Annotated in this window: 41 protein-coding genes and 1 tRNA gene (2 of these 42 cut by a window edge); 32 read left to right on the top strand and 10 right to left on the bottom strand. The window is 46.4% G+C overall.

Annotated features, from left to right (window positions below):
* From rffA to NCY57_RS06095, 8 genes are all read left to right on the top strand, one after another.
* On the top strand, positions 1–980 hold the 3' portion of the coding sequence (rffA, locus tag NCY57_RS06060) for a dTDP-4-amino-4,6-dideoxygalactose transaminase (RefSeq protein ID WP_021651902.1). Its footprint begins 151 nt before the window's first position; only the last 980 of its 1131 coding nucleotides appear in the window; its start codon lies off the left edge, out of view; the stop codon is at positions 978–980.
* Between the two features lie 18 nt (positions 981–998).
* Positions 999–2315, top strand: coding sequence for a D-alanyl-D-alanine carboxypeptidase family protein (locus NCY57_RS06065; protein ID WP_250789554.1), 1317 nt, complete (start codon positions 999–1001; stop codon positions 2313–2315).
* A 27-nt stretch (positions 2316–2342) separates the two neighbouring features.
* Complete coding sequence (gene rfbC, locus NCY57_RS06070; protein WP_015527414.1) at positions 2343–2900, top strand: dTDP-4-dehydrorhamnose 3,5-epimerase; 558 nt, start codon at positions 2343–2345, stop codon at positions 2898–2900.
* Positions 2901–2911: 11 nt separating this feature from the next.
* Positions 2912–3718: an ABC transporter permease gene (locus NCY57_RS06075; protein WP_015527413.1), complete on the top strand. Its 807-nt coding sequence runs from the start codon at positions 2912–2914 to the stop codon at positions 3716–3718.
* A 132-nt stretch (positions 3719–3850) separates the two neighbouring features.
* A complete protein-coding gene (locus tag NCY57_RS06080) occupies positions 3851–5173 on the top strand; it encodes an ABC transporter ATP-binding protein (protein ID WP_021651905.1) in 1323 nt (440 codons plus the stop codon).
* A 14-nt stretch (positions 5174–5187) separates the two neighbouring features.
* On the top strand, positions 5188–10827 hold the full coding sequence (locus NCY57_RS06085) for a glycosyltransferase (RefSeq protein WP_250789555.1): 5640 nt from the start codon (positions 5188–5190) through the stop codon (positions 10825–10827).
* The gene (locus NCY57_RS06090; RefSeq protein WP_250789556.1) at positions 10803–13250 is read left to right on the top strand and encodes a glycosyltransferase family 2 protein; all 2448 of its coding nucleotides are present in this window, start codon (positions 10803–10805) and stop codon (positions 13248–13250) included. Before NCY57_RS06085 ends, NCY57_RS06090 begins: the two co-directional genes overlap by 25 nt.
* 11 nt (positions 13251–13261) lie before the next feature.
* Positions 13262–14701: an ArnT family glycosyltransferase gene (locus NCY57_RS06095; RefSeq protein WP_250789557.1), complete on the top strand. Its 1440-nt coding sequence runs from the start codon at positions 13262–13264 to the stop codon at positions 14699–14701.
* Between the two features lie 108 nt (positions 14702–14809).
* Here NCY57_RS06095 and NCY57_RS06100 read toward each other — a convergent pair whose 3' ends face one another.
* Complete coding sequence (locus tag NCY57_RS06100; protein WP_250789558.1) at positions 14810–16057, bottom strand: D-alanyl-D-alanine carboxypeptidase family protein; 1248 nt, start codon at positions 16055–16057, stop codon at positions 14810–14812.
* A 181-nt stretch (positions 16058–16238) separates the two neighbouring features.
* On the opposite strand from NCY57_RS06100, the gene NCY57_RS06105 reads away from it, so the two are divergent.
* The 9 genes from NCY57_RS06105 (at position 16239) to NCY57_RS06145 (ending at position 27477) form a co-directional block, all read left to right on the top strand.
* Positions 16239–18098 carry a glycosyltransferase family 2 protein gene (locus NCY57_RS06105; protein ID WP_021651910.1) on the top strand — a complete coding sequence of 620 codons (1860 nt, stop codon included), beginning with the start codon at positions 16239–16241 and terminating at the stop codon, positions 18096–18098.
* Positions 18099–18102: 4 nt separating this feature from the next.
* The gene (locus NCY57_RS06110) at positions 18103–19059 is read left to right on the top strand and encodes a glycosyltransferase family 2 protein (RefSeq protein ID WP_021651911.1); all 957 of its coding nucleotides are present in this window, start codon (positions 18103–18105) and stop codon (positions 19057–19059) included.
* A 108-nt stretch (positions 19060–19167) separates the two neighbouring features.
* Entirely contained in the window at positions 19168–20571 is a 1404-nt protein-coding gene (locus tag NCY57_RS06115; protein WP_022426969.1) for an undecaprenyl-phosphate glucose phosphotransferase, read from the top strand.
* Positions 20572–20589: 18 nt separating this feature from the next.
* Complete coding sequence (locus NCY57_RS06120) at positions 20590–21942, top strand: LCP family protein (protein WP_092072540.1); 1353 nt, start codon at positions 20590–20592, stop codon at positions 21940–21942.
* Between the two features lie 71 nt (positions 21943–22013).
* Positions 22014–22943, top strand: coding sequence for a glycosyltransferase family 2 protein (locus tag NCY57_RS06125; protein ID WP_250789559.1), 930 nt, complete (start codon positions 22014–22016; stop codon positions 22941–22943).
* Positions 22944–23093: 150 nt separating this feature from the next.
* Complete coding sequence (locus tag NCY57_RS06130) at positions 23094–24650, top strand: S1C family serine protease (protein ID WP_250789560.1); 1557 nt, start codon at positions 23094–23096, stop codon at positions 24648–24650.
* A gap of 136 nt (positions 24651–24786) precedes the next feature.
* Positions 24787–26172 (top strand): ATP-dependent Clp protease ATP-binding subunit ClpX, encoded by a 1386-nt coding sequence (clpX, locus tag NCY57_RS06135; RefSeq protein WP_022426973.1) that lies wholly within the window; start codon positions 24787–24789, stop codon positions 26170–26172.
* Positions 26173–26214: 42 nt separating this feature from the next.
* Positions 26215–26928 (top strand): zinc ribbon domain-containing protein, encoded by a 714-nt coding sequence (locus NCY57_RS06140; RefSeq protein WP_250789561.1) that lies wholly within the window; start codon positions 26215–26217, stop codon positions 26926–26928.
* Positions 26929–27009: 81 nt separating this feature from the next.
* On the top strand, positions 27010–27477 hold the full coding sequence (locus NCY57_RS06145; protein ID WP_195656682.1) for a signal peptidase II: 468 nt from the start codon (positions 27010–27012) through the stop codon (positions 27475–27477).
* A gap of 67 nt (positions 27478–27544) precedes the next feature.
* Here NCY57_RS06145 and NCY57_RS06150 read toward each other — a convergent pair.
* Positions 27545–27628 (bottom strand) — tRNA-Leu (locus NCY57_RS06150).
* A gap of 237 nt (positions 27629–27865) precedes the next feature.
* On the opposite strand from NCY57_RS06150, the gene NCY57_RS06155 reads away from it, so the two are divergent.
* From NCY57_RS06155 to NCY57_RS06190, 8 genes are all read left to right on the top strand, one after another.
* A complete protein-coding gene (locus NCY57_RS06155; RefSeq protein WP_015527400.1) occupies positions 27866–28942 on the top strand; it encodes a carbamoyl phosphate synthase small subunit in 1077 nt (358 codons plus the stop codon).
* Complete coding sequence (gene carB, locus NCY57_RS06160) at positions 28942–32157, top strand: carbamoyl-phosphate synthase large subunit (protein WP_250789562.1); 3216 nt, start codon at positions 28942–28944, stop codon at positions 32155–32157. The genes NCY57_RS06155 and carB overlap by 1 nt, the downstream gene beginning before the upstream one ends.
* Positions 32158–32287: 130 nt before the next feature.
* Positions 32288–33190 (top strand): undecaprenyl-diphosphate phosphatase, encoded by a 903-nt coding sequence (locus NCY57_RS06165; RefSeq protein WP_021651920.1) that lies wholly within the window; start codon positions 32288–32290, stop codon positions 33188–33190.
* A gap of 24 nt (positions 33191–33214) precedes the next feature.
* On the top strand, positions 33215–34138 hold the full coding sequence (locus NCY57_RS06170) for a hypothetical protein (protein WP_022426081.1): 924 nt from the start codon (positions 33215–33217) through the stop codon (positions 34136–34138).
* Between the two features lie 27 nt (positions 34139–34165).
* Positions 34166–35362 (top strand): CDP-glycerol glycerophosphotransferase family protein, encoded by a 1197-nt coding sequence (locus NCY57_RS06175; protein WP_110102798.1) that lies wholly within the window; start codon positions 34166–34168, stop codon positions 35360–35362.
* 14 nt (positions 35363–35376) lie between these two features.
* A complete protein-coding gene (locus NCY57_RS06180) occupies positions 35377–37041 on the top strand; it encodes a CDP-glycerol glycerophosphotransferase family protein (protein WP_110102797.1) in 1665 nt (554 codons plus the stop codon).
* 23 nt (positions 37042–37064) lie between these two features.
* A complete protein-coding gene (locus NCY57_RS06185) occupies positions 37065–39833 on the top strand; it encodes a CDP-glycerol glycerophosphotransferase family protein (protein ID WP_173722535.1) in 2769 nt (922 codons plus the stop codon).
* A gap of 15 nt (positions 39834–39848) precedes the next feature.
* Positions 39849–40934, top strand: a complete 1086-nt coding sequence (locus tag NCY57_RS06190) for an acyltransferase family protein (protein WP_173733465.1) — start codon at positions 39849–39851, stop codon at positions 40932–40934.
* Between the two features lie 110 nt (positions 40935–41044).
* Here NCY57_RS06190 and NCY57_RS06195 read toward each other — a convergent pair whose 3' ends face one another.
* Positions 41045–41965: a substrate-binding domain-containing protein gene (locus NCY57_RS06195; protein ID WP_173739813.1), complete on the bottom strand. Its 921-nt coding sequence runs from the start codon at positions 41963–41965 to the stop codon at positions 41045–41047.
* Complete coding sequence (locus tag NCY57_RS06200) at positions 41958–42170, bottom strand: TOBE domain-containing protein (RefSeq protein WP_015527392.1); 213 nt, start codon at positions 42168–42170, stop codon at positions 41958–41960. Before NCY57_RS06200 ends, NCY57_RS06195 begins: the two co-directional genes overlap by 8 nt.
* 307 nt (positions 42171–42477) lie before the next feature.
* Between NCY57_RS06200 and modA the strand changes: the two genes are divergently transcribed.
* From modA to NCY57_RS06215, 3 genes are all read left to right on the top strand, one after another.
* A complete protein-coding gene (gene modA, locus NCY57_RS06205) occupies positions 42478–43380 on the top strand; it encodes a molybdate ABC transporter substrate-binding protein (protein WP_118368932.1) in 903 nt (300 codons plus the stop codon).
* 67 nt (positions 43381–43447) lie between these two features.
* Positions 43448–44143 carry a molybdate ABC transporter permease subunit gene (gene modB, locus NCY57_RS06210; protein ID WP_173761052.1) on the top strand — a complete coding sequence of 232 codons (696 nt, stop codon included), beginning with the start codon at positions 43448–43450 and terminating at the stop codon, positions 44141–44143.
* On the top strand, positions 44143–45192 hold the full coding sequence (locus NCY57_RS06215) for a sulfate/molybdate ABC transporter ATP-binding protein (RefSeq protein ID WP_129975601.1): 1050 nt from the start codon (positions 44143–44145) through the stop codon (positions 45190–45192). Before modB ends, NCY57_RS06215 begins: the two co-directional genes overlap by 1 nt.
* A gap of 84 nt (positions 45193–45276) precedes the next feature.
* Here the strand turns inward: NCY57_RS06215 and NCY57_RS06220 are convergent, their stop codons facing one another.
* Both NCY57_RS06220 and NCY57_RS06225 read right to left on the bottom strand, forming a co-directional pair.
* On the bottom strand, positions 45277–46365 hold the full coding sequence (locus NCY57_RS06220) for a PucR family transcriptional regulator (protein WP_129975599.1): 1089 nt from the start codon (positions 46363–46365) through the stop codon (positions 45277–45279).
* 104 nt (positions 46366–46469) lie between these two features.
* Positions 46470–47585 carry an ABC transporter ATP-binding protein gene (locus tag NCY57_RS06225; RefSeq protein WP_015527387.1) on the bottom strand — a complete coding sequence of 372 codons (1116 nt, stop codon included), beginning with the start codon at positions 47583–47585 and terminating at the stop codon, positions 46470–46472.
* Between the two features lie 332 nt (positions 47586–47917).
* Between NCY57_RS06225 and NCY57_RS06230 the strand changes: the two genes are divergently transcribed.
* The 3 genes from NCY57_RS06230 to NCY57_RS06240 all read left to right on the top strand — a co-directional run bounded on the left by NCY57_RS06230 (position 47918) and on the right by NCY57_RS06240 (position 51067).
* Positions 47918–48376, top strand: coding sequence for a transcriptional repressor (locus NCY57_RS06230; protein WP_021651932.1), 459 nt, complete (start codon positions 47918–47920; stop codon positions 48374–48376).
* A 259-nt stretch (positions 48377–48635) separates the two neighbouring features.
* Positions 48636–48977, top strand: a complete 342-nt coding sequence (locus NCY57_RS06235; RefSeq protein ID WP_110102788.1) for a DUF6110 family protein — start codon at positions 48636–48638, stop codon at positions 48975–48977.
* A 14-nt stretch (positions 48978–48991) separates the two neighbouring features.
* A complete protein-coding gene (locus NCY57_RS06240; protein ID WP_250789563.1) occupies positions 48992–51067 on the top strand; it encodes a heavy metal translocating P-type ATPase in 2076 nt (691 codons plus the stop codon).
* Between the two features lie 181 nt (positions 51068–51248).
* Here the strand turns inward: NCY57_RS06240 and NCY57_RS06245 are convergent, their stop codons facing one another.
* A complete protein-coding gene (locus NCY57_RS06245; protein WP_173761050.1) occupies positions 51249–52196 on the bottom strand; it encodes an AraC family transcriptional regulator in 948 nt (315 codons plus the stop codon).
* 260 nt (positions 52197–52456) lie between these two features.
* Between NCY57_RS06245 and NCY57_RS06250 the strand changes: the two genes are divergently transcribed.
* Positions 52457–54574 (top strand): glycoside hydrolase family 36 protein, encoded by a 2118-nt coding sequence (locus NCY57_RS06250; protein ID WP_173739819.1) that lies wholly within the window; start codon positions 52457–52459, stop codon positions 54572–54574.
* Between the two features lie 245 nt (positions 54575–54819).
* Here the strand turns inward: NCY57_RS06250 and NCY57_RS06255 are convergent, their stop codons facing one another.
* The 3 genes from NCY57_RS06255 to NCY57_RS06265 form a co-directional block, all read right to left on the bottom strand.
* Positions 54820–55233 (bottom strand): C-GCAxxG-C-C family protein, encoded by a 414-nt coding sequence (locus tag NCY57_RS06255; RefSeq protein WP_022426236.1) that lies wholly within the window; start codon positions 55231–55233, stop codon positions 54820–54822.
* Positions 55234–55253: 20 nt separating this feature from the next.
* Positions 55254–56612 carry a M20 family metallopeptidase gene (locus tag NCY57_RS06260; RefSeq protein ID WP_250789564.1) on the bottom strand — a complete coding sequence of 453 codons (1359 nt, stop codon included), beginning with the start codon at positions 56610–56612 and terminating at the stop codon, positions 55254–55256.
* 104 nt (positions 56613–56716) lie between these two features.
* On the bottom strand, positions 56717–57671 hold the 3' portion of the coding sequence (locus tag NCY57_RS06265) for a MalY/PatB family protein (RefSeq protein WP_250789565.1). Its footprint extends 254 nt past the window's final position; 955 of the gene's 1209 nt are visible here — the last part of the coding sequence; its start codon lies beyond the right edge, outside the window — the gene reads right to left on this strand; its stop codon occupies positions 56717–56719.

Here is a 57671-nt window from a genome sequence, read left to right on the forward strand (position 1 = left end):
TGACAACCTCCTGTACCCATGCACTGGAGATGGCTGCTTTTCTGGCAGATATCCAGCCTGGCGATGAGGTGATCATGCCGTCTTATACTTTTGTATCAACGGCAGATGCATTTGTGCTTCGCGGTGCAAGGATCGTATTTGTGGATATCCGGCCGGATACCATGAATATTGACGAGAAGCTGATCGAACAGGCGATCACAGATAAGACCCGCGCGATCGTTCCGGTCCATTATGCAGGAGTAGCCTGCGAGATGGACACGATCATGGAGATTGCCGGAAGACATGATCTGAAGGTAGTGGAAGACGCGGCCCAGGGTGTGGATGCCTACTATAAGGGAAAAGCCCTTGGTACCATTGGAGATTTTGGCTGCTACAGCTTCCATGAGACTAAGAACTATACCATGGGAGAGGGTGGTGCGATCCTGTTCAACGGGGAGCAGTACCTGGAGAAGGCAGAGATCCTGAGAGAAAAAGGAACGGACCGCAGTAAGTTTTTCCGTGGTCAGGTAGATAAATACCGCTGGATGGATTATGGATCATCCTATCTTCCGAGCGAATTGAATGCGGCATATCTTTATGCCCAGCTGGAGCAGCATAAGAAGATCAGCGATAAGCGGATGCAGATCTATGATTTTTACAATGAGAACCTCAGGTTTCTGGCGGAGGAAGGAAAGATCCAGCAGCCTTATGTACCGGAAGAATGCACACATAATGCACATATGTACTACATTAAGGTACATGATATCCAGGTACGCACAAGGCTTCTGAAATATCTCCGCGAAAAGGATATCTGCAGTGTGTTCCATTATGTACCCCTTCATTCCGCACCGGCAGGAAAAAAATTCGGAAGATTTTCCGGAGAAGATGTTTATACTACAAAAGAAAGCGAGCGTCTTATGCGACTGCCTATGTTCTATAATCTGGATATGGAGGATGCGAAGAGAGTTGTGGATGCGATTGCTTCCTTTGACGGGTTTTGACAGAAGAAGGGGAGAGCTATGAAAAAAACAAAAAAATTACTGGCAGTTTTCGCAGCAGTCGGTGTGGCGCTGATGCTGCCGTTACAGACCATGGCTGCAGTGGATCTGAATGCGAAATATGATATCAGCACCAACCAGATCCAGGGATGGCCGGCAGGACCGGATATTACCTCAGATACCGGTATCCTGATGGATGCAGGCACAGGAGTTGTTCTTTATAACAAGGGCGGAGATGAACAGAGATATCCGGCCAGCATTACCAAGATCATGACCTTGCTGGTGGCAGTGGAGAACTCCACCATGGATGAGAAGGTGACCTTTACAGAGACCGGGGTGCGTAATGTTACGGCAGATTCCAGTAATATCGGCACAAAGGTGGGCGAAGTCCTGACTATGGAGGATTGCCTTCATGCTCTGATCATCCAGTCTGCCAATGACGTTGCGGCACAGATCGCAGAGCATATCGGCGGGACAGAGCAGGCATTTATCGATATGATGAACCAGCGCGCCAGTGAGATCGGATGTACCAATACACATTTTGCAAATTCCAGCGGACTTCCGGATGATAATCATTATTCTTCAGCACGGGATATGGCGCTGATCTTCCGAGAAGGCCTGAAAAATGAAACATTCCGTACGGTCGTGGGCACACCGGACTATATCATCCAGCCTACAAATATGAACAGCCAGCAGAGGATCCTGCATACTCATCATCCTATGTTTGCACCGGAAAGTGGATTTTACTATGAAGGCTGCATTGGTGGAAAAACCGGAACTACCGTTGCGGCAGGGCATACACTTGTCACAGGAGTGACCAGAGATAATACCACATATATTGCAGTGACTATGCGTGGAACAGAGCTTTCCAATTCCTGTATGGACAGTACAGCTATGTTCAATTACGCATTTGAGAATTTCACAAAAACAGAAGTAAATGGCGGCTATGTATTCCTTCCAAAAGGGGTGGAGCTGAATTCCCTTACCGAGAAGTCAGAGAATACCAATGGGAAAACAGAAACCGGTTACTATTTCGGAGATTATCTGATTGGTACCGCAAGTGTTGCACAGGCAACTGATACACCGGTACCGGAACCGACCGCGGCGGCAGAGGACAGCCAGGAAGCGGAAAGTTCTGAAGCGGAAGCTTCCACAGAATCAGCAGAGGAAGATAACAGCAAAATAACAGAGAAGAGTATAGCCGGAGAGGACACCAGCGAAAAAAAGAGCATTCCTGCCCTGCGTAAGATCCTTCTTATGATCATGGCAGCGATGATCCTGATCCTGATCGCCCTTCTTGCGGCTCTCAGAATAAAAGAAAAGAAACATCACAAATAAATCAAAACAGAAAAGGAGAAAGAAAAAATGGGAAAAATAAAAGTAACACAGTGCGGAGATATTGAAGGACTGAAAGTGATCGAGCCAACTGTATTTGGTGATTCCAGAGGATATTTCATGGAAACATACAATTATAACGATTTCAAGGAAGCAGGCATTGATGTGGAATTCGTTCAGGATAATCAGTCCAGCTCCCGTTACGGTGTTCTCCGCGGACTTCATTTCCAGATCAGCTATCCCCAGGATAAACTGGTACGTGTGGTAAACGGAGAAGTGTTTGATGTTGCGGTTGACCTTCGTGAAGGCTCCAAGACCTTTGGAAAATGGTATGGTGTAGTCCTTTCCGCAGAAAACAAGAAACAGTTCTTTATTCCTAAGGGATTTGCTCATGGCTTCCTGGTACTTTCCGAGAATGCAGAGTTCACTTACAAGTGCTCTGATTTCTATCATCCAAACGATGAGGGCGGACTGATCTGGAATGACAAGGACATTAACGTTGAGTGGCCGATCCCGGAAGGCATGGAGCTTATTTTCTCCGACAAGGACCAGAAGTGGGGAAGCTTCGAGGAATATAAGAATCGATAAGGAATTGCAGAATGAAGAAAATATTAGCTTTGCCGGCGGAGCTGTACCAGAATCGAAAGCTGGTTTTAAGCCTTGCAAAAAATGATTTCAAAACAAAATATGCAGGATCCTATCTTGGTATTGTCTGGGCATTTATCCAGCCTATCGTAACGATCCTGGTCTACTGGTTTGTATTTTCCGTAGGACTGAAGGCCGGAACGGTATCGGATTACCCTTTTGTACTCTATCTGGTATCCGGTATCGTGCCGTGGTTTTTCTTCCAGGATGCATTAAACGGTGGAACCAATGCCCTGATCGAATACAATTATCTTGTGAAGAAGGTTGTATTCAAGATCAGCATCCTTCCCATCGTAAAGATTATCTCCGCACTTTTCGTGCATGTTTTCTTTGTGGCCTTTGCACTGATCTTATGTGCATGCTACGGATATACACCAAGCCTTTATACACTGCAGATCATTTATTACTCTGTCTGCACCTTCCTTTTTGTACTGGGACTTGTGTATGCTACAAGTGCGATCGTCATTTTTTTCCGTGATCTGACCCAGATCATCAGTATTTTTCTTCAGGTGGGTGTATGGCTTACACCGATCATGTGGGATATCAATATGCTTTCTTCACATCCATGGCTGATCAAGCTGTTTAAGCTGAATCCGATGTACTATGTAGTTACGGGCTACCGTGATTCCATGCTTGGTCATATCGGGATCTGGAACCATGCTTCATGGACGATCTATTTCTGGGTAGTTACGATCCTGCTTTTCGGACTGGGATCTGTGATATTCAAACGTCTGAAGCCGCATTTTGCAGATGTGCTTTAATTGAATGCGGATGGCGGATATCCGCCTGATCCGGACCGGACAGTTCCCATGGGGGATTTGCTCTGTAAGGATAAAAAGCAGAACGGCGGCAGATTGTGAGAGTGAACGATTTACACAAAAGTGAGGTTGAAAATGGCAGAAGATATTGCGATTTCAGTAAATGATGTCAGTAAGATGTACAAGCTTTACGATAATCCTATGGATCGTCTTAAGGAGTCCCTGGGATTATCCAGAAAAAAGAAATATAAAGAGCATTATGCGCTCAACCATGTATCCTTTCAGGTGCATAAGGGAGAAACAGTGGGAATTATCGGAACAAATGGTTCCGGTAAATCCACGATCCTGAAGATCATCACCGGCGTACTTTCGCCTACGGCCGGAGAAATAGCCGTAAACGGAAGGATCTCAGCGCTTCTGGAGCTGGGAGCCGGATTTAACGGAGAATATTCCGGACTTGAAAATGTATATCTCAACGGAAGCATGATCGGTTTTTCCAGGGAAGAGATCGATGCCAAGCTGCAGTCTATTCTGGATTTTGCAGATATCGGTGATTTTATCTATCAGCCGGTAAAAACATACTCCAGTGGTATGTTCGTGCGTCTGGCTTTTGCGGTAGCTATCAATATCGATCCGGAGATCCTGATCGTTGATGAGGCTCTTTCCGTAGGAGATGTATTTTTCCAGGCAAAATGTTACCGGAAATTCGAAGAGTTTAAGGAAATGGGAAAGACCATTCTGTTTGTAAGCCATGACCTGAGCAGTATCGGAAAATACTGTGACCGTGTTGTACTTCTAAACAAAGGTGAGAAGCTTGCAGAGGGTGGTGCCAAGGAGATGGTCAATCTTTACCGTCGTGTGCTGGTCAATCAGTATGACGATGCAGATCTGGAAGAAAACACAGACGATGCAGAAGAGGGACAGACGACGGAGAACCAGGCAGCCGGAGCAGACGTTTCACTGAAAGCACATACCGGAAGCGGTAAAGCTATGAAGGACAGCCTGAACCTGAATCCCAAGGTCCTGGAATACGGCAGTAAGCTTGGCGAGATTGTGGATTTTGCCATCCGGGATGATACAGGTATGATCACAAATGTGATCGAAAAAGGCAAGGAATTTTCCGTTCAGATGAAAGTGAAGTTCCAGGCAGATGTCAGTGATCCGATCTTTGCATTTACCCTGAAAGATCTGAAAGGCACCGAGATCACAGGAACCAATACCATGTATGAACATACGCCTCTGAAACCGCAGAAGGCAGGCGATGTCCGTGAGATCACCTTCAAACAGGTGATGCCTCTGGAGGCAGGGGAATATATGCTGTGTCTGGGCTGCACCGGATATAAAGACGGCGATTTTACCGTATTTCATCGTCTTTACGATGTGTGTAACCTGACCGTGATCACAGATAAGAAAGCAGTGGGATATTTTGATCTGTTTTCCAAAGTATCTGTGAAATAAGTGGAGGAACGACTATGGCGGAGTTGAATTTAGATTATTATACGGCGAAGGATCATTATTCCGATGGGGATATCGAGGAAACACTTCTGAAAATGGCACAGGAAGGCAAATCTTTTGAAGACCTGCCGGAGGAAGAGGTGAGTTTTCCAATGGTCTACCATTTTTCAGGGCTGCGGGAGAATATCTTAAGCTGGTATCCTCTGAAAAAGGCGGATTCCGTTCTGGAGATCGGAGCCGGATGCGGAGCCATTACCGGAATGCTTTGCCGCAAGGCCGGTCATGTGACTTCCGTGGAGCTTTCCAAACGTCGGGCAGATATCAATTATGCGAGAAACAGGGATAAGGAAAATCTGACGATCATGGTTGGAAACCTCAATGACATGACTTTTCCGGAAAAATTCGACTATGTGGTAGTAAACGGTGTGCTGGAGTATGCCATGAGCTTTACCGAGGGAAAAACTCCTTACGAGACATTTCTTCAGCGTATGGGCGCTTATCTGAAGCCGGAGGGAAGACTTCTGATTGCCATTGAGAACAGACTGGGATTGAAGTACTTTGCCGGAGCACCGGAGGATCACACAGATCTTCATTTTTTCGGGATCAATGGATATCCGGGAAATCAGTCTGTGCGCACCTTTTCCAAGAATGAACTGGGAGAGCTGCTGGAAAACAGCGGCTTTCCTTTTCTGCGCTTTTACTACCCGTATCCGGATTATAAATTTCCGACAGAGATTTTTACAGATGAGAGCCTTTATACCAATTCCTACGGAAGAAGCTATCCTGTATACACAGATAAGACAGCAGATCTTTTTGCAGAAAGTGAAGGCGTAAAGGCCTTCGAAAAAGAGAAGATCCTGGACAGCTTTGTGAATTCTTTTCTTGTGGAGGCAGGACGTACCGAAAACCGGGACCCGGAGGAAATCCTTTATGTGAAGCTGAACCAGGAGCGAAAAGAAAAGTTCCGTCTTCTGACCAGGATCGTCCGGGAGAACGGAGAGGTCCGTGCGGAAAAAGAGGCTATGGTGCCCCAGGCTGAGGAATTTGTGGAAAAACTGGAAAAAACCGGAACAGAGAGTACCGGATCTGATAAATACAAGAATCTTCCCTGCAGGGCAGAAAACGGAAAGATCTCTTATCCGCTCCTTACCGGAAAAACTCTTCACCAGGAAATCGCAGAGCTTGCCCAGAAAGAAGATCTTGAAGAGATCAAGGCCCTTCTTAAAAAATTCTATCAGGAATTTTTCTGGGCTCGTCAGGTTGTGGATTACAGGACCGGAGAGTTCCGTGAGGTATTTGGTGATCATCCGGGAAGAAATGATTACGAATGCGTCTGCCCGGCCAATGTGGATCTGATCTGCAGCAACATCTTTATGGGAGAAAAGGAAAATCAGATCATAGATTATGAGTGGATGTTTGATTTCCCTGTGCCTGTGAATTTTATCATGTGGCGCCTGATCCATGAACTGTATACACATGTTTCTGAGCTGCCGCGGTTATGTCATGAGGATGAGATGATGGCGGAGTTTGACATCAGCTATACAGACTATGAGATATTTATGGATTGGACCATGCATTTCGTCTATGAGTATGTGGGCTGTGGTTCTCTGATCCCGTTTGAACAGAAAAAAGTGCCGGTTTCCGTAACAGAGCTGGTGAACAGAGAAAGAGAAAAGCATCAGATGCACAGCAAGCTGTACTATGATCTTGGTGAGGGATTCTGTGAAGAGCATACACTTTATGCAGAGGGAAAACTTTCCGGAAACCGTTTCCGGGTAGAGTTTGCGCTTTCCGGTATCAAAGGAATACGAAATCTCCGCTGGAATCCCGCAAACGGTCATTTCCTGAAAGTGAGGATAGAGCGTCTGGATTGCGGATGCAGTGCGGAGCTTGTGCCGCAGGGTGTCCATATGAAGGTGGATAACAGTACCACTGCGTTTTTTACCACCGATGGCTTTTATCTTATCGATGTTACGCACCCGGAAAATGTGGACAGGATCGTAATAGAGGGAAAACTTGACTGCCTTGAGCTTCCGGATGTGGAAAAGCTTCTGGCCTTTGAAAAAGAGCGGGAAGTACGAAGAGAACAGGAGCGTGTCAGAAAAGAGGCTGAACGTGCCGCAAAGCAGGCAGCAGAGGAAGCAGCCCGTGCGCAGGAAGAGGCCCTTCGTCATCCAGGCAAAAAAGAGCAGGTAAAGAAACTGGTCAAAAAGGTCCTTCGCTATCATACAGAGCCGGCAGCAGTGATGGGAGTGGAGACAACTCCTACCTGTATGGGCAGTGTTGATTTCTTCCATTATGAGAATGGCACCTTAAATGCCATTGGCTGGGCCTTTGATCCGACGTTTGCGTCTATGGGACAGCCAAGGATCGCATTTTATCAGGGAACACAGAAGCTTCAGGAGGCTTCCTGTACTACGATCTACCGTACGGATGTGGCTAATGCCATTGGAAATCCGGATGCGGAAAGTGCCGGATTTTCTTTCCTGGCAACGGTTCTTGCGCCGGCAGAGACTTCTGTTTTCCTGGAATACGGAACCGCAGCGGATACCGGAAGATTCCTTATCGGAAAGATCCCGGGAACCAGGGATCAGAAAGAACTTCTGGTATACGCGATCGAAGATCCGAAGAGTATCGGAAATCTCCGTCATTTCAAACAGCGTCATATACGCAGTGCGAGAAAGGCATATCCACAGGCAGTCTATCAGCAGAAGGTGGATGTGATCGTGCCGGTTTACAACGGATTGGAGTATTTTGATGCCCTGTTTTCCGGAATTGAAAAGACGAAGGTTCCTTATCGTCTGATCCTCGTAAATGACAAGAGTCCGGATCCTGAGGTAGGAAACTATCTGGAAAAATATGCCGCAGAGCATGACAATGTGGTACTTCTGAATAATGAGACCAATATGGGCTTTCTTCCGTCTGTAAACCGTGGATTAAAGATGGCGGAAAATCATGTGGCTCTTGTAAATACAGATGTGGAGGTTCCGGAAGAGTGGCTGGAGCGCCTGATGCTTCCGATCTTTGCAAAGGAAAATATTGCAACTACTACACCGTTTACCACCTGCGGAACCATCTGCAGCTTCCCGGATTTCTGCCGGGATAACAAACTGTTTGAGGGAATGCCGCTGTGGGAGATCGATGATGAATTCCGCATGATCCGTCCGCAGTATCCGGCTATGCCTACCGGTGTGGGCTTCTGCATGGGTATGAACCTGAAAGCGATCCAGGAGGTTGGCCTTCTGGATGAGGAGAATTTCGGAAAAGGCTACGGTGAGGAGAATGACTGGTGCCAGCGTGCCATAGCTGCAGGCTATGAGAACGTGCATGTGGATAACCTGTTTGTATATCACAAGCATGGTGGAAGTTTCCCGTCTGAGGAAAAGCAGAGACTTCTGAAAGAGCACAGTGAGGCGCTGCTCCGCAAGCATCCGGATTACAACAAGGATACTGCGGATTACTGCAGAAGAGACCCGCTTCGTCCGGTAAGACTCTACGTGGAAATGAAGCTTCTCAATAGGAAGCTGGATGTGCCTACCATTGTGGCCTTTGACCATGATCTTGGCGGCGGTGCAACGGCTTATCTTGTGGAAAAAAGACGTCTGGCTCTGCGGGAAGGATACCGTTTTGTGACCATCCGTTATAATATCGTAAGCAATCGTTTTTACTTTACGTATCAGTATAAGCAGTATGAGATGGAATTTTTTGCAAATGATCTGGAAACTGCCCTTGGTGAGCTGATGCGTGTGGATGAGATCTGGATCAACGAGCTTGTGACCTATCAGAATCTTTACGGAACCCTGGAACGTATCCTGCGTCTTAAGAGAGAGCAGGGTGCGAAGCTCCTTATGCTTCTTCATGATTTCTTTGCCCTTTGCCCGGCAGTGAATCTGATCGATGCAGAAGGAAAATACTGTGGTGTTCCATCCTGTGAGGTCTGCGATAAATGTATTCCGGATAACCGCAGCAATGCCTGCACAGAATACGGAACCGGAACGCTCTGGCGTACAAAATTCCGGGAATTTCTGTCAAACTGTGATGAAATCCGTGCATTTTCCGATGATACGGCAAGGCTGTTCAAGCGTGCTTATCCGGATGTATACAATCTCCATGTGATCCCGCATGCACCCCATTACCTTCCGGCAGTGAAAAAAAATAAAAAAACCACAGAGACCTTTAACATTGGTCTTATCGGCGTACTCTGCTACAAAAAAGGCCTGGAGGTTGTGAAGGCGCTTGCAGGATATATCGAAGAGAATGAACTGAATATCCGTCTGAGACTGATCGGTACTTCCGACGAAGAGATCGAAAGTCCGGTATTTTCCCAGACAGGAAGATATACAAGAGAGGAGATCCCAAGACTTACCCTGGAGCAGGATATTGATATGTTCCTGATCCCGTCCGTATGGCCGGAGACCTTCTCCTACACAACCTCGGAGATCATTTCCATGGGATTTCCGGTAGCGGTACTTCCGGTAGGTGCACCTGTAGAACGTGTGAAACGCTATGCCAAGGGCCTTGTCCTGAAAGATGAGAAGCCGGAGAATATTGTGGAAGAGATGATTTCTCTGTGGAAAACTCTCGGCGAAAGTGAGCTCCCTGTGGAAAAACGCAGGCTTCTTTTCGTAGGAGAGGAGATTTCCTTTGCCTCCAGATATCGTGTGGAGCATTTCCGGGAGCAGCTGATCCTTAAAGGCTATGCATCGAAGTTTATCCAGATAGATCAGGCAGAGCAGGAAAAGATCGAGGAATATACAGCGATCGTGATGTACCGCTGCAGCAAGCTGATGGAAGCAGAACTGCTTGCCAACCGGGCGAAAGCAGCCGGAATCCCTGTTTACTATGATGTGGATGACCTGGTATTTAATTACGAAAAAATTTCCGGGCTGCATTTCCTGAAGGGAAGCGAGTACAGTGACTTCCGCACAACTACAGACCGTATCCGCGGATGTATGGGATTCTGCGACGGATATTTTACATCTACGGAGACACTGGCAGGAGAGATCCGGGAAGAATTTCCGGAAAAACCGGTGGTGATCAACCGCAACTGTATGAGTATGGAGATGGAGATCCTGTCTCACGAGGCTGTGGAGCAGACAGACAAGGCTAAAGACCGGATCTATATCGGATATTTAAGTGGTTCCAAAACCCATGATCAGGATTTTGCCCAGGTGGAGGCAGCACTTCTGGAGGTGATGGAGCGCCACCCGGAGGTTTACCTGAAGCTGGTGGGTGTGCTGGATGAATCCGGAATGGAGCCGGTGCAGAACCGCATCGAGAAGCTTCCGTTTATGGACTGGAGACAGCTGCCTGCCGTGATCGCAGGACTTGATATCAATCTGATGCCGCTGGAGAACAGCCTGTTCCACTGGTGTAAATCCGAGAATAAGTGGACAGAGGCTGCCCTTGTAAAGGTTCCGAGTGTCATGAGCCGTAACTGTGAGATGGAATACGTGGTCGAAAACGGAAAAGATGGCTGGATGTGCACCACAAAAGAAGAGTGGGTCAATGCCCTGGAAGCTCTGGTTACTGATGAGAAGGCCAGAAAAGCCATGGGTGAGGCCGCACATCAGAAGGTTATGGAACATTACCTTACAGTAAATACCGGAAAGGATGCAATGGAGGAATTGTTATGCAGCGAGAGCTATACGAAGTAGAAAAGGACAGGTTTGACCTGAAGGACAGTTCTCTGTATCACCTTCAGGGAACCTGGCCGAAGGATCATAAGCCGGAAGCCGTTCTTGACGGGGAAAAGCTTCCGGCAGCCATCAGTGCCCAGGAGCGTGTCAGCGCCCTGGAGCGCTTTAAGGATCTGGATCTGGTAAACGGAGAACGTGTGCAGATGGAAATCTGCCTGCCGGATCTGGAGGGCAAAAAGAAGCTTGTTGTTTATGCGGTAAAGGGTGAAAAACGTATCCGGTGGTTTTCTGTTTCGGCAGCACAGCTTTACAGGAAACAGGGAAAACCGCAGTACTTTATTGAGAGCATCGAGGTGGAAGCCGGGGAAAAGATCTGCCGTGTCCGTGGCTGGGCAGCCTTTAACAGACCCCTGACCATACGCCTGGAGGATCGCAGCCGGAAGGAAATCCCCTGCGAGATCACCAGACTGAAACGTGTGGATGTACAGAATCAGTACCAGGAAACAGAAATCGATGAGAAGAGCGGTTTTTTCTTTGAATTCCATTATGACAGTGTGAGGGAATTCTACATTGTATTTGAGGCAGGCAATGTGCGGACGCTTCGTCTGGTACATCTGCAGCCACAGAAGCGCCTTGCGGAGAAAGCTGCGGTATATTTCCGTAAGGGAAGCCGTTACATGAAGCTTCACGGGGCAGCAGCCCTTACCGGAAAGGTATTTGGAAAGGTGCTGGACCGTAAAAACCGTCCGGTGGATTATTCCAAATGGATCGTGAAGCATCTGCCGGACAAGGCAGAGCTTGCAGAAGAAAGAAAAACGAAATTTTCCAGGAATCCAAAATTCAGTATTGTGATCCCGCTTTACAAAACACCGGAAAAATATCTCCAGCAGCTGGTAGATTCCATAGAAGCCCAGACCTACGGGAACTGGGAGCTTTGTCTTTCCGACGGAAGCGGAGCAGATTCTCCTCTTACCGATTATCTGAACAGGCTGGAAAAAAGTGATGACAGGATCCGTGTGATCCGCAACGACCAGGCACTTCAGATCGCAGAGAATACCAATGCGGCCATGAAAGCGGCAACAGGAGATTTTATCGTGTTTGCAGATCATGATGATGAGCTGACGCCGGACGCCTTGTTCCGGTGTGTGAAAGCGCTGAATGAGGATCCGGAGCTTAAGGTTCTGTATTCCGATGAAGATAAGATGTCCATGGACGGGCACAAATTCTTTCAGCCGCATTTCAAACCGGACTTCAATATTGATCTTTTGTGTACAGTAAACTACATCTGTCATCTTTTTGTCGTAAAAAAAGAAATCGTGGATCAGATCGGAATGCTGAAAAAGGAATTTGACGGTGCACAGGATTATGATTTTGTGTTCCGCTGTGTGGAAGCTGCGGGAAGAGAGCAGATCCATCATATCCCCAGGATCCTTTATCACTGGAGATGCCATGAGGATTCCACAGCAGAGAATCCGGAAAGCAAAATGTATGCCTTTGATGCAGGAGCACGTGCCATCAAGGCTCATTATGACAGGCTCGGAGTTCCGGTGGAAATCGAAAAAGGTGAATATCTTGGACTTTACCGTACAAAATTCCTCTGGGAGGAAAAACCGCTGATTTCCATCATCATCCCAAACAAGGATCACATCGATGATCTGAAGAGATGTATTGATTCCATCGAAGAAAAGGCAACTTACCGCAATTATGAGTATGTGATCGTGGAGAACAACAGTACGGAGGATGAGACCTTTGCTTACTATAAAGAGCTGGAAGCATCCAATCCGAAAGCCCATGTGGTGTACTGGGATGGTATTTTCAACTATTCTGCCATCAATAATTTCGGAGCTGCTCATGCTAAGGGTGACTATCTGCTTCTTCTCAACAATGATACGGAGATCATCAGCCCGGACTGTCTGGAGCAGCTTCTGGGATACTGTATGAGACCGGATGTGGGAGCTGTAGGAGCGCGGCTCTATTATGAGGATGATACCGTGCAGCATGCAGGAGTAGTCGTTGGCTTCGGCGGCATTGCGGGACACTGCTTTGTGCAGCAGAAGAGAGACGCTACCGGATACTGCCACAGGATCATCTGTGCCCAGGATTACAGCGCTGTAACCGCAGCCTGCATGATGGTGAAGCGTGAGGCCTTTGATAAGGTTCACGGATTAAGTGAGGAATTTCAGGTTGCTTTTAATGACATAGATTTCTGCCTTCGTCTGGGAAAAGCCGGATATCTGGTTGTATACAATCCTTATGCGGAGCTTTATCACTATGAATCCAAATCCAGAGGTCTTGAGGATACACCGGAGAAGGTGGCAAGATTTAACCGCGAGATCGCTTCCTTTGAGAAGCACTGGCCGGAGATCCTCCGTGACGGAGATCCTTACTATAATCCGAACCTTACACTGGAGAGCCAGGATTTCTCTCTGAAGCGGATATAGGAGGTTATATTTTGGAAAAGAAAAAAATCTGGAAGGATGAGAGAGTTCAGGCAGGGGTTCTTGTCCTGGCAGCATTTCTGCTCCTGACTGCATGGGCGTTTATGCAGCCCCTGGGGGCAGGCCCCGATGAAAAAATGCGCTACATGGTGGCACAGTATCTTCATGAGCATCCGGGAAAGCTGCCTCTTGGAGATGAGCCAACCATCCGTGATGCGACATGGGGGATTTCCTATGCCTATTATCCGATCCTTTCCTATATGGTATCTGCTGTATTTATGGGGATCGCAGGTCTGTTCCATGCATCTGCAGACGGATTACTCCATGCGGCGAGGATGGCAGATGTGCTCTTTGTGACTGGAGCGGTATATTTTGTGGTGAAAGCATCCGGAAAGCTTTTTCCGAAAGAGGGAAGATGGCTGTTTGCCGCACTGGCAGGATTTATGCCGCAGGCATTGTTTCTGGGAACTTATGTAAACACGGATTCCCTGGCGCTTTTATCCATGGCGATGATCCTGTATTCCTGGTCCTGTTATCTGGAAGCGAGAGACTGGAGCTTCAGAAATTCGATCCTTCTGGCTGTTGGAATGGCAGTCTGTGCACTGTCCTACTATAATGCCTACGGATGGATCTTATGCAGCTTCCTGTTTTTCTGCCTGACAGTCCTTCTGTGCAGGGAAGAGCCGGTGAAACAGAGAGTTGCCTTTCTGTTCCGGAGAGGGATCGTGATCGCGGCAGTAACCCTTGCTTTATGCGGCTGGTGGTTTATACGAAATGCCGTTCTCTATGACGGAGATCTGATCGGAAGAAATGCCTGTGCACAGTGTGCGGAAAAATATGCGGCTGTTGATTACAGGCCGTCCAGATACCCCACACCGGAGAAGCTGAACTGGTCATGGAAGGATATCCTTTTGTATCAGGACCCGGGCTGGCAGCATAACTGGCTGCTGACAGTTCTGGTAAGCTTTATCGGAACCTTTGGCCTGATGCAGATCTATATGCCTTATAGTGTGAGCAAGGCATATTTCCTGTTCTTTGGAATGGGTGGGATCGGTATTTTGACCATGCTGGGAATATTTTATCCGAAGAAACGTACTGTGGTAAAAGAACGAAAAGCAGCAGGAAGTGAAAAGCTGAAGATAAAAACAATAACCGTGTACGATAAATGGGACAGAAAAGGGATCTTTCATCTGCTGCTGATCCTTCTGATCCTGATCCCTGTGGGTCTGTTTATGTATTATGTATATTATAGTGACAACCAGGCACAGGGACGTTATATCATGCCGGCACTGTATCCGGCCATGTATTTTGTGACAGCCGGCTGGAATCGTCTGCTTGAGCGTTTTGTAAAAAAAGAAAATATCAGAATGTGGATATACCGGGTCCTGACAGCACTTCTGGCTGCTTCGCCGTTTTTATGCTATATCTTCCTGGTAGTTCCGTTTTATGGCTGACACCCAGATGGTGAGATGGCAGAAAAAAATCCCTTCTATGTATCCGGATATGACCGGTACATAGGAGGGATTTTTTGATTCTGAAATATATTTGCCTGGGAACCAAGATCAGGAACGGATGATCCGGATCATGCGCCACAGCAGAAGGATAAGGAGCAGGATGCCCACACCGCCAATGGCAAAATACGGGATCTGGGATCTGGATTCGGAATAAGCTTTTGCAGAATCCATGTTTTCATCATTTTCCAGTACATCGGAGGAGCTTTCCTGGGAGGGATCCTCGACAACTGCAGTTCCCACCTGAGTTCCGCCAAAGGAATAGGTACGTAAGATCTGACCATCAGATTCCGTATCTTCCGTAGTCAGGTCGTCTGCGGTCGCACCGGATGGAACCATTACAGTGCCGCCGGACAGGATGTGAAAATCATCCTCGCTGAGATCCAGAAGCTGGAAATTGGAAAAACCGTAATCCAGAAGTGAGATCGCTTCGTTGGCTGTCTGACCGGTCGCTCCGTTCATGACTACTGCGATCAGAGTAGTACCGTTTCGCTGTGCAGCTGTGACAAGAACGCTTCCGGAAGCAGTGGTGGTACTTTCACGACCGCCGATACATCCTTCATAATAGGAAGCGGATGCAGGATCTGTCATGGTAAAAGAGCTTGTCAGGTTACGGGTACCGCCGGAAACATTGGTAGCCGGGATTGTATAGGAGGTGGCTCCGGAGATGGTGCGGAAGCTGTCATTACGGATAGCCGCCTGCATGATCAGAGCCAGATCATGTGCTGTGGTATGCTGGTTGTCATCCGGGAGACCGGTAGGATTGGTGAATACCGTATTGGTACATCCTAGCTCCTTGGCACGGTCGTTCATTTTCTGGACAAAGGCATCTACAGATCCACCGATCTGTTCTGCGACCTGGAGTGCAATGTCATTGGCAGAGGCCAGCATCAGAGCGTAAAGGCACTGCTCCATGGTAAATACCTCTCCGAGCTGTGAGGAAATATGAGCGCCTCCGTCTGTAACACCGGATACGCCGGTTTCTGTCATGGTAACCTGATCGTCAAGCTGGCTGTTCTCCAGTGCCAGAAGACAGGTCATGATCTTAACTGCGCCGGCCGGAGAAAGCGTGGTGTCCATATCCTTGGCATAGAGGATCGTATCGGAAGTATCTTCCATGATCACGGCAGATGCGGAAGTGATCTCAGGCCCCTGAGGCCATCCGCTGATCCCATTGGTGGTAATACCGGAGGATACAGCAACAGCGGTTTCTTCTGTGGCGAAAACTGGAGTCTGGAACACCATGGAAGCGGAGATCCCAATAGCCAGAAGAGCTGTGGTTATTCTTGATTTTTTCATGATAAATGGTACTCCTGTATAAAAAATAATTCTTATGTAAGCAATACATACGTAAGCTCAGTATAACACATTTCCTCTCTTCCTTGCAAAAAAAATGATGGAATGGTAAAATATGTTCATCAAACTGTTACTGAGAACAGAGTGAACAGTAACATCAAACTGAGTAATACGGAGATAATATATGAGTAAAGATGATTCTACAGGAAAAATCCAATGGGACAGACTTATAAAGAAGCTTTCCCCCTATACAGTACAGAAGGGCTTAAGATACCTGAAGCATTATGGCCTGAAAGAGTTCTGGATCCGGCTTCATGAGCGTTTTGAACCGGAAGAGGTTCCTTACGGACCATGGTATGAGGCATACAGACCTGACGAGGAAACACTGGAGAAGCAGCGGAAACGCAAATTTCCGGATGGGCCGCTGATCAGCATTGTGGTACCTGCATATCTGACACCGGAGCGTTTTTTAAGACAGATGCTGGACTCTCTCCTTGCACAGACATATGAGAACTGGGAGCTGTGTCTGGCAAACGGAAGCCCGGAGGATCCGGACATGCAGACTGTGCTGAGATCCTATGCAGAGATGGACAGGAGGATCCGCTATCAGGATCTGAAAGAGAATCTTGGCATTGCAGAAAATACAAACGCAGCTTTTGCCATGGCAGAGGGTGATTTTATCGCACTTCTGGATCATGATGATCTGCTGGCACCTAATGCATTGTATGAGATCGCGGCGGCACTGGAGGAGCATCCGGAGGCGGATGTGATCTATACAGATGAGGATAAGGTCACGACAGATCTTTCTGAACATTTTCAGCCCCATCTGAAACCGGACTTTAACCTGGATCTTTTAAGATCCAATAATTATATCTGCCATTTTCTGGTGGTAAGACGTTCCGTAGTGCAGACAGTGGGCGGATTCCGCCGGGAATTTGACGGCGCCCAGGATTATGATTTCATTTTCCGCTGTGTGGAGCAGGCCAGGGAAGTGGTCCATGTACCGGAGATCCTTTATCACTGGAGGACCCATAAATCCTCCACAGCAGATAATCCGGCAAGCAAGATGTATGCTTTTGAAGCCGGCAGACGTGCCATTGAGGGGAATCTCAAACGGACCGGAACTCCGGGAACCGTGGAGCATACTCCGGATTTTGGATTTTACCGTGTGAAGTATCCGGTGCAGGGAGAACCTCTGGTTTCTGTTATCATTCCGAACCGTGAGGAGAAAGAAACGCTTCAGGCTTGCGTGGAATCCATTTTTGAAAAAACTGCCTACAAAAATTACGAGATCATCATTGTGGAGAATAACAGCAGCTCCGAAGAGATCTTCCGGTATTACAGAAAGCTTTCGGAGGATCCCAGGGTCCATCTGATCCGCTGGAAAAAAGGCTTCAACTATTCTGCCATCAACAATTTCGGGGTGCGCCATGCCAAAGGAGATTACCTGCTTTTTCTGAATAATGACGTAAAGGTCATCGATCCGGACTGGATGTCAGAGATGCTGAGCGTGTGCCAGCGTAAGGAAACAGGTGCAGTTGGCGTCAAGCTGATCTATCCGGATAACACCATTCAGCATGCAGGCTGCGTGGTGGGAATGGGCGGAATTGCCGGGAACATGTTTGTGAATATGCCGGCAGAGCGTACCGGATATCTCCATAAGGCTTCTCTTCTGCAGGATATGAGCTGTGTGACTGCAGCATGTATGATGATGAAGAAGGAAGTTTTTCTGGAGGCAGGAGGCTTTACGGAAGAGCTTGCAGTTGCGTTTAATGATGTGGATCTCTGTCTGAAGGTGCGAAGCCACGGCCATCTGATCGTCTATGATCCGTATGTGAAGCTCTATCATTACGAATCCAAGTCAAGAGGCACTGAGGACAGCGAGGAAAAGGTCCGCCGTTTCCAGACGGAGATCGAATACATGCGCTGTCACTGGCTGGATATCCTGAAAAAAGGAGATCCATACTATAACAAAAATCTTTCTTTAACCAAATGGAATTATTCCCTGAAGCCCCTTCCGGGAATGGGAAAGAAGAAGGGATAAAGCAATGCAGGAAGTATCAGTAGTCATACCAAACTTTAACGGAATGGCATATCTGGATGGTGTTCTTTCCAGTCTTGAAAGACAGACTATCCGTAATTTTGAGGTTATACTAGTGGATAATGGTTCCACTGATGGCAGCTGTGCGTTTGTTTCGGCGGAATATCCATGGGTACACATGATACAGCTTCCGGAGAATTACGGCTTCAGCAGAGCCGTCAATGAAGGGATCCATGCGGCACGTTCCCCATATGTGCTGCTTCTGAACAATGATACGGAAGCGGAACCGGATTTCCTGGAGGAGATGGTTGCTGCCCTGCGCAGACATAAGAAGGCATTTTCCTGTCAGGCAAAGATGATCCAGCTTCATGACAGGGACAAGATGGATGATGCCGGAAATTATTACTGTGCCCTTGGCTGGGCTTTTGCCAGGGGAAAAGGCAAGGATATCCGCCATTATGACCGAGAGCAGAAGATTTTTTCCACCTGTGCGGGAGCTGCGATCTACCGGAAGAAATTTATTGACAGGATCGGAGATTTTGATGAGGAGCATTTTGCTTATCTGGAGGATCTGGATATCGGCTATCGTGCCAGGATCTGCGGTTATCAGAACTGGTATGCTCCAAAAGCGAAGGTTTATCATGTAGGAAGCGGCACCAGCGGCTCCAGATATAATCAGTTTAAGATCCGGTATTCTTCCAGAAACAATATTTATCTTATCTATAAGAATATGCCGTTTCTCCAGATCGTGCTGAACCTTCCGTTTTTTCTGGTGGGATTCGGTGCGAAGATCCTGTTTTTTGCGTCCAAGGGATTCGGACGTGAGTACCTTGCAGGCATCAAAAACGGCTTTCAGATCAGCCGCAAAAACAAAAAAGTCAGATTTTCCATGAGGAATCTTCCGCGTTATATACAGCTCCAGTTTGAACTCTGGATCAACATTTTTAGGCGTTTTGCCGGTTAAGACATCATATTTTCACAGAATTTTTATATTTCGGAGGGAAGATTTTATTGCTTTTGAGTTTCATCTATTATAAGATAAAAGCAATGAACTTAAATGAGGTGGCGGAAATTGATTAAAGACAACCAGAAAAATTTCAGTCGTCTCCATATGCTGATCGATGTATTTGTGATCGCGGCCTCCTATGCCCTGGCCTGGTTGATCCGTTTTCAGGGAATTTTTGAACATTCGGCGGTCCAGTCCAAGACCGTCCAGGAATATATGTTTATGCTGATATTCATTATTCCGGGATATTTACTTCTTTATCAGGCCTTTGATCTTTATACACCGATGCGAATGCAGGGGCGTCGTCTCGTACTTGCCGGAATTGTGAAGGCAAATGCGTTAGGGCTCCTTATCATCATGTTTGCACTTTACAATTTTAAAGAGCTGGACTATTCCCGTCTTACTCTGGTTTCTTTCTGTGTGATCAATATCGTCCTGGAATGGTTTGTGCGTATGGTCATATTTTACATTCTCCGGGATATGCGCAAAAAAGGAATGAACCAGAAACAGGTGCTGCTGGTAGGATACAGCCGTGCTGCCGAGGAATATGTAGACAGGATCCTGCAGAATCCGCAATGGGGATATGTGATCAGGGGCATACTGGATGACAATGTGCCGGCAGGCACTACTTATAAGGGCGTTAAGGTAATCGGTCGAATCGCCAATCTGATGATCATCCTTCCATCCAGTCGTCTGGATGAGATAGCCATTACCCTGGGCTTAAGTGAGTATTATCGTCTGGAAGAGATCGTTGCACTCTGTGAAAAATCCGGCGTGCACACAAAATTTATTCCGGATTATAATAATATTATTCCGACCAAACCATATACAGAAGATATTCTCGGGCTTCCGGTGATCAATATCCGGTATGTGCCCCTGAGCAACACGTTTAATGCACTGATCAAGAGATCTATGGATATTGCAGGCGCGATCGTTGCGATCATTGTGTCCTCACCAGTGATGTTGGTGTTGTGTATGCTGATCAAGCTGACTTCGCCGGGACCGCTGATCTATAAGCAGGAACGTGTCGGGCTTCACAATCAGACTTTCCGGATGTATAAATTCCGTTCCATGGAGATCCAGAAAGAATCAGAAGAAAAAAAGGCGTGGACAGTAAAGAACGATCCAAGAGTTACCGGAATCGGTAAATTTATGCGTCATACCAGTCTGGATGAGCTTCCACAGCTTTTTAACATTCTGAAGGGTGAGATGAGTCTTGTGGGACCAAGACCGGAGCGGCCGTTTTTTGTAGAAAAGTTTAGGGAGGAGATACCACGTTATATGGTCAAGCATCAGGTGCGGCCGGGTCTTACCGGGTGGGCACAGGTAAATGGCTATCGTGGAGATACTTCTATCAGAAAAAGGATAGAGTGTGATCTGTATTATATCGAAAACTGGTCTGTGGGATTTGATATAAAGATCATGTTTCTTACCATATTCAAAGGATTTATTAATAAGAACGCATACTAAAAAGGGGAAAAGGAAAAGATGTCAAAACCTCGGAAAAAAAGCAAGAAGATTTTATTTATCCTGGAGATCGTCGTACTGCTCCTGTTTATCGGAGGTCTGTTCGTTTATGGTCAGATCTCAGCCAAACTGGATAAGATCGACATCCAGGAAACAGATCTTGCAGACCAGGATATTGTAACTAATGATCAGGCACCGCAGATGACGGGATATACCACCTATGCACTGTTCGGACTGGACCACAGAAGCAAGAATGAGAAGCTGAATACAGAGAACAGTGATACCATCATCATTGCGAGTATCAACAATGATACGAAGGCAGTCAAACTTGTGTCTGTCTATAGAGATACCCTTCTCAATGTAAAGGATGATACCTATTCCAAAGCCAATTCGGCATATGCATTTGGCGGACCGACCAACGCGGTTTCCATGCTGAATACGAATCTGGATCTGAATATCACAGATTATGTTGCCATTGATTTTAATGCGCTGGTAACTGTGGTAGACTGCCTCGGAGGATTGGACATCCCTCTTTCCTATGCGGAGATCGTTCATATGAATAATTACTGTGTGGAGACATCAGAGGAAACCGGAAAGAGCTACACACCGATCGAACTGCCGGATCCGAAGCCGGAGGATGAGGAAGCGATCGTAGATACCTATCATCTTAATGGTGTACAGGCTACCTCCTACTGCCGTATCCGTTATACCGCAAGTCTTGATATGGGACGTACCGAGAGACAGAGACGAGTGATCCAGATGATCGTAGATAAGGCGAAAAAGGCAGGACTTTCCACTATCTTTGATATTATGGATCAGGTATTCCCGATGGTCAAAACTTCTGTTTCCAAAACAGAGATCCTGAAGATGATCCCGGCTATGATCGGCTACAGTATTGATGAAACTACAGGCTTCCCCAACGATTATAAATTTGCCCAGGTAAAGGGCAGCGTTATCGTACCTACCACACTGGAATCCAATGTTCTGAAGATGCATCAGTTTCTGTATGGAGACACCAGTTACACTCCGACGCAGGATGTACTCAACAGAAGTGCCCAGATCACAAATATCGCAGGCGGAGGCGATGTGCAGGACACTGCACCTGCGGTGACAGATACACCGAATGACGCAACGGATGATTCGTACACGTGGCAGGGAGATACATCCACAGATTACAGCAGTACGGACACAAGTGATGATGCTGATTACAGCACAGACACAGATTATGATTCGGATTACTCCGGAGACGATTACAGCACAGATACGGATTATTCCGGAGACGATTACAGCACAGATACGGACTATTCCGGAGGCGATTCCGATACGGATTATAACGATTATACCGACGGAGAAGATTATTCGGAGAATGAATAAAACATCAAAATGAGCAACCAGCAGAAGGGACCATCCAGTAACGGGTGGTCCTTTCTGGACAGGAGACAAATATGAAAACATTAAAAACAGACGTGATCATCCCGGCATACCGTCCGGGAGAAGAATTTGAAAAACTGCTGGAAAGACTCAGCGCACAGAAATATCCTATCAATAAGATCCTTGTCATGAATACAGAAAAGAAATTCTGGAAAGAGACCTGGGAACAGGAATATCCGCTTGTGGAAGTCCGGCATCTTACAAAAGAAGAATTTGACCATGGTGGTACCAGAAGGCAGGCGGCAGAGCTTTCGGATGCGGAGATCCTTGTATTTATGACACAGGATGCAATGCCGGCAGACAGGGAACTGATCGGAGCACTGGTAGGAGCTCTTGCAGAGAATCCACAGGCAGGAGCCGCTTATGCGCGTCAGCTTCCAAAAAAGGACTGCAGATTTCTGGAAAAATATACCCGTTCCTTTAATTATCCGGAACAGTCCTGTCTGAAAACGGAAAAAGATGTACAGACCTACGGGATCAAAACATATTTCTGCTCCAACGTCTGTGCTGCTTATGATCACAGGATCTATGATGAGATTGGTGGATTTCCGGAGCATGCTATTTTTAATGAAGATATGATCTATGCAGGCTGGATGGTAAAAAAAGGCTATGGAGTTGCCTATGTATCAGAAGCGCGTGTATATCATTCTCACAATTACACCTGTATGCAGCAGTTCCACAGGAATTTTGATCTGGGAGTTTCCCAGGCGGAGCATCCGGAGGTTTTTGAAGGAGTGCCTTCCGAAGGTGAGGGCATCCGGCTGGTAAAAAAAAGCATGGCATATCTTCTGAAAACAGGCCACATATGGCTGATCCCCGGACTGTTTTTGCAAAGTGTCTCCAAATATGCCGGCTATTTTCTCGGAAAACGATACAAAAAGCTCTCTGAAAAAATGATCCGCTCCTGCACCATGAATCCGGAATACTGGAAAAAGAACAAATAAGAGCAGGTCACGGTTTTTTAAAAGAGATATCACAGTTTAAACACAATTCCCTGTTAAACTGTCTTTTATAAGAGAAATAAATGTTACTGAGAACGGAGTGAGCAGTAACAGATACATGCATCAGATAACATAGAAGGGAGCACCAGAGGCATGAGTGAAGAGAATAAATGGGTGACAGACTTGCCGGATGAGGATAAGAATGCTTCGGCAGAACAGAAACCGCTGACGCATCCTTATTCTGAGGGACGCAGGATGCAGGAGAGCAGACAAGACAGTTATGCAGGTGCCGGACAGAGTGAAGGCACTTCGCAGGAGAAACCAAAATACGGACATTATGAGGTGCACCAGCCTCAGGCCGGTAATTATGCCGGTGGAAATATACCGCCCAAAAAGCCGCGGAAAAAGAGAAATTTTTCAGGCAACAACAGCTTTGGAAAGAAAGCAGCCACTGCGGTGGCACTGGCTGTGATCTTTGGGCTGGTAGCCGGAGTGGTTTTTCAGGGCGTGAATATTGCAGCAGATAAATACAGAGGAAATGACAGCAGTACAACGATCGGAAAGACAGAAACAGTTACCGGAACAGAGGACAGTAGCTCTGCGGATTCTACTGTGAAGGATATTGTGGCAGAGAGTGGTACAGTGGCCGGTGTAGCCCAGGCAACCATGTCTTCTATCGTTGCCATTACATCTGTCAGTGTGCAGGAAATCCCAAGCTTTTTCGGATATGGAACGAGGCAGTATCAGAGTGCAGGAAGTGGTTCCGGTATTATTGTAGGAGAAAATGACAGCGAGCTTCTCATTGCGACTAACAACCATGTGGTATCTGGAGCGACTACACTTACTGTGTGCTTTGCAGGCAGTGATGTGGTAGGAGCGGAAGAAGAAACCCAGGCTATGGCAAGCAGCTCCGATGGAGATGCGGATGTGGATAATGCAGTTTCTGCCAAGATCAAAGGCACCGATGAAGAGAATGATCTGGCAGTGGTGGCAGTGGAGAAATCCGATATTCCGGATGAGACCATGGATGAGATCAAGATCGCACAGATGGGAAGCTCGGACGATCTTGTAGTCGGTGAGCAGGTGGTTGCCATTGGCAATGCACTGGGCTATGGACAGTCAGTTACCTCCGGATGGATAAGTGCCCTTAACAGAAACATCAGTACAGAGGACGGAGAAGCCAGCGGACTGATCCAGACTGATGCAGCGATCAATCCCGGAAACAGTGGCGGTGCACTTCTGAACATGAACGGTGAAGTGATCGGTATCAATGCGGCCAAGTATGCAGACAGTCAGGTGGAAGGCATGGGATATGCCATTCCGATCTCCAAGGCAGAGCCGATCCTGGAAGAACTGATGAACCGCGAAACCAGAGATAAGGTGGAAGATTCTTCCAAGGTAGGATATATGGGAGTCAAGGCTGCTGATCTTACAACAGAAGCCATCCAGATGTATAATATGCCGGCAGGTGCTTTTATTACTGAGGTAACGGAAGGTGGCGCAGCAGATAATGCAGGGATCAAAAAAGGCGATATCATTGTGAAGCTGGATGGACAGAAGGTAAGCGGCAAGGATGACCTTGTTGATAAGCTGCAGTATTATGAGGCAGGAGAAACCATCGAAGTGGTGATCTCCAGAGCGAACAGCGGAGAGTACAAGGAACAGACGGTTGAAGTGACCCTCGGAAGCAAACCCTCTTCTGACAAATAAAAGAAAATACAGGATAACCATTTATAAACCGGGGAGCTGCATAAGAACATGCAGCTCCCCGGTTTATAAAAACTTAATTTGATACAGCCGGATTATGTGCTATAATATGCATAATAAAAACCAGAAAGGAAATGTTATGGCAGATCAGTTTGATAATAATAAAGACAATGACCAGGAGCAGAAATACGAGAAATTCTGTTTTTTATGCCGCAGACCGGAGAGTCAGGCAGGGAAGATGATTGACCTTCCTAATCATATACATATCTGTGCGGATTGCATGCAGAAAAGCTTTGATACTATGAACACCCAGATGAACAATGGAAATTATTCCGATCTTTTTAACATGCCGAATGTGAGCATGATCGATCTCAGCAGTTTCCAGAATCCTGGAAACCAGGCGAAGAAGATCAAGAAAAAATCAGAGACTCCGAAGCCGGTGATCGATCTCAAAGATATTCCTGCACCACATAAGATCAAAGCAACTCTGGATGAATATGTGATCGGACAGGAATATGCCAAGAAGGTAATGTCTGTAGGTGTATACAACCATTATAAGAGAGTTGCCACAGATACCATGGATGATATTGAGATCGAGAAATCCAATATGCTGATGATTGGACCTACAGGCTGCGGTAAGACTTATCTGGTGAAGATGCTTGCCAGACTTCTTCAGGTACCGCTTGCCATTGCAGATGCCACATCTCTTACAGAGGCCGGTTATATCGGTGATGATATCGAGAGCGTAGTATCCAAGCTGCTTGCAGCTGCAGATAATGATGTGGAGAAGGCAGAGCACGGGATCATTTTCATCGATGAGATCGATAAGATCGCAAAGAAGAAGAATACCAACCAGAGAGATGTCAGCGGAGAGGCTGTCCAGCAGGGACTTCTGAAACTTCTGGAGGGAAGTGAAGTGGAAGTTCCGGTAGGTGCTACCAGCAAGAATGCCATGGTACCTATGGTGACTGTAAATACAAGGAACATTCTGTTTATCTGTGGCGGTGCGTTCCCGGATCTTGAGAATATCATCAAAGAAAGACTGAATAAACAGGCGTCTATCGGATTTTATGCAGATCTGAAGGACAAATATGATGATGATCCGCATGTGCTGGAGAAAGTAACGGTAGATGATCTCCGTGCATTTGGAATGATTCCGGAATTTATCGGTCGTCTTCCGATCATCTTTACCCTGAACGGGCTGACGGAAGATATGCTTGTGAAAATCCTCAAGGAGCCGAAGAACGCCATTCTGAAACAGTACAAGAAGCTTCTGGCACTGGATGAAGTAAAACTGGAGTTTGAGGACGGTGCCTTACATGCCATTGCCCGTAAGGCATTGGAACGCCATACAGGAGCCAGAGCTCTCCGGGCTATCCTGGAGGAATATATGCTGGATATCATGTATGAGATCCCGAAGGACGACAATATCGGTGAGGTCGTGATCACAGAGGGATACATTCAGGGCAACGGAGGTCCGAAGATCCTTATGCGTGGACAGGAGATCCCGGCACTGGAAGGATAAGAAACAAGAAGATTCTTTAATATATAAAGGAGCGTGACAGATATGGCAAAAAGCAGTTTTTGGGATGATCTGGGAAACACACTGACAAGAAAGGCAAAGGGCTTAAGTTCCAGAGCAGAGAATCTCTATGAGATCCAGAAGATCCGTAACAAGCTCTCTGCACAGGAGCGTATGACCGAAAAGCTGATGATGGATATCGGAAAGATGATCTATACACGTTATGAGCAGGGAGAAGCCGTTGACGGTGAGACGGGAGTTATCTGCGAGGAGATCAGCCAGCACATGCTGGAGGCAGATCACTACAGAGATGCGATCGCTGCCAGTAAAGGGGAGAAGTTCTGCCCGGCCTGCCATAAGGCGGTGATGCGGGAGGCCAGCTTCTGTCCGTATTGCGGAGCGGCGTGTCCTACAGCGGAGCTGGAAGAGAAAGCTGCTGATGTGATCGAGCAGGCAGAGGAGGAGCTTGAAGAGGCTGCTGAGGCAGAGGTGACAGAAGTACCGGAGACAGAAGCGGAAGAAAACGCAGAAGCTACAGAAGCGGCAGCAGATCCGGAAGAGACAGTAGAAGCGTCAGAAGTAGTAGAAACAGAAGAAGCTACAGAAGTGGCAGCAAAAACCGCAGAAGCGTCAGAAACAGAAACATCAGGATCAGATCCGGAATTGGAAGAGGAAAGAACGGAAGTGGGATCTGCAGAAACAGAGGAGCCTGCGGCTGATCCGGAAAATACAGAAACAATAGAAGAAAAAACAGAATAACCATAAGCATATAAGGCAGGCTTTCCCCAGTGGGAGCCTGCCTGAGTATTATGTAGACCACAGAAATAAGGAGAGGGAATAATGTTGTGGAATTTACTGACGGCGGGAATCTTTGGTACAGACTATTATATAAAGAAGAAAATCAACACATCGGAAAAGAAAGATCTGAAGGAAAAGTGCCTGGGAGGCAGACTGATCGTAAGAAATTGCCATAATCATGGGATGATGCTTGGAATATTAAAAAACAAAGATAAAGAATTCCTGAGAGATCTTGCATCTATGGTGCTGGGCGGTGCGATCTGGGAGTATATACGTACTTCCGGAGAAAAAGGTACACGCATATCCAAGCTTGGGCTTTCCATGATCCTGGGCGGCGGTCTGAATAATTATACGGAACGTCGCAGAAAGGGATACGTCACGGATTATGTGAGACTGAATGTGGAAAATCCGAAGCTTAAGAAGGTCGTATTTAATATTTCGGATCTTTTCATATTTACAGGTGCGCTTCTCTGGGGCGGGAGCGAGATCTTTTCTGAAAAAGAAAAATAAATAAAAAAACAGAAGTGCCGGTGTTGGGCGCTTCTGTTTTTTTGATTTTGGATAAAATAAAAAAGAATGCAGGAAATGGGACTTGAACCCACACGATCTTGCGACCACAGGCACCTGAAGCCTGCGCGTCTGCCAATTCCGCCATTCCTGCATTTTTTCAACCGGCTTGCTTCGCTTTGTTTGCTCCGCTCGTCGACTGCTCACTTATAATAACTCAGGAATTGGATAATGTCAATAGAAAAATTCAAAAAAATTAAAAAAATTCAAAAAAAATATTTTGAGTTAGTTTTATACGTTTTTTTTGCATATGGTGTTGAAAAATGACGATTCCTGTGATACAATCTTGAAGATTTAGGATAAAATAAGAGAACAAAGAAAGGGAGATTGTATGAAAGCATTTCTGATATTGGAAGATGGCCATGTATTTACAGGAACCAGCATTGGTTCTGCAAGGGAAGTCATCAGTGAAATTGTCTTTAACACTTCCATGACCGGTTATCTGGAAGTAATGACGGATCCTTCTTACGCAGGACAGGCGGTGTGTATGACATATCCGCTGATCGGAAACTACGGAATCTGTTATGATGACCAGGAATCAAGGAAGCCGTGGATTGACGGATTTATTGTACGCGAATTATCACGAGTTCCCAGCAACTTCAGAAGCGTAGACACCATTCAGCATTTTCTGAGCAAAAACGACATTCCGGGAATCGCAGGAATTGATACCAGAGCACTGACTAAGATCCTTCGTGAGAAGGGAACCATGAACGGAATGATCACAGTTGATGAGAACTATGACCTGGATACAATCATCCCCAGATTAAAAGCATATACAACAGGAAAAGTGGTAGAGAAGGTTTCCTGCCGCGAAAAGGAAGTGCTTAAGGGGAACGGACCGAAGGTTGCCCTTCTTGATCTGGGCGCCAAGAAAAACATTGCACGCTCACTGAATGAGAGAGGATGCCAGGTTACTATTTACCCGGCTCTGACATCTGCAGAAGAAATCCTTGGAGACAATCCGGACGGCATCATGCTCAGTAACGGACCTGGAGATCCGAAGGAATGTACTTCTATTATTAAAGAAATCAAAAAACTCTATGACTCTGATGTACCGATCTTTGCCATCTGTCTTGGACATCAGCTTATGGCTCTTGCAACAGGCGGAGACACCCATAAGATGAAATACGGTCACAGAGGCGGAAATCATCCGGTTAAAGACCTTGAGACAGGAAGAGTATATATTTCCTCCCAGAACCATGGCTACGTTGTAGACGCAGAGGGACTTGAGGAGAAAAATATCGCACATCCTGCATTTGTAAACGTCAACGACGGAACAAACGAGGGTATGGCATATAATGGAAAGAACATCTTTACTGTACAGTTCCATCCGGAAGCATGCCCTGGACCACAGGATTCCAGTTACCTTTTTGACAGATTCATGAAGATGATGGGAGGAGAGAAATAATGCCAAGGAATAAGGACATAAAAAAAGTACTTGTAATCGGCTCAGGCCCGATCATAATCGGCCAGGCAGCAGAGTTTGACTATGCAGGAACCCAGGCATGCCGCTCCCTGAAGGAAGAGGGCATGGAGGTTGTACTTTTAAACTCCAATCCTGCTACCATCATGACAGATAAAGACATCGCAGACAGAGTTTACATCGAGCCTCTGACTGTTGAAGTCGTAGAGCAGCTGATCCTCAAAGAGAAACCGGACAGTGTACTTCCTACACTGGGCGGACAGGCAGGTCTGAACCTTGCCATGGAGCTTGAGGAAAAGGGCTTCCTGAAAGAGCACAATGTACGTCTCATCGGTACCACAGCAGCAACGATCCGTAAAGCTGAGGACCGTCAGGAATTTAAGGATACAATGGAAAAGATCGGCGAGCCGGTTGCAGCATCCAAGGTCGTAACAACTGTAGAAGACGGTGTTGCGTTTACTCAGACTATCGGTTATCCGGTTGTTCTCCGTCCTGCATATACACTTGGCGGAAGCGGCGGTGGTATCGCGTATAATGAGCCGGAGCTTCGTGAAATCCTTGAGAATGGTCTCCGTCTTTCCCGTGTAGGCGAGGTTCTTGTAGAGAGATGTATCGCCGGATGGAAAGAAATCGAGTACGAGGTAATGCGAGACAGCGCAGGAAACTGCATCACAGTCTGCAACATGGAGAACATTGACCCGGTTGGTGTCCATACCGGTGACTCCATCGTAGTTGCTCCTTCCCAGACCTTAGGAGATAAAGAGTACCAGATGCTCCGTACATCTGCTCTTAACATTATTACAGAGCTTGGCATCACAGGTGGATGTAACGTACAGTACGCTCTTCATCCGGAGAGCTTTGAGTACTGCGTTATCGAGGTTAACCCTCGTGTAAGCCGTTCCTCCGCACTTGCAAGTAAGGCTACCGGTTATCCGATCGCCAAGGTTGCAGCCAAGATCGCACTGGGTTACACACTGGATGAGATCCCGAACGCCATCACAGGCAAAACATACGCAAGCTTCGAGCCGATGCTGGATTACTGTGTTGTTAAGATCCCGCGTCTGCCATTTGATAAATTCATCACAGCAAAACGTACACTGACTACACAGATGAAGGCTACCGGTGAGGTTATGAGTATCTGCCATAACTTCGAGGGCGCTTTAATGAAGGCTATCCGTTCCCTGGAGCAGCATGTAGACAGTCTGATGTCCTATGACTTCTCACATCTTTCTGATGAAGAACTGATGGACGAGCTGAACATTGTGGATGATCGCCGTATCTGGAAGATCGCAGAAGCCCTGAGACGAAATGTTTCCCAGGAGAAGCTTCATGATATCACAAAGATCGACATCTGGTTCATCGATAAGCTGGCTATCCTTGTTGAGATGGAGCAGGCTCTGAAAACTCAGAAGCTGGACAAAGACCTTCTTCTGGAAGCAAAACGTCTGGAGTTCCCGGACTACATCATCGCAGACCTGACAGGAAAGACAGAAGCTGAGATCAAAGACCTGCGTAAAGAGTATGGCATCCGTGCAGCATACAAGATGGTTGATACCTGTGCAGCAGAGTTTGCGGCAGCGACACCATATTACTATTCTGTATACGGCGATGAGCAGACAGAGAATGAAGCTGTAGAAACAAAAGATAAGAAAAAGATCCTGGTACTTGGTTCCGGCCCGATCCGTATCGGTCAGGGTATCGAGTTCGACTTCTGCTCTGTACACTGTACATGGGCATTTGCGAAAGAAGGATATGAGACGATCATCATCAACAATAACCCGGAGACAGTAAGTACAGACTTCGATATTGCAGATAAGCTGTATTTTGAGCCGCTGACACCGGAAGATGTTGAGAATGTTGTAAATATCGAGAAACCGGACGGAGCTGTTGTTCAGTTCGGTGGACAGACAGCTATCAAGCTTACAGAGGCACTGATCAAGATGGGCGTTAAGATCCTCGGAACATCTGCTGAGAACGTAGATGCTGCAGAGGATAGAGAGCTCTTTGATGCCATTCTTGAGAAATGCCAGATCCCGAGACCGAAGGGACACACTGTATTCACAGCAGAAGAGGCGAAAAAAGCTGCCAACGAGCTGGGATATCCGGTACTTGTCCGCCCGTCCTATGTACTTGGAGGACAGGGAATGCGTATCGCTGTCAGCGATGAGGACGTGGAAGAGTACATCGGAATCATCAACCAGATCGCACAGGAGCATCCGATCCTTGTTGATAAGTACCTGATGGGTAAAGAAATCGAGGTCGATGCAGTATGCGACGGTGAGGACATCCTGATCCCTGGAATCATGGAGCACATCGAGCGTGCAGGTATCCATTCCGGAGACAGTATTTCCGTATATCCGGCACAGACCATCAGCCAGAAAGCAAAAGATACCATTGCCGAGTACACACGCCGTCTTGCACAGGCACTTCATGTAATCGGTATGATCAATATTCAGTTCATCGTTGTAGGCGAGGATGTATATGTCATCGAGGTTAACCCGCGTTCCAGCCGTACAGTACCGTACATCAGCAAGGTAACAGGAATCCCGATCGTTCCGCTTGCAACAAGAGTTATCCTTGGACATAAGATCAAAGAGCTTGGTTACACACCGGGACTTCAGAAAGAAGCAGAGTACTTCGCAATCAAGATGCCGGTATTCTCCTTCGAGAAGATCAGAGGCGCAGATATCAGCCTTGGACCGGAGATGAAATCCACAGGTGAGTGCCTTGGTATTGCTAAGACCTTCAACGAGGCTCTTTACAAAGCATTCATCGGGGCAGGAATCCGTCTTCCGAAACACAAACAGATGATCATCACTGTTAAGGATGAGGATAAAGAGGATATCATCCCGATCGCAAAACGCTTCGAGGCTCAGGGATACCGTATCTTCGCAACAAGAGGTACAGCAAATGTCCTGACTGAGAACGGAATCAAGGTAACACGCACCAATAAACTGGAGCAGCCGTCTCCGAACCTGATGGACCTGATCCTTGGCCACAAGATCGATGTTGTCATCGATACACCGCCACAGGGTGTTGAGCATCAGAAAGATGGTTTCGTCATCCGTCGTAATGCCATCGAGACAGGTGTCAATGTGCTTACAAGCCTTGATACTGCAGAGGCTCTGGTCACAAGTCTTGAGAATACAGACCTGAACCACCTGACTCTGGTAGATATCGCCACCATCGACAATCGATAATAAATTGTAAATTCTGTGAAATAAAAAATTAAAAGTTTACGAATTGTCAAATATGTAATATACTGATAAGGACGGGGCCGTCGTTCACATACCGGCCCTGTCCTTATCTTGCTTTTAGAAAGGAGTTAACATGATTTTTATAGAATTACTGAAGGTTATCCTTCTCGGTATTGTGGAGGGAATCACCGAGTGGCTTCCGATCAGTAGTACCGGACATATGATCCTTGTGGATGAGTTTATCAAGCTGAATGTATCCGAGGCATTTATGGAATTTTTCCTGGTGGTGATCCAGCTTGGCGCGATTCTGGCAGTTGTTGTACTGTACTGGAACAAGCTGTGGCCTTTTTACATAAGAAAAATCCCGAAGAAAACACAGATGGCACTGCGTAAACAGCCGGCAGTACCCAGAACTGTCCTTACTTTTGTAGAAAAATACTGTGATAAGGATAAGTGGATCCTCTGGTTTAAGATCCTGGTAGCATGTCTGCCGACGATCATCATCGCTCTTCCTTTTAATGACATTATTGAAAAGAAATTTTACAACTATGTGGTCGTTGCCATCATGCTGATCGTTTATGGTGTGCTTTTTATCGTTATCGAGAACTACAACAAACGCCGCAGACCAACCTGCACCAGACTGGATGAGCTTTCCTTTAAGACAGCGCTGATCATCGGCTGCTTCCAGGTGCTTTCCGTGATTCCGGGAACATCCCGTTCCGGATCTACCATTATCGGAGGAATCCTTGCAGGAACATCCCGTACAGTTGCAGCAGAATTTACCTTTTTCCTGGCAATTCCGGTTATGTTCGGAGCAAGTCTTCTGAAACTGGTCAAATTCGGTTTTGCCTTCAGCTCCACAGAGCTGATCATCCTGATCGTAGGTGTTGTGGTATCCTTTGTGGTATCTGTTCTTGCCATCAAATTCCTGATGGGATATATCAAGAAACACGATTTTAAAGTATTCGGCTGGTATAGGATCATTCTTGGTATCCTGGTGCTCGGATACTTCGTTGGAAAAACATTTTTAGCATAAAACTGCAATCTGGAGGTAATCATTATGAAATATAAGAAGCTTTTGATCGTACTGACAGCAGTGACGGCGCTTGGTATTGCCGGCTGTGGAAAATCATCAAAGGAAACAGCAGAGGTGACACCAACACCGGTTCCTACAGCCGCACCTACGGCTGCACCGGCTACATCCACACCGCTTCCCACATCTACACCTGCACCGAAGCTGATCGGTGTAAAGACCAGTACTGCAAAATTTGTTTATCTTACCAACAGCACGAAGGGAGAGATCCGTGAGATCTATCTCCGCGCGGCAGGAGGGGAAGAATGGGGCAAAAGTCTTGTTCCTGCAGAAGCTACCATCAAAGATGCGGAGCAGGTGCAGATGTATTACACCCCGGATTCTGCAAGAGATGCCATCTATGATATGAAGATCGTAGACGGAGACGGAAATGCCTATGAGATCTACAGTGTACAGCTGAGCGATATGGAAAAGGCAAAACTGATGATCGATAACGGAGAAGCATACCTGACCTATACAAGCCTCAGTGACAAGAGTGAGAAGAGCACTATTGGCAATGTGGAAACGGATAACAGTGAGGCGGACAGCAGTGATTCCGCAGACAGCACAGATGCTTCAGATCTGACAGACAGTTCTTCCGGTATCACGGATACTTCTTCCGACAGCAGCGATGGAAGCTATGACAACAGTGATGATGGAAGCTATGATAACAGTGATGACGGAAGCTATGACAGCAGTAATGACGGAAGCTACGACAACAGCGATGACGGAAGCTACGACAACAGCAGTGATGATGGAAACTATGACAGCAGTGATGATAGCGGCGACTATGTAGATGACAGCGGCAACAGCGGAAGCGGTGACGATTCTCTTGACAACAGTACAGATACAGATGACAGCGGAGACGGAGAGATTGTCTGGGATGATAACGGAGACTGGTCAGAGGAATAAACCGGGATCCTGTAAACAGAGGGAAACATGGAACAGACATTTCTTGAAAAACTGAAACGAGTAAAACCTGGGGATCTGCTTCACATCATCAAGTTTATCCTGGCATTTCCCATTGCGATGGTCTACAGACTTTTTCGCAGGGATCTCTGGCTTCTCTGTGATACAGAGAATGAATGCCGGGATAACGGATTCTGGCTGTACAAATATCTGAGAGAAAATACCAGTGAGGATGCAGTGTACGCCATCAATAGAAAATCTCCGGATTATGCCCGGGTAAAAGATATGGGACCTGTGATCCAGTATGGAAGCTTCCGCCACTGGATCTACTATCTGGCTGCATCAAAAAATATCAGCTCCCAGAAAATGGGAAAACCAAACGCAGCCATCTGCTATGTGCTGGAGGTTTACGGAATCCTACGGAACAAGCGGGCGTTCCTGCAGCATGGGATCATTACGGCAGATCTTAGTTTTCTGTACTATCCGCATACAAAAATGAGCCTTTTTGTTACCAGTACCTATGATGAGTGGAAATATGTCAATGACCGGTACGGATATCCGGAAGGCTATGTGCAGGAGCTGGGACTGTGTCGTTTTGACCAGCTTCATGATATGAAGGTAAAAAAGAACCAGATCCTGATCATGCCGACCTGGCGTATGTATATCCGCAATGAGATCTCAGCCTCTGATCACGAGCTGGAAGCACAGAAATTCATGGAAACCGATTATTACCGGTACTGGGATGCACTTCTCAAGGATGAGAGACTGATCCGCTATATTGAGGAGAACGATCTTCAGATCATCTTTTATCCGCACAGGGAAATGCATCGGTTCCTGAAATATTTTCATGTGGATCATCCGAAGATCACAGTGGCGTCCTGGCCTGAGTACGATGTGCAGACACTCCTTAAAGAGTCCGCAGTGCTGGTGACTGATTTTTCCAGTGTGGCCATGGACTTTGCCTACATGAAAAAGCCACTGGTCTACTACCAGTTTGACAATGAAAAATTCCGGCAAAGTCATCATCAGATCGGGTATTTTGATTTCCGGAAAGATGGCTTCGGTCCGGTATGTGTAACGGAACAGGAAGTAACGGACTGGCTGATCCGCCTGCATAAGCAGGGATTTGCCAATGAAGAGATCTATCTGGAAAGACACGGAAAATATTTTGATCTGTGGGATACAAAGAATTGTGAAAGAAATTACAAAGCGATCAAAGAAATGTAACAGGTGGTGAAAAATTGCAGCAGTTAATGGAAGCTCCGGCGGAGATCAAGGTAAAAACCAGGAAATTTTCGCTGACAAAAGGAACCATAAAGATCAGTTTTGAGCTGGAAGGATCCAGAGGAAGGATCCGTTCCCTGAAGCTGAAACAGCGAAATGCAGTGTTGGATACAAGTTTTCCTTTTGAAATGCAGACAGCAAAAAAAGGAAATACGATCGTGTATCATGCACAGATCAATGTAGATCAGTATCCGATGGAAACCGCATTCTGGGATGTGGTGGCATCTGTGGATAAAGAAGGAAAAGGAAATTATGAGGATGCGATCCTGGGAGGCTTAAGTTCAAAACTTAAACTTAAGCTGATCCTTTTTCCAAGATGGACCAGAACCGGGGATGGGCATATGGTTTATCCCTTTGTCAACGGAGCAAGGCAGTTTACCATTCAATACCGGAAATATGATCCGAAATATGACAGCTATGCATTTATAGCAAAAGAATTTCTTGCATTATTCTGCTATTTTATCCTGAAACCTTACTGGGATCATAAGAAATTATGGCTGATCTGCGAGAAATACTGTACAATGGCACAGGACAACGGCCTCTATTTTTTCCGGTACTGTATGGAGCATGCACCGGAGAAGGACAGAAGTCGGATTTTTTATGTAATAGATAAAAAATGTCCGGATTATCAGGCTGTAAAAGAGTATGATGCCAATGTGATCCAGTTCATGTCATTTAAGTACATGATCTATCTCAGCGCTGCACGGTATCTGATATCTACCGATGCAATCCGGCATTTTTATATCTGGGATTCGCCCAACAGCATCTACAAGGTTCTGTATCAGGCACGGAAGAACATCGTATTTCTCCAGCATGGAGTGATGGGCTTCAAGCAATGCCACAGGACCTTCCATAAAGGCGGAGGCAATCAGATGGCACTGTTTGTGGTGTCTTCGGGTTATGAACAGAAGATCATCCATGATTATTTCGGATACGATAATGAAGAGATCATTATCACCGGACTGGCCAGATGGGATGTGCTGGAGGACAAGTCGGATCCGGCTCATAAAGAGATCCTGCTGATGCCTACATGGAGAAGCTGGCTGGAGGATATCAGCGAGGAGCAGTTCAAAAAAAGTGAATACTATCAGCGTTATAAAGCATTTCTGCAGGATGAGAGGCTTAAGACTCTTCTGGAAAAGGAAAATATCACGCTGAATTTTTATATCCATCCGAAATTCCGGGAACATATCCGGAGCTTTCAGGTGGAAGACAGGCATATCCGTCTGATCCCATTTGGGACTATGCCGCTGAATCAGCTTCTGATGAGCTGTCATATGCTGATCACCGATTATTCTTCTGTTTCCTGGGATGTCTACTATCAGGAAAAACCGGTGGTATTTTATCCCTTTGATCTGGAAACCTATGAGAAAGTCCAGGGAAGCTATATGGACTACAAAAAAGATGTTTTCGGAGATCTGGCATGGGATCAGAACCAGCTGGTAGACCTTATCGGAGAATATGCGAGGAACGGATTCCGTGAAAAACCGGAATTTTCAGGAAGAAGAGATGAGCTTCTTCCCTACAGGGACAATGACAACAGCAAACGAATTTATGAATATATAGCCAATGCTCAAATACCGGACAAACTGAAAAGAAGGCTGAAAGAGAAAAAATTTTAATGTAAGGATACAAAAGGAGCAATATGAACAGGGAGTATGAATTTTCAGTAGTTGTTTTTGCAAAAGATACCGCAAAGCTTTACAGAACCTTTAAAAATGTACGTGAGGTCACACCGGAAGGAACGGTACAGATCCTTGCAGTATGCATTGCAGGAGATATGGATATTCCTGATGAACGGGACATGCGGGAGCTGGAGGAAGCCGGAGAAAAGGAGAAAGAGCTCAAGGACGAAGAGCTGGATAAGATCTACGGAGAGTTCAATCCGGAGGATCCTCGTTTCCGGGAGATGCTGGATGACCGGGATCTTTTATATATTGACGGACTGGAATGTGGGGATCTTGTGGCGGAGCTGAAGGATAAGATAGCTGGAAGCTATGTTGTTTTTGCAAAAGCCGGAATCCGTTTTTCCCCAAAATCCAGTGCAGAGATCAGACGCTGCTTTGAGGAAGAAAACAGAGATGTTGTCCTAACAAAGATCCGTGGAAAAGGAAATATCTATGTGCGGGAGCATAATAATTACTGTAACCGTTTCACCGAAAAAACAACGCTGGATAACAATGTATATCTTCTGCATCAGCTGTATACCGCTTACACATTTGCCGCAGATCAGGTGAAATGGGTATCCGAGATCCGTCCGGAGATCTGGTATCTGGATGTGATGACCATGGTATATCAGTCCGTTGTAAGCTGCCGGAGTCTGGGAGTGGCTTCAGGGGAAGATATCTATGTGCAGATCCTTGCGGACCATCTCATGGTGGAGGACTGGAAGAATATGCTGCAGGATCCGGACCAGCTGGAGGTATTTTATCAGGAATTTTTCCGAAAGATCGCAGACTGCAGAATAAAAGAAAATCCTGTTCATGAAAAAAATGCAGATTATGTGCTGCTGTATTACAGCGCAAAAATAGCTGATATCATATTTGATAACGAGAAGCTTGATGAAGAGAAAAAGTGCAGATATGAGGAAGGTATCGAAAGCTTCCTGAAGCAGATGGAGTTTCCGGAGATCGTGATGTCCAATCAGCATATCAGCAGGGCAAACAAAGTATATCTTCTCCGGAAATATTATCCGGATATATGCAAAAAATTTCCGGATCAGGCAGACACGATCCTGAATCCCATATATGACAATCTCCGTGTCAAGATATTCCAGCCGGAAAAAGACCAGCTGCACTGTGAATTTTCCATTGTGGAGCCTGTGAGCAGGACAAACCGTGCATATATGATGACTGGTGGCAACACCTATGAAGCCAGATGGAAATATACACTGGAAAGAACCGGCTGGTGCAGAGAAGAAAGTGCCGTTGAGAAGCTGTATATCGTGGACATTCCGCTTTCCGAGATCCGGGAGTTTATCAGCTGGGGCACAGGCACAGATGGACATATAAATAAAATGTACAATATTTCCTACGGAAAATATGTGCCATTTACAAAGAAGCTGCCGCTTTTCCTGCATATAGAGGATAAGCTTCTGTATCTTAACGAAAAAGTCCGGATGATCCGTGGAGAGGATCAGGAAGATGCAAAGGTTCTGGGCCATCAGTATGAAGTAACGGTAGAGCCATACAGTCAGAGTAGGGAGAAACAGCTGAAGAAAAAACGCACCAAAGCAATATTTTCTCAGGGAAAGGCCGGAAAAAAGGCAGTTCTCGTACGTAAGCTCTACGAGATGCAGAAGGCAAAGCAGAAAAAGCAGATCTGGCTGATCTCCGATCGTACAACACGCGGAGATGACAACGGCGAAGTGATGTTCCGCTATCTCTGCGCCAATCCGGACCCTACGGTGGAGCCGTACTTTGTAGTCAACAAGGATACACAGGATTATGTGGAAATGAAGAAGCTTGGAAAGGTTGTGGAGCCTTTCTCCTGGAAGCATAAGCTTCTGTTCCTGCTGAATGAATTTTCACTGTCCTCCCAGGCTAACAAACCGGTGATCAATCCTTTTGGAAAGCTGGAGTATCTGTACCGCGATATCATCTATGACAAAAAGCTGGTATTTTTACAGCATGGTGTGACCAAAGACAACCAGTCCAAGTGGCTGAACAAATACAACCGTAATCTTTTCGGATTTATCGTCAGCACAAAGCCGGAATATGATTCTGCCTTTACCTATGACTATTTTTATCCGGAAAAAAATATCTGGCTTACGGGAATGCCGCGTTATGACCGTCTGGTCCATGATGAGCGTAAGTATGTGACGGTGATGCCTACCTGGCGCAAAAGCCTTTCCTCAGGAACCGATGCCAGAGGGGTATGGCAGCTTGGAAAAGAATTTCAGGAAAGCGAATATTTCCATTTTTATGATGATCTTCTCAACAACGAAAGACTTCTGGGAGCGGCAGAGAAGTACGGATATACCATCTGCTTCATGCCTCACCCAAATACCATTGACGGTCTGCATATGTTCCGTCATGATCCACGGGTAAAATTTATGGATTCGTCTTATTCCTACAAGGACATTTTTGCCCAGACAGATCTGATGATCACGGACTATTCTTCGGTTGCCTTTGATTTTGCATATTTGAGAAAACCCATCGTATACTCCCAGTTTGACAGAGACAGCTTTTTCAGTGGCGCGCATTCCTACACAGAGGGATACTTTGACTATGAGAGAGATGGCTTCGGAGAGGTGGAGCATACACTGGACGGAACTGTGGACCGGATCATCGAATATATGGCAGACAGCTGTCAGATGAAAGAGGAATATCGGAAACGAATGGATGAGACCTTTGCATTTAATGACCGTAACTGTTCCAAACGAGTTTATGAGAGGATCATCGAGAATCGGTAATATGGAGGTTGGATTTTGGAAGGAAAGCAGGCAATAAAGTTTGATAAATATAATTCTCAGGCGATGAAGGGCATTGCCATTGTTATAATGCTGTTCCATCATATGTATCTGAGTCAAGACAGATTTGAGGGGCTGAATGTTGTTTTCACTCCGTTTTCAGCAGATCGGATCATGTATCTGTGCAGAACATTTAAGATCTGTGTACCGATCTATGCATTTATTTCCGGATACGGACTGTATCTCAGTTACAGAAAAAATAATTCTACACCTGGCAAGTGGACAGCCAAAAGACTGATAAAAACAATGGGAGGGTTCTGGATTATATGGGGGCTTTCTGTTGTGAGCTCACAGCTTTATAACGGCTATGCCGTGGCCAGATATTTCGGAAACGGAAATATTGCCAAAGGTGTTAGCGCAATGGTGCTGGATTTTTTTGGTCTGGCGAAACTTTTCGGAACTTCGACTCTGAACGGAACCTGGTGGTATATGAGTGCGGCGATCATTTTTATCATCTGCGTGCCACTGTTTATGATAAAGGAAGAATATCTGGTATTTATTCTTGTGGCTGTTGCAGCATTTCCACGGATAATTTCCCTGGAGGTTATGGGAATTACGGGTATTTATGCATTTTTACCGGTATTTCTCATGGGAATGTGTGTAGCCAAGTATGATCTGTTTAACCGATGGTTTAAGATATGGAATGCTGGAATGAAGCATGTTTTCAAATTTCTTCTGGAGCTTCTTGCGGTGTTTATTTTGTATAAAGCGTACAGAACTTTGCCGCTGACGGTATACAGTGAGATCCACTGGGGTGTGTATCCAATTGTATTTATGGCATTTTGCTGCGAATTTATTAATGTCATTCCGGGAGTGCGACAGATTTTATTGTTCCTCGGAAAACATTCCATGAATATATTTCTGATACATACATTTATAAGAAAATCTTCTTTTGTGTATGTGAGTGGATATTTTCTGACCAATACACTGACGCTTCTGCTGGCTTCACTGGCAGTGTCCATAGCGCTGGAATGGCTGAAAAAGGTAAGCGGATACAACCGCCTGATCCAGAACATCTGTGTGAAAGCAGAACAGATTATATAAAAATATAAAAAATCCTGAATTCTGATAAACATCTTTTTTACCGGACAGAATAGATGTCCGGGCTTCTGATATATATCAGCATTCAGGATTTTTATTGTATAGAAACAGGCTCAGATAGAAAAAATTTCTCCTGTATGGCTTGTATCATATCCTGTCTGGAGGGACAGGAACCGGCGGAAAGGTTCGGATGCAATGGTTTCCGCTACGGCCTGAAAGCCGGGGGTGCTCAGATTTTTGGTCTGCATAACCAGGAAGAGTGATTCCTGGCAAACAGGAAGAAAATCCAGCTCCGGAAAGTTTCTCGCTACACAGGCCTCGCCAAGAGCTATGTCTGCCTGTCCGCCAGCCACTGCAGCAGCCGTGGAGTGATCGGTAACAAGCTCATTTCGATATCCGGATATGGAATCCGGTGAAATTTCGGAAGACAGAAGTGTACGGTCAAGAAGGATGCGACGGCTGCTTCCTTTTTCGCGGTTCACAAAAATAATATCTGCCCGTGTAAGATCAGAAAATCCCCGGATATTCTTGGGATTTTCTTTTTTTACATAGAAGCCGACGGGATATTGACACAGAGAGATCACAGTCAGTGGGATACCGGGTATAAGGCTATGGATATCTTCCGGTGAGGCGGATGCACAGGCAATGTGGACTTTTTCAAAATAGAGAGAATACAGTCCGTTGTAGGTATTCATGTGAGACTGCAGAACAGGCAGATTGTCCGGGTGTGTGGGAAGCTGATTCAGGAGAAGATCCAGAGCCGGAGAAGCCTGTCCGCTGATGATCAGTCCACTGGAATGCAGAAGATAATCCCTTTTCAAAAGAGAACTCTCCGGCTGGTGATCATAAGACTGAGCAGAAGACGCAGAACATTCCGAACCCTTAAGATACTGAGACAGCTGTTCCTCGCTGACCCGCAGCTGTTTGCCGACTTTGGAGGAGGAAAGCTCTCCGCGTTTGATCAGGTCATATACTGTGGATTTTTTGATCTTTAGTTTATCTGCAACTTCCTGTGCTGTGTAGACTTTATTCATCGATACCTACCATAACATTGGTTGCTTTAATAACTGCGTAAGCATCAGAGCCTACTTTCAGTCCAAGTTCTTCCACCGCCGCACAGGAGATGGTAGCAGTGATGATATTTCCACCACCGATATCGATGGAAACGATGGAATTTACAGCTCCCTGGTTGATGTTGATGATTTTTCCTTTTAACTGATTACGTGCACTGAGTTTCATAAGTAATTCTCCTTTTCTTGAATATTGAATGAACCGGATCAGGCAAGTTCTCTGCTTCCGTTGTGCAGAGCAATGAACCTTGTGTGGGATTTGTCTGTATCAGGAGTGCTGTAAGCCACTCATGATAAGAAACGAAGCGGATCGTGAACATCCGCCTGGCTTGTCAACTATGTATTTATGATAGCACTTGCAGAGAAAAACAGCAATGCCTTATAGCTTGACAAGAAACTTTCCTTTCGGTAAAATTAAACAAAACCATTCAAAACTAAACAAAACTGAACGAAACGGAAAAGGAGAGAAACAAAAGATGAAGAAAAAAATCTTAGCAGCCCTTACCGCGGGAATTTTAACAACAGGCCTTATGACCGGAACTGTTTTTGCGGCGGACACAGAAGTGAAAGGTGATGAGAACCTGAAGGGAGAGGTTTATGCATTTATTGCTGCCAGCCTCAGCAATTCCATGGAGGAGATCCAGAAGGATTTCAATGAGCTTTATCCGAATGTAACGATCTATTACAGTGCAGACAGCTCAGGTACACTGCAGACACAGATCGAGGAAGGTGCACGCTGTGATCTTTTCTTTTCAGCAGCAGATAAACAGATGGATGCCCTCACAGAGGAAAAACTGACAAAGGAAGACACCGTTAAGGATCTTCTTGAGAACAAAGTCGTTCTGATCAGACCAAAGGACGGAGAGACAAAGGTAACAGGATTCGAGAATATCACAGACGCTGAAAATATGGCGCTTGCAGGAGAGGATGTTCCGGTGGGACAGTACGCCCGTGAGATCTTTAACAATCTTGGGATCATGGACGATGTAAACAAAATGGAGATCAACGAGTGCAAGAATGTAACGGATGTACTTGCAGCAGTCAGTGAAGGAAGCAATGAGGTTGGTGTTGTATATGCGACAGATGCTGCATCTGTTACTGATAAAGTAGATATCATCGCAGAGGCGCCGGCAGACAGCCTTAAGACGCCGGTTCTTTATCCTGTGGGACTTATCGAGGACAAGGAAGCATCGGAAGACGATACCAGGGCAGCAGAGGCTTTTCTTGATTATGTAGAGTCTGACGCAGCGATCAAGGTATTTGAGGACTATGGATTTACAGCATATGAGGCTGAGGATTCCGAGGATGCCACAGAAGCTTCTGCAGACAACACGGAGGCTGAGGACAGCACAGCTTCCGCAGACAGCACATCCAAATGAGTATGATGTAGAAAACCGGCAGGCAGTAAATATTGAAACACAGTAAATGCCGGCACAGGAATGAAATATGACAGAATTTTTGAGAGAAATAAACTGGAGTCCTCTGTGGATTTCCTTAAAAACAGGTCTGGCAGCCACAGTGATCGCTTTTTTTCTGGGAATATTCTGTGCCCGAAAGATCATGAAGCTGAAGCCGGGAGCCAGAGCAGTACTGGACGGGATCCTTACTCTTCCGCTGGTACTTCCTCCTACAGTGGCTGGATTTTTTCTGCTACTGATCTTCAGTCTGAAAAGGCCCTTCGGAAGCTTTCTTCTGGATAATTTTGATATTAAGATCGTGCAGACCTGGAAGGGCTGTGTGATCGCAGCGGCAGTGATCGCATTTCCGCTGATGTACCGCAATGCACGGGCTGCTTTTGAACAGGTGGATATAAATCTTATCCATGTAGGCCAGACTCTGGGGATGAGCGACAGCCGGATATTCTGGCGGGTAGTCATGCCGGCGGCAGGACCGGGGATCGCATCCGGAACAGTGCTGGCATTTGCACGCGCGATCGGAGAATATGGCGCAACCTCCATGCTTGCCGGAAATATCCTTGGAAAAACCAGAACAGTTTCTGTTGCCATTGCATCAGAGACAGCAGCCGGAAATTACGGAACTGCAGGATTCTGGGTCGTTGTGATCGTGCTGATCTCCTTTGTGATCGTAGCGCTGATCAATATCGTATCCGGAAGAGGAATGAAAACAAGAAGGTGGATCTGATGGCAGTCAAAGTAAATATCGAAAAAAACTTCCGTGATTTTTCCCTGAAGGTAGATTTTGAAGGCAGTTCGGCAGCCATTGGGCTTCTTGGTGCTTCCGGCAGCGGAAAAAGCATGACCTTACGCTGTATTGCAGGAATCGAAACACCGGATAAGGGAAGGATCGTCATCAATGGAAAAACAGTGTTTGATTCTGAAAAAGGGATCAATTTGAAACCGCAGAAGCGTCGGATCGGATATCTGTTTCAGAATTATGCGCTGTTCCCAACCATGACAGTGGAACAGAACATCCGCTGCGGTTATCGTGGGGAAAAATCCTCCGCCAGAGAAAAAGTGGCAGATCTGATCCGGCGATATCATCTGGAGGGGCTGGAGAAGCGCCTGCCCTCACAGCTTTCCGGCGGACAGCAGCAGAGAGTGGCACTGGCCAGAATGATGATCGGAGAGCCGGAAGCTATTCTTCTGGATGAGCCGTTTTCCGCACTGGACGGTTACTTGAAGGATGTGCTCCAGCGGGAGATGCAGGATTTCCTCAAGGACTATCCGGGAGATATGATCCTTGTGACACACAGCAGAGATGAGGCCTATAAATTCTGCAGGGAGCTTTCCATTGTACATGAAGGCAGGATCCTTGTGACCGGGGAGACAAAGCAGCTGTTTGAGAGACCGGGACTTCTGGAGGCAGCAAAGCTTACCGGCTGTAAGAATTTTTCCAGAGCGGAGAGGCTGGGACCTCACGAAATCTATGCGGCGGACTGGAAAATGAAGCTCCATACCGAAGAAAACGTAGATATGGATATTACCCATGTAGGGATCCGCGGCCACTGGATCCGCCCGGAATCAGAGCCGGGTGAGAACTGTATGGCAGTGCAGGTAGACCAATACATAGAAACTACATTTGAACATCAGTATATGATCCGAAACAAAGCGGAAGAGAATGCTGCCGGATTATGGTGGATGCGTCCCAAAAACAGCTTTACGGAGGATCCGGATAAAGATCTTCCGGAATATCTGTATCTTCCACCGGAGCATCTGATGCTGCTGAAATAAAGAACCCCCGGAAACAGACATTATCTGCTGTTTCCGGGGATTTTTTGTGTTCCTGCATTTTTGATGGATTTTTACGAGCAGAATCTATTTTCCATGATTTCCGGAATAGGTGATGTAATCGGACACCATCATGGCAAGCTTGAAGGCCAGTGCATCCTCAAAGGTACGGATATCCAGGCCAAATCGCTTCTGCAGCTTTTCAAAACGGTACACCAGAGTATTCCGGTGCACATAGAGCTGTCTGGAGGTTTCAGAAAGGTTCAGGTTATTTTCAAAGAAGGTCCGGATGATATTGAGGGTTTCGTCGTCAATAGATTCCAGGGATTCTTCTCCGAAGATCTCGCCTACAAACATGTTGCAGACCTGAGTGGGCAGCTGATAGATCAGACGGCCAATGCCCAGACGGTTATAACCGAAAACGTTTTTGTCAGCATAAAAGATCTTGCCGACCTCCAGAGCAGTGCGGGCTTCCTTGTAGGCATCGGAAAGCTCCATGATATCATCTGCAACATTGCTGTAGGAAACCCAGGCAGAGGTCATGGCCTCTGTATTGAGCATATCCACCAGCATGCAGGCGATACCCTCCAGCTCTTCGTAGCTTTCGGTGCTCTGAAGCTCACGTACTACGATGATGCCGGAATCATCCAGTGCAGTGATAAAATCCCGTGTACGGGCAGAAAAGATGTTGCGGATGGTAGCCAGGGCATTTTCGTCCTTGTGCTGCTTGGTTTCCACAAGAAATACCGCACGGCGGGCAGAAGGTGTGATATGAAGACGGGCAGCCTTGTTAAAAGCTTCTACCTGGGAATAGCGGTCCAGGAGAAGATTCTGCATAAAGGAGTTCTTGTCTGTTTTTTCCGTATAGGCGGTGAGGAGACTTTCTACCTGGCAGACAGCAAGCTCTCCGATGGTAGAAGCCTGCTCTCCGGAGCCCCATACGATCAGAAGCATATTGCTCTGAGGTGTGTTGTTCAGCTTGTACAGACTGCAGCTGCGGTTGGAGATGCATAAGGCAGGATCCTCCCGGAACTGAGCAAGCTTTTCAGAAGAAGGAAGTCGGCGGTCCCCTGTGGAAATGTATATCTGGTCATTTTCATCCAGAATACAGAAATCAAGACCGCTGATCCGGGTCCAGTCATCCAGACATTTTTGAATTGTTTGCTGTATTTTCATAAAAAGCGTCCTTTCTGATGTGAAATAAAACTAGTGAAATAAAAAGAAACCCCGGGAAATCATATCCCCCGGGGTTACATTCTGTTTTTATGATTCGACGAGAATTAGTTTGTGATAGTAAGCTCTGTCTCTTTGTCGAAGAAGTGAGCTTTCTCCATATCGAATGCAAATCTGATCGGATCACCGGTCTTAGCTGTTGTACGAGGATCAACTCGTGCTGTAACCTGAGTTCCGTCAACATCGAAGTACAGGAATACTTCAGCACCAAGAAGCTCGTAAACTTTAACTACGGAGTTCATTGGTTTGCTTGGAGATGTCTCAAGGAACATCTGAGAATCATGAATATCCTCAGGACGGATACCAAGAACAACTTTCTTTCCAACATAGCCTTTGTCTTTCAGGACTTTAGCCTTAGCTGCCGGAACGATAACCTCATGCTCACCACCGATCGTAGCAACTACATTGCCGCCTTTTTCGGAGATAACAGCATCAAGGAAGTTCATCTGCGGAGATCCCATGAATCCTGCAACGAAGAGGTTGCCTGGTTTCTGATACAGGTTCTGTGGTGTATCAACCTGCTGAACAACACCGTCTTTCATAACAACGATTCTGGTACCAAGTGTCATAGCCTCTGTCTGGTCATGTGTTACATAGATGATAGTAGCGCCAAGTCTCTGATGGATCTTGGAGATCTCGATACGCATCTGTACACGAAGCTTAGCATCCAGGTTGGAAAGAGGCTCATCCATAAGGAATACCTTAGGATTACGAACGATAGCACGTCCCATAGCAACTCGCTGTCTCTGACCACCGGAAAGAGCCTTCGGTTTACGATCAAGAAGCTTGTCAAGGTCAAGGATTCTTGCTGCTTCACGAACAGCCTTGTCGATCTGGTCCTTCGGAACTTTACGAAGCTTAAGTCCGAATGCCATGTTATCATAAACTGTCATATGAGGATACAGAGCGTAGTTCTGGAATACCATTGCGATATCACGGTCCTTAGGCTCAACATCGTTCATGACTTTGTCACCGATCTTAAGTGTACCACCGCTGATCTCCTCAAGACCTGCGATCATACGAAGTGTTGTAGATTTTCCACATCCGGATGGTCCTACGAAGATGATGAATTCTTTGTCTTCGATCTCCAGGTTGAAATCTTTAACTGCCTGGAAGCCGTTCGGATAAGTTTTATTAATGTGAGATAATGATAAACTTGCCATTGTTGTTTCCCTCCAAAATTAATATATTGTTTTACGTAATTTCCTTTGCTGGTTAACAGTATATCGAAAATGAGAGAAAAGGGCTAGAGCTGAATCTTACAAAGTTTCCGGCAGTTTCTTGTCATTCTGACGAAAAAACGAAAGGGGATTTTTCGTCATTTTGTCAAAACGACGGTTTCCTATGTACAGGTTCACGAGACATTATACGGTATTCAGGCAGAATCCTCAATATGTAAAAAAAAGTTCAAAGGAGTTATTTACAACTAACCTAAGTTGGAGTATACTAACTTATTAGATAAAAGAAAAGTTTTCTCAATAAAGGAGGGATCAGAATGCATATTGCAGAAGCCGAAACAGAAGAGAAAAAAACAGGATGCTACCGACATACAGAGATGCAGAGGGATCTTATTATAGAGAAACTGAAGGAGAAGGGGCTCCGCATTACCAGACAGAGAAAGATTCTTCTGGACATTATCCTGGAGGGAGAGTGCTCCTGTTGTAAGGAAATCTATTACAGGGCTTCCGCACTGGATCCGAAGATCGGTGTAGCTACAGTATACCGTATGGTCAATACGCTGGAATCCATCGGTGCTATCAGCCGAAAGAATATGTATCGCGTGGCATGCAGCACAAAAGGCGTCTGCACAGTAGAACTGGATGATGATACGATATGCCATCTGTCCGGACAGAAGCTTAATGAAGTGATCCTTGCAGGACTTCGGGCCTGCGGGGAGATCAGTGAACAGAATATCCGTACCCTGGCGCTGCTGCCTGTTCATGAGGTTGGGTGAGTATGGAAAAGCTATGGCACAATATAATAGGAAAGAAGAGGTTTGTACAGACTAAGAATTAGATAGATTAAACTATTAGCAAAAATTAACTGTTAGGCAAAAATAACTGAAAATTTAACGAATTGTGTTGAATTCACACAAAAAACACTGGACTTTTTTTTACAGACATTTTATAATAATGAAAATATCGGGACGGACATGAAAAATCCTCACCGGGAATCAGAAAAAAATAAAAATCATATATCAGGAGGAAATTATTATGGCAGACTTTAAATTCAAGAAATCAGGACTTTTTGCAGCAGGCGTTCTTTTCGGTACAGCAGGAATCAAGATCCTCACAAGCAAGGATGCGAAGAAGCTTTACACAGGATGCACAGCAGCCGTTTTAAGAGCTAAGGACTGCATCATGAAAACAGCTACGAATCTTCAGGAGAATGCTGAAGATATTTATGCTGAAGCTAAGGAGATCAATGAGGAAAGAGCAGCAGCTGAAGAGGCTGTAGAGGATGTTGAGACAGAAGCAGAGGAAACTGCAGATGAGGATGCATTCAAAGAAACAGCAGAAGAGACAGAAGAAGCAGCAGAAGAGACAGCTGAGTAAAGAGGCGATTTTCCGTGAAATTTTATATCAAACATGAGACAAGAGGCCGGCTTCGTATCCATCTTGCTCAGAAGAGGATGAGCTACGGGCAGGCAGATACGCTGTTGTATTATCTCGAGAATCTTGATGGAGTGGTTTCTGCCAAGGTATACGAGAGAACCTGTGACGCAGTTGTAAATTATCGGGGCAGCAGAGCTGCGGTTATCCGTGGTATCAGCGAATTTCATTATCAGGATGTAGAGGTTCCTTCACAGGTGCTGCAGAGCTCAGGGAGAGCACTGAATGCAGAATATCAGGAGAAGCTGATCTCCAAGGTGATCTGCCATTACGGAAGAAGGCTTTTTCTGCCATATCCGCTGAATGCCATTTATACAACAGCTACTTCCCTGAAATATATCTGGAAGGGAATCGATACACTTCTTCACCGTAAGATCGAGGTGCCGGTCCTGGATGCCACTGCAATTGGAGTGTCTGTATTACGTCAGGACTTTGGTACTGCAGGCTCCATCATGTTCCTGCTTGGGATCGGAGAGATCCTGGAAGAGTGGACGCACAAGAAATCCGTAGGTGATCTTGCAAGAACCATGTCCCTGAATGTTGGCAGGGTATGGCTGAAGAGAGAGGATCAGGAGATCCTGGTAGAGTCCGGAGAGGTCCAGCCGGGAGATGATGTTGTTGTACGTATGGGTACCGTAATTCCTTTTGACGGAAGTGTTACAGATGGAGAGGCTATGGTCAACCAGGCTTCTCTTACCGGTGAGTCTGTACCTGTATGCAAGAAAGAGGGCAGCGTTGCCTATGCAGGCACTGTTGTGGAGGAAGGTGAGATCACCATCCGCGTAAAGACGGTAGGTGGTTCCAGCCGCTATGACAAGATCGTTACCATGATCGAGGAGTCTGAGAAGCTGAAATCTTCTTTGGAGGGAAAGGCAGAGCATCTGGCAGATAAGCTGGTTCCCTATACTCTTGGAGGAACAGCACTTACATATCTCCTCACCAGAAATGCCACCAAGGCCCTTGCGATCCTGATGGTGGATTTCTCCTGCGCGCTTAAGCTTGCAATGCCGATCTCTGTATTGTCTGCGATCCGTGAGGCCGGTACACATAAGGCTACAGTTAAGGGCGGTAAATATCTGGAAGCAATGGCTGAGGCAGATACCATCGTATTTGATAAGACAGGAACTCTGACAAAGGCGAAGCCAACCGTTGTGGATGTGGTTCCTTTTGACAACAATGATCCGGAGGAGATGCTGCGTATCGCCGCATGTATGGAAGAGCATTTCCCACACTCCATGGCCAAGGCTGTTGTCAGTGCTGCCAGGAAGAAGCATCTGGCCCATGAGGAGATGCATTCAAAGGTTGAATATGTAGTAGCGCATGGAATTTCCACTACGATCGAAGACCATAAGGCCGTGATCGGAAGCTATCACTTTGTATTTGAAGATGAGAAATGTCTGATCCCGGAGGATGGCAAGGAGAAATTCGACAATATTCCGGAAGAGTATTCCCATCTGTATCTTGCCATTGACGGACGTCTTGCAGCCGTGATCTGTATTGAAGATCCTCTTCGTGAGGAGGCGAAAGCTTCTGTAGAAGCACTGCGCGGGGCAGGGATTTCCAAGATCGTTATGATGACAGGGGACAGTGAGCGTACAGCAGCAGCCATTGCCAGACGTGTGGGAGTGGACGAATATTATTCCGAGGTACTTCCGGAGGATAAGGCCAACTTCATCGAAAAAGAAAAGGCAGCCGGAAGAAAGGTTATCATGGTAGGTGACGGAATCAATGATTCTCCGGCACTTTCCGCAGCCAATGTCGGTATCGCCATCAGTGATGGTGCTGAAATTGCCCGGGAGATCGCAGATATTACTGTAGGTGCAGATGATCTTCAGGAGCTTGTTGTTCTGAAAGAGATCAGCAATGCACTGATGAAGCGTATCAGAAGCAATTACCGTTTTATTATTACCTTTAACGCAGGTCTTATCGCCTGTGGCGTTGCAGGTATCCTGCAGCCGACTTCATCCGCACTTCTGCATAATACCTCCACACTGGCGATCAGCCTGAAGAGTATGCAGAATCTGCTTCCATAGAAAATTTTTAACCGAAGCAAGTAAGTCCCCTGCAGGATTGCGAATATCCGCTTGACAATAAATATAAAAAGCCGGCCAGGTTATCGAAGAGATAAGAGCTTCGTACCTGGCCGGCTTTTTTAGGCTACTCAGACGTGGATCGCAGGTATCAGCCTGAAGATGTAGGTGTATGAAGTAAGTTTTATTTCTGAGGAAAGGGTTCGCTTTCCAACGTCAGTCCGTCAGTCATATGATAGCGTTTCTTTTGGGTATCCGAACGGAGAGGCCGGGTATGAAGGCTTCGGTACCTGGAGGGGCTCATATGATAAAATTTTTCGAAGGTATGTGCAAAATGCTGCCGGCTGTTGTATCCGGAAGAAAAGGCAATATCCGTAATGTGCAGAGTACTGTTGCACAGAAGAAAGGAGGCCTGTTCCATACGCTTGCGGTTGATATAGGTATTGATGGTGCAGCCGTTTTTTTCTGTAAAGAGCGCCTGCAGGTAGGATTTGTTGATCCCTGCATATGCGGAGATGGCAGGAATATCAATGTCTTCCAGATAATGCTCGTCAATATAGCAGAGCGCTTTTTTCAGATAGACGATTCCCTGGGTGCTCCGGCTGGAGCGGGCGCAGAATGCAAGCTCTGTAAGCATGCGGCTGAAAAGAAGAAAGAAGAGAAATTCTTCCTTTTGTATCTGACCGGAATTTTGTTGTAAAAAGGTGAGCAGATCCTTCAGGCTGTATCCGAAGCTGCGGGAATCCGCGCCGGAGCAGAAGCCCTGGGAGGCTTCCATAAAATTCCAGAACTGGTAAAATCCGGGATCCTTTTTCAGGAGAAGCTCCAGAGCAACCGGACTTTTTTTGGGAGTAAGGGAAAATTCCAGATTCAGGATCGAGCAGGGAAAACCATCCGGAATTTCCAGCCTGTGAGGTACATCCGGCCGGATAAAGATAAATTGCCCGGATTTCAGTGGGAATTCCGTGTCCTGTGTGCCATCCAGGCAGAAAACCCGGCAGGAACCGGAGGTGATATACATGATCTCATAGCTGGAATGTGTGTGATGCTCCATATGATAATAAGGCAGGGAGAGAGCATAAAAAGCAGAAATATGGAAATATCGGGAAGAGTCCTGGAAAATATCTGGCATGAAAAAACCTCCTGAGTATGCTGCGAAGCGGAATGTAAATATTTCAGCTGTAAATTGCGAGTCGGACAGATGCAGATATTCGATGAAATCGCCCTACATGTCTGACTGACTGTACTCTTTACTGTCAGCAAACAGTATATCACGCAAAAATAAATACGACAATATATTGCATTTTTACATTCAGGGGATGATACCTGTCACCTTATAAAAAAACAGATATTATACTGTGATCAGAATCAGAAAAACGGAGGGTATTTTCTATGAGCTATAAAAATGAAAACATGAAAACGATCGAATTACATGAGAATGGCCTGGATATCCAGTTTCGTATCCGGGAAAACGGCGTGGTAGAGCTGGCAGATTTTTCTTCACAGGAAGTAAAAAAAGCAGTCATGGAGCCGAAGGAGGATATCTGTTATCCGGCTGTTGAGATCCACAGAAGCGGAACAGGAAGCTTAAACATGCATGCCTACAAAAACAACATCAATCAGTCCTCTGTGGATTTTGTTTATGAGAACCATGAGCTGAAGGCACAGGCCGGCGGAAAAGAGCTGGAGATCGTAATGATTTCCCCGGAAAAGCTGAAGGCAGTATATCATATGCGCCTGTTTGACGGAGTGCCGGCAGTACAGACCTGGACAGAGATCATCAACGAGGGAAGCGAGGATCAGGGGCTGACCTATGTTTCTTCTTTTATGTATCAGGGAATCTCCAGAGGCGGCGAAAAGCCTTATTATAAAAAAACAGATATCTATGTGCCGTTTAACAGCTGGTGCTGTGAGGCACAGTGGCAGAAATACGATGCAGAAACGCTGAATTTAAACGGAATGGTCGTAGATGGCTTCAATCATCAGGGATATGGCCTGAACCGTTATTGTTACAGTGGAAAGGGCACCTGGTCTACCTGTGAGTATCTTCCCATGGGAATTGCCGAGGACAGAGAAACAGGGGAGACGTATATTTTCCAGATTGAAAGCTCCGGACAGTGGCTGGCAGAATATGGTTCTGCACAGGGCGGAAATCTGTATCTTGCCTTAAGCGGCGCCACAGAGCAGGAGCATGGCTGGTATAAGAATCTGAAACCGGGAGAAAGCTTTACAACCGTTCCGGCAGGGGCAGCTGTTGTAAAAGGTGGCCTGAATCCGGCAGCAGCGGCACTGACCAGATATCGGAGAAAAGTACGCAGACCGAATACGGACGATGAGAAGCTGAACGTGGTATTTAATGATTACATGAATTGCCTGATGGGAGACCCTACAACGGAGCGGGAGCTTTCCATCATTGACAAGGCAGCAGAGCTCGGATGCGAATATTACTGCCTGGATGCAGGCTGGTATGACGACGGATTCTGGTGGGACCGTGTCGGGGAATGGAAAGAAGCATCCGGAAGATTCCCCAATGGTCTGAAAGAAGTCTGCGATCATGCACACAGTAAAGGCCTGAAAATGGGACTCTGGCTGGAAATCGAGGTTATGGGAGTTGCCTGCGAACTGGCAAACAAGCTTCCGGATGACTGGTTTGTCTGCCGTCATGGAAAACGCCACATTGACAATAAACGCTATATGCTGGATTTCCGCAATCCGGAGGTACGGAAATATTGCCGTGATGTAGTAGACAGGCTGATCAATGATTACGGTGTAGAGTACTTTAAAGTGGACTATAACGTAACCATGGGATATGGAAGTGATCTGAACAGTGACAGCTGTGCAGATGCCATCCGTGAGCATTATGAATGTCTTCACCAGTGGTATGAGGAAATCTTCCGGGATCATCCGGAGCTTGTTGTGGAGAACTGCGGTTCCGGCGGACAGCGTATGGATTATGGTATGCTGAAGATCTTAAGCCTGCAGTCTACCAGTGATCAGACAGATTATCTCTACAATGCCAATATCGCTGCCAATGTAGCCAGTGCGGTAACTCCGGAGCAGGGTGGTATGTGGGTATATCCGTATGAGGATGAAGAAGAGCATGTGATCTACAATGTAGTAAATGGTATGCTTCTCCGCCCATATATCAGCGGTATGGTATGGAAGCTGGGCGAAAATTCCATGAACCGTATGAAGGAGGGAATCTCCCTGTATAAGGAGATCCGTGAGGAAGTCCGTGACGGCGTGCCGTTCTTCCCGCTTGGTTTTGGAACTCTGAAATCTGAAGTTCTTGCTTACGGAGTGAAAGCAGAGAAGAATACCTATCTTTCGGTATGGACACCGGGAACAACAGAAGCAGTGATCCCGCTGGAAAATGCAGAGCAGGTCCGCAGAGTATCCGTGATCTATCCGAAGGAAGAGATGTGCGGATATAAGATCGAAAATGGAAATCTTGTAGTGAAGATGCCACAGGAAAAAGCGGCCAGACTGTTTAAGATCGAGATGAAATAGAAAATCAGGAAAGACCGTAAGTTTGACGAAGAGGCGTGGGCAAAAATAAAAGAGCGCCGGCATTTTTACCAGAAAGCTCATCAGTCTGGATGAAGTTGCAAAGATCCCAGCTGTGTACCTGAATTATAAGAAATACAGATGGGTGAAGGATCTGACAGTGAAAAGCGAATAGAAACAGAAAACAGCAGAGCTGTATGTCCCGGGATTACAGGGAATATACAATTCTGCTGTTTTATTTTATGAGATTATCTGTTTTCCGCAAGATATTCTTCTGTAAGAGCAACCGCATCGGTGATACACTGCGGGCAGCTGCAGAGAACCTTGCCTGTCTCTACACCTTTTAATTCACGGCAGATACAGGAACCGTTTTTTTCTTTGAATTTCTGGATATAGGTGCGGAGCTTTTTGTAAGTGTCACCTTTGGAGCCGGAACCTTCCTCGGTATTTCCGCGGCTGTTGGAAAGTCCGATGATCATAGCCATACCGGAAAGAGCACCGCACATTTCCATAACACCCATTCCAAGGCCGAAGCCCTCGGCAATACGGAACATCTCGTTTTCATCGATGCCAAATTCCTGGCAGAAAGAACAGGCAACTGCCTGTGCACAGTTACAGCCATTCTCGTGTAATTTTGTAGCGTGTTCAGCTTTTGTACTCATGATTTCTTATCCTCCTGATTTCAGATCGCAAGCATATTTTTGATCGCTTCCATATAGATCAGTACTGCTTCTTCCATGCCGGAGACCAGGATAAATTCATCGGCTCCGTGGATACGGTAGTCAATTCCCTCTTTTTCAGGTCCGAAGGCTATGATGTTTTTGAGGGATTTTGCGTAAGTGCCGCCTCCGATGACCATTGGTTTGTGTTCGGTATCGCCGGTCACATCTGTGTAAGCTTTGTAAAGAGCATTTACCAGCGGAGATTCTCTTGGGAAGAATAACGGAGCAACAACCTTTATGATCTCAATACGACCGTTTTTATCTTCCAGTCTGTCCTGGCACATTTTGCGGATATCGGTCTCATTAAGAGTTACCGGAACACGGATATCGATGGTACAGGAAATGACACCGTTTTCTGTTTTTACGATTCCGTTGCATAACGTCAGATCGCCGTATTCATCTGCAAATTTCAGACCAATGCCGGAGCCGTCACATGCAGTGCCGATATGGGAGTTATAGAATTCCACAAAGTCATCTTCAAAGCCTGCTTTTGCCAGACATTCAAAGGTTACTCCTGCAGCATTGACACCGAGATGGGGAGTGCTGGCATGAGCCGGAATACCTTTGGCGTAGATGGTGAGCTCACCATTTTCTTCGGTTACCTTATATTCCTGGAGCTTCGTCCGGGAAAGTGCGGATTCCAGCTTTTCCTTCAGACCGTCCTCATCGGGAACAATGGTTGTACAGGTGTCACACATTGCATTGGATACAAAACCGCCGTTCATGGAGATAATCCGGGTGTTTTTGGAGCAGGCGATCATGGCAAGCTGACCTTTTTCACCGTGGATACACGGGAAGCTGGCATCCGGTGTGAAACCGCAGGAAAGCTCTTCTGCTACCTGATTGTAGTGATCCATACATCTGGAACCTGTTTCCTCGTTGCAGCCCATGATCAGGCGGACTCTTTTGTTCAGCTTCACGCCGTGGTTGCGGAGAAGCTTCATGGCATAGAGCGCTTCCAGGATAGGGCCTTTGTCATCAGTGGTCCCGCGGCCGTATACATGATCGTCTTCACGGGTAAGGCGGAACGGATCGTAGGTCCAGTCTCCGCCTACAGGAACGATATCCAGATGACCGGCGATGCCGACGATCTCATCGCCCTCACCCATTTCGGCATAACCGCAGTAGTTATCCAGGTTTACGGTTTTAAAGCCAAGTTCTTCGGCAATCTTCAGTCCCTCTTTCAGGGCTTTTGCAGGACCCTCACCAAATGGTTTTCCCTCGGAAGGGGTACCGAGCTGGGAGTCAATGGCAACCAGTCTGCCAAGATTTGTGAGCATTTCTTCTGATAATGCGTGGATTTCCTCTTTAATATCCATATTGATTTCCTCCTGTTTACAGCGTTCCGGAAAGTGACAGGATGGAACGCTGATGTTATGAGCTCTATTATAGCATAGATTGTAATGAATGGCAGAGTAGATTTTTACCTGTTGAAGACGTACCGATCCATTCGGCGGAAGGCTTCTTCTATGCGGGAACGGGGTGAGGCCAGATTCATTCTCAGGTGGCAGGGACCGAAAAACATCCTGCCGTCCTGGACGGCAACGCCGACATCCCAGCAGGCTTTTTCCACATCTTCGATTGTTTTGCCATGGGCAGCACACCAGTCGGTGCAGTCGACAAAGAGCATATAGGTGCCTTCCGGCCTGGAAACGTTGACACCCTTAAAGTGCCGGTCAATGTAATCACAGGCAAAGTTTACATTTCCGCTTAGTACTTCGCATAGTTCATCGGTCCATTCATAGCCTTCAGGCTGATAAGCGCCAAGCAGAGCGTGCATGGACAGAACATTCATCATATTATAATGGCTCAGACTGGACTCCTTCAAAATACGATCCCGCCACCAGCTGTTGTATACAATGTGATAGCTGCCAACAAGTCCTGCCAGATTAAAGGTTTTGGATGGAGCGTAGAAGGCCGCTGTACGCTGGCGGGCATCTTCGCTGACGGACTGGCTGGGGATATGCTTATGGCCATTCAGGATGAGGTCAGACCAGATCTCGTCTGAGATGACGTAGACATCATATTTTCGGTACAGCTCCATGGCTTTTTCCAGCTCCCGGCGTTCCCACACGCGTCCGCAGGGATTGTGTGGATTGCAGAGAATGGCAGCGTGGATCTTCTTTTCACGGAGTTGTTTTTCCATGTTTGCATAATCCATTCTCCATATGCCGTTTTCATCCCTTACCAGCGGAGAATGTACGGCCTCGTAGCCGTTGTTTTTCAGACTTTTGGTGAAGCCTATGTATGTCGGGCTGTGAATCAGGACGTTATCACCGCGGGAGCAGACGCAGTTCAGTGCACTGATAACTCCGCCCAGAACGCCATTTTCGTAGCCAATGTGTCTGGGCTTCAGACCGGTGACACCGTGGCGTGTT

Source organism: Blautia sp. MB18-30 (assembly GCF_023669475.1).
Classification (GTDB): Bacteria; Bacillota; Clostridia; order Lachnospirales; family Lachnospiraceae; genus Blautia_A; species Blautia_A fusiformis.

Bases quoted from the DNA above. Each gene is read 5' to 3' on its own strand.
- NCY57_RS06065 (WP_250789554.1), top strand. From the start codon at position 999: ATGAAAAAAACAAAAAAATTACTGGCAGTTTTCGCAGCAGTCGGTGTG.
- rfbC (WP_015527414.1), top strand. From the start codon at position 2,343: ATGGGAAAAATAAAAGTAACACAGTGCGGAGATATTGAAGGACTGAAA.
- NCY57_RS06075 (WP_015527413.1), top strand. From the start codon at position 2,912: ATGAAGAAAATATTAGCTTTGCCGGCGGAGCTGTACCAGAATCGAAAG.
- NCY57_RS06080 (WP_021651905.1), top strand. From the start codon at position 3,851: ATGGCAGAAGATATTGCGATTTCAGTAAATGATGTCAGTAAGATGTAC.
- NCY57_RS06085 (WP_250789555.1), top strand. From the start codon at position 5,188: ATGGCGGAGTTGAATTTAGATTATTATACGGCGAAGGATCATTATTCC.
- NCY57_RS06090 (WP_250789556.1), top strand. From the start codon at position 10,803: ATGCAGCGAGAGCTATACGAAGTAGAAAAGGACAGGTTTGACCTGAAG.
- NCY57_RS06100 (WP_250789558.1), bottom strand. From the start codon at position 16,057: ATGAAAAAATCAAGAATAACCACAGCTCTTCTGGCTATTGGGATCTCC.
- NCY57_RS06105 (WP_021651910.1), top strand. From the start codon at position 16,239: ATGAGTAAAGATGATTCTACAGGAAAAATCCAATGGGACAGACTTATA.
- NCY57_RS06110 (WP_021651911.1), top strand. From the start codon at position 18,103: ATGCAGGAAGTATCAGTAGTCATACCAAACTTTAACGGAATGGCATAT.
- NCY57_RS06120 (WP_092072540.1), top strand. From the start codon at position 20,590: ATGTCAAAACCTCGGAAAAAAAGCAAGAAGATTTTATTTATCCTGGAG.
- NCY57_RS06125 (WP_250789559.1), top strand. From the start codon at position 22,014: ATGAAAACATTAAAAACAGACGTGATCATCCCGGCATACCGTCCGGGA.
- NCY57_RS06130 (WP_250789560.1), top strand. From the start codon at position 23,094: ATGAGTGAAGAGAATAAATGGGTGACAGACTTGCCGGATGAGGATAAG.
- clpX (WP_022426973.1), top strand. From the start codon at position 24,787: ATGGCAGATCAGTTTGATAATAATAAAGACAATGACCAGGAGCAGAAA.
- NCY57_RS06140 (WP_250789561.1), top strand. From the start codon at position 26,215: ATGGCAAAAAGCAGTTTTTGGGATGATCTGGGAAACACACTGACAAGA.
- NCY57_RS06145 (WP_195656682.1), top strand. From the start codon at position 27,010: ATGTTGTGGAATTTACTGACGGCGGGAATCTTTGGTACAGACTATTAT.
- NCY57_RS06155 (WP_015527400.1), top strand. From the start codon at position 27,866: ATGAAAGCATTTCTGATATTGGAAGATGGCCATGTATTTACAGGAACC.
- carB (WP_250789562.1), top strand. From the start codon at position 28,942: ATGCCAAGGAATAAGGACATAAAAAAAGTACTTGTAATCGGCTCAGGC.
- NCY57_RS06165 (WP_021651920.1), top strand. From the start codon at position 32,288: ATGATTTTTATAGAATTACTGAAGGTTATCCTTCTCGGTATTGTGGAG.
- NCY57_RS06170 (WP_022426081.1), top strand. From the start codon at position 33,215: ATGAAATATAAGAAGCTTTTGATCGTACTGACAGCAGTGACGGCGCTT.
- NCY57_RS06175 (WP_110102798.1), top strand. From the start codon at position 34,166: ATGGAACAGACATTTCTTGAAAAACTGAAACGAGTAAAACCTGGGGAT.
- NCY57_RS06185 (WP_173722535.1), top strand. From the start codon at position 37,065: ATGAACAGGGAGTATGAATTTTCAGTAGTTGTTTTTGCAAAAGATACC.
- NCY57_RS06195 (WP_173739813.1), bottom strand. From the start codon at position 41,965: ATGAATAAAGTCTACACAGCACAGGAAGTTGCAGATAAACTAAAGATC.
- NCY57_RS06200 (WP_015527392.1), bottom strand. From the start codon at position 42,170: ATGAAACTCAGTGCACGTAATCAGTTAAAAGGAAAAATCATCAACATC.
- modA (WP_118368932.1), top strand. From the start codon at position 42,478: ATGAAGAAAAAAATCTTAGCAGCCCTTACCGCGGGAATTTTAACAACA.
- modB (WP_173761052.1), top strand. From the start codon at position 43,448: ATGACAGAATTTTTGAGAGAAATAAACTGGAGTCCTCTGTGGATTTCC.
- NCY57_RS06215 (WP_129975601.1), top strand. From the start codon at position 44,143: ATGGCAGTCAAAGTAAATATCGAAAAAAACTTCCGTGATTTTTCCCTG.
- NCY57_RS06220 (WP_129975599.1), bottom strand. From the start codon at position 46,365: ATGAAAATACAGCAAACAATTCAAAAATGTCTGGATGACTGGACCCGG.
- NCY57_RS06225 (WP_015527387.1), bottom strand. From the start codon at position 47,585: ATGGCAAGTTTATCATTATCTCACATTAATAAAACTTATCCGAACGGC.
- NCY57_RS06230 (WP_021651932.1), top strand. From the start codon at position 47,918: ATGCATATTGCAGAAGCCGAAACAGAAGAGAAAAAAACAGGATGCTAC.
- NCY57_RS06235 (WP_110102788.1), top strand. From the start codon at position 48,636: ATGGCAGACTTTAAATTCAAGAAATCAGGACTTTTTGCAGCAGGCGTT.
- NCY57_RS06245 (WP_173761050.1), bottom strand. From the start codon at position 52,196: ATGCCAGATATTTTCCAGGACTCTTCCCGATATTTCCATATTTCTGCT.
- NCY57_RS06250 (WP_173739819.1), top strand. From the start codon at position 52,457: ATGAGCTATAAAAATGAAAACATGAAAACGATCGAATTACATGAGAAT.
- NCY57_RS06255 (WP_022426236.1), bottom strand. From the start codon at position 55,233: ATGAGTACAAAAGCTGAACACGCTACAAAATTACACGAGAATGGCTGT.
- NCY57_RS06260 (WP_250789564.1), bottom strand. From the start codon at position 56,612: ATGGATATTAAAGAGGAAATCCACGCATTATCAGAAGAAATGCTCACA.